Annotated in this window: 57 protein-coding genes, 2 tRNA genes and 1 rRNA gene (1 of these 60 cut by a window edge); 22 read left to right on the top strand and 38 right to left on the bottom strand. The window is 56.4% G+C overall.

What is annotated here, in order from left to right; translation table 11 throughout:
* From QSK07_RS16270 to QSK07_RS16260, 3 genes are all read left to right on the top strand, one after another.
* Positions 1-914, top strand: partial view of a chemotaxis protein gene (locus tag QSK07_RS16270; RefSeq protein ID WP_098051376.1) — the 3' portion only. Its footprint begins 49 nt before the window's first position; the window shows 914 of its 963 coding nt (coding positions 50-963); the start codon falls outside the window, past its left edge; it ends in the stop codon at positions 912-914.
* An 80-nt stretch (positions 915-994) separates the two neighbouring features.
* Positions 995-1,144 (top strand): hypothetical protein, encoded by a 150-nt coding sequence (locus QSK07_RS16265; RefSeq protein ID WP_285720962.1) that lies wholly within the window; start codon positions 995-997, stop codon positions 1,142-1,144.
* A gap of 300 nt (positions 1,145-1,444) precedes the next feature.
* Positions 1,445-3,022 (top strand): methyl-accepting chemotaxis protein, encoded by a 1,578-nt coding sequence (locus QSK07_RS16260; RefSeq protein ID WP_098051377.1) that lies wholly within the window; start codon positions 1,445-1,447, stop codon positions 3,020-3,022.
* A 216-nt stretch (positions 3,023-3,238) separates the two neighbouring features.
* On the opposite strand, the gene ymcF is transcribed toward QSK07_RS16260, so the two are convergent.
* The 10 genes from ymcF to proB form a co-directional block, all read right to left on the bottom strand.
* A complete protein-coding gene (ymcF, locus tag QSK07_RS16255; RefSeq protein WP_098053076.1) occupies positions 3,239-3,409 on the bottom strand; it encodes a cold shock small protein YmcF in 171 nt (56 codons plus the stop codon).
* Between the two features lie 3 nt (positions 3,410-3,412).
* Positions 3,413-3,625 carry a transcription antiterminator/RNA stability regulator CspE gene (gene cspE, locus QSK07_RS16250; RefSeq protein ID WP_003854408.1) on the bottom strand — a complete coding sequence of 71 codons (213 nt, stop codon included), beginning with the start codon at positions 3,623-3,625 and terminating at the stop codon, positions 3,413-3,415.
* A 530-nt stretch (positions 3,626-4,155) separates the two neighbouring features.
* Positions 4,156-5,910 carry a putative phage tail protein gene (locus tag QSK07_RS16245; protein ID WP_098051378.1) on the bottom strand — a complete coding sequence of 585 codons (1,755 nt, stop codon included), beginning with the start codon at positions 5,908-5,910 and terminating at the stop codon, positions 4,156-4,158.
* 204 nt (positions 5,911-6,114) lie between these two features.
* Complete coding sequence (locus QSK07_RS16240; RefSeq protein WP_098051379.1) at positions 6,115-6,408, bottom strand: hypothetical protein; 294 nt, start codon at positions 6,406-6,408, stop codon at positions 6,115-6,117.
* Complete coding sequence (locus QSK07_RS16235) at positions 6,405-6,752, bottom strand: DUF7940 domain-containing protein (protein ID WP_098051380.1); 348 nt, start codon at positions 6,750-6,752, stop codon at positions 6,405-6,407. Before QSK07_RS16235 ends, QSK07_RS16240 begins: the two co-directional genes overlap by 4 nt.
* Positions 6,749-7,216, bottom strand: coding sequence for a glycoside hydrolase family protein (locus QSK07_RS16230; protein WP_098051381.1), 468 nt, complete (start codon positions 7,214-7,216; stop codon positions 6,749-6,751). Before QSK07_RS16230 ends, QSK07_RS16235 begins: the two co-directional genes overlap by 4 nt.
* A gap of 204 nt (positions 7,217-7,420) precedes the next feature.
* Entirely contained in the window at positions 7,421-7,699 is a 279-nt protein-coding gene (locus QSK07_RS22870; RefSeq protein ID WP_098051382.1) for a transcriptional antitermination N peptide, read from the bottom strand.
* Positions 7,700-8,121: 422 nt separating this feature from the next.
* Positions 8,122-8,853 carry a S24 family peptidase gene (locus QSK07_RS16225; protein ID WP_098051383.1) on the bottom strand — a complete coding sequence of 244 codons (732 nt, stop codon included), beginning with the start codon at positions 8,851-8,853 and terminating at the stop codon, positions 8,122-8,124.
* 360 nt (positions 8,854-9,213) lie between these two features.
* Entirely contained in the window at positions 9,214-10,467 is a 1,254-nt protein-coding gene (proA, locus tag QSK07_RS16220) for a glutamate-5-semialdehyde dehydrogenase (RefSeq protein WP_275220004.1), read from the bottom strand.
* Between the two features lie 10 nt (positions 10,468-10,477).
* On the bottom strand, positions 10,478-11,581 hold the full coding sequence (proB, locus tag QSK07_RS16215; RefSeq protein ID WP_098051384.1) for a glutamate 5-kinase: 1,104 nt from the start codon (positions 11,579-11,581) through the stop codon (positions 10,478-10,480).
* A gap of 237 nt (positions 11,582-11,818) precedes the next feature.
* Between proB and ompC the strand changes: the two genes are divergently transcribed.
* The gene (gene ompC / locus QSK07_RS16210; protein WP_285720963.1) at positions 11,819-12,931 is read left to right on the top strand and encodes a porin OmpC; all 1,113 of its coding nucleotides are present in this window, start codon (positions 11,819-11,821) and stop codon (positions 12,929-12,931) included.
* 338 nt (positions 12,932-13,269) lie between these two features.
* Here ompC and crl read toward each other — a convergent pair whose 3' ends face one another.
* The 3 genes from crl to gpt form a co-directional block, all read right to left on the bottom strand.
* Positions 13,270-13,671 (bottom strand): sigma factor-binding protein Crl, encoded by a 402-nt coding sequence (gene crl, locus QSK07_RS16205; protein WP_098051387.1) that lies wholly within the window; start codon positions 13,669-13,671, stop codon positions 13,270-13,272.
* A gap of 131 nt (positions 13,672-13,802) precedes the next feature.
* Positions 13,803-15,050 carry an esterase FrsA gene (gene frsA / locus QSK07_RS16200; RefSeq protein WP_285720964.1) on the bottom strand — a complete coding sequence of 416 codons (1,248 nt, stop codon included), beginning with the start codon at positions 15,048-15,050 and terminating at the stop codon, positions 13,803-13,805.
* Between the two features lie 115 nt (positions 15,051-15,165).
* Complete coding sequence (gpt, locus tag QSK07_RS16195; protein ID WP_003851171.1) at positions 15,166-15,624, bottom strand: xanthine phosphoribosyltransferase; 459 nt, start codon at positions 15,622-15,624, stop codon at positions 15,166-15,168.
* Positions 15,625-15,878: 254 nt separating this feature from the next.
* On the opposite strand from gpt, the gene pepD reads away from it, so the two are divergent.
* The 4 genes from pepD (at position 15,879) to QSK07_RS16175 (ending at position 21,194) form a co-directional block, all read left to right on the top strand.
* A complete protein-coding gene (pepD, locus tag QSK07_RS16190; protein ID WP_285720965.1) occupies positions 15,879-17,336 on the top strand; it encodes a beta-Ala-His dipeptidase in 1,458 nt (485 codons plus the stop codon).
* 261 nt (positions 17,337-17,597) lie between these two features.
* The gene (locus QSK07_RS16185) at positions 17,598-19,103 is read left to right on the top strand and encodes a sugar ABC transporter ATP-binding protein (protein WP_098053077.1); all 1,506 of its coding nucleotides are present in this window, start codon (positions 17,598-17,600) and stop codon (positions 19,101-19,103) included.
* On the top strand, positions 19,100-20,101 hold the full coding sequence (locus QSK07_RS16180; RefSeq protein WP_098051389.1) for an ABC transporter permease: 1,002 nt from the start codon (positions 19,100-19,102) through the stop codon (positions 20,099-20,101). Before QSK07_RS16185 ends, QSK07_RS16180 begins: the two co-directional genes overlap by 4 nt.
* Before the next feature lie 25 nt (positions 20,102-20,126).
* On the top strand, positions 20,127-21,194 hold the full coding sequence (locus tag QSK07_RS16175) for a sugar ABC transporter substrate-binding protein (protein ID WP_098051390.1): 1,068 nt from the start codon (positions 20,127-20,129) through the stop codon (positions 21,192-21,194).
* Positions 21,195-21,230: 36 nt separating this feature from the next.
* Here QSK07_RS16175 and dinB read toward each other — a convergent pair whose 3' ends face one another.
* Positions 21,231-22,286 carry a DNA polymerase IV gene (dinB, locus tag QSK07_RS16170; protein WP_285720966.1) on the bottom strand — a complete coding sequence of 352 codons (1,056 nt, stop codon included), beginning with the start codon at positions 22,284-22,286 and terminating at the stop codon, positions 21,231-21,233.
* A gap of 244 nt (positions 22,287-22,530) precedes the next feature.
* On the opposite strand from dinB, the gene dpaA reads away from it, so the two are divergent.
* Positions 22,531-23,274: a peptidoglycan meso-diaminopimelic acid protein amidase gene (dpaA, locus tag QSK07_RS16165; RefSeq protein WP_285720967.1), complete on the top strand. Its 744-nt coding sequence runs from the start codon at positions 22,531-22,533 to the stop codon at positions 23,272-23,274.
* Here the strand turns inward: dpaA and QSK07_RS16160 are convergent.
* Complete coding sequence (locus QSK07_RS16160; protein ID WP_098051393.1) at positions 23,245-24,012, bottom strand: class II glutamine amidotransferase; 768 nt, start codon at positions 24,010-24,012, stop codon at positions 23,245-23,247. The two genes, dpaA and QSK07_RS16160, sit on opposite strands and share 30 nt — an antisense overlap.
* Before the next feature lie 51 nt (positions 24,013-24,063).
* Positions 24,064-24,642 carry a D-sedoheptulose 7-phosphate isomerase gene (gene lpcA, locus QSK07_RS16155; protein ID WP_098051394.1) on the bottom strand — a complete coding sequence of 193 codons (579 nt, stop codon included), beginning with the start codon at positions 24,640-24,642 and terminating at the stop codon, positions 24,064-24,066.
* A 253-nt stretch (positions 24,643-24,895) separates the two neighbouring features.
* On the opposite strand from lpcA, the gene fadE reads away from it, so the two are divergent.
* Entirely contained in the window at positions 24,896-27,346 is a 2,451-nt protein-coding gene (gene fadE / locus QSK07_RS16150; protein WP_285720968.1) for an acyl-CoA dehydrogenase FadE, read from the top strand.
* Positions 27,347-27,581: 235 nt separating this feature from the next.
* On the opposite strand, the gene mtnK is transcribed toward fadE, so the two are convergent.
* Positions 27,582-28,781, bottom strand: coding sequence for an S-methyl-5-thioribose kinase (mtnK, locus tag QSK07_RS16145; protein ID WP_285720969.1), 1,200 nt, complete (start codon positions 28,779-28,781; stop codon positions 27,582-27,584).
* A 120-nt stretch (positions 28,782-28,901) separates the two neighbouring features.
* Here mtnK and mtnA point away from each other — a divergent pair, with 120 nt between their 5' ends.
* On the top strand, positions 28,902-29,924 hold the full coding sequence (mtnA, locus tag QSK07_RS16140; RefSeq protein ID WP_285720970.1) for an S-methyl-5-thioribose-1-phosphate isomerase: 1,023 nt from the start codon (positions 28,902-28,904) through the stop codon (positions 29,922-29,924).
* Between the two features lie 55 nt (positions 29,925-29,979).
* On the opposite strand, the gene QSK07_RS16135 is transcribed toward mtnA, so the two are convergent.
* Genes QSK07_RS16135 through QSK07_RS16125 form a run of 3 tightly spaced genes read right to left on the bottom strand, consistent with a single transcriptional unit; the run spans position 29,980 to position 31,818 of the window.
* A complete protein-coding gene (locus QSK07_RS16135) occupies positions 29,980-30,522 on the bottom strand; it encodes a 1,2-dihydroxy-3-keto-5-methylthiopentene dioxygenase (RefSeq protein WP_061061694.1) in 543 nt (180 codons plus the stop codon).
* A 1-nt stretch (position 30,523) separates the two neighbouring features.
* On the bottom strand, positions 30,524-31,207 hold the full coding sequence (gene mtnC / locus QSK07_RS16130; protein WP_285720971.1) for an acireductone synthase: 684 nt from the start codon (positions 31,205-31,207) through the stop codon (positions 30,524-30,526).
* Positions 31,204-31,818: a methylthioribulose 1-phosphate dehydratase gene (locus QSK07_RS16125; protein ID WP_285720972.1), complete on the bottom strand. Its 615-nt coding sequence runs from the start codon at positions 31,816-31,818 to the stop codon at positions 31,204-31,206. Before QSK07_RS16125 ends, mtnC begins: the two co-directional genes overlap by 4 nt.
* A 305-nt stretch (positions 31,819-32,123) precedes the next feature.
* Here QSK07_RS16125 and QSK07_RS16120 point away from each other — a divergent pair, with 305 nt between their 5' ends.
* Both QSK07_RS16120 and QSK07_RS16115 read left to right on the top strand, forming a co-directional pair.
* Positions 32,124-33,284, top strand: coding sequence for a pyridoxal phosphate-dependent aminotransferase (locus tag QSK07_RS16120; RefSeq protein WP_285720973.1), 1,161 nt, complete (start codon positions 32,124-32,126; stop codon positions 33,282-33,284).
* Entirely contained in the window at positions 33,272-34,039 is a 768-nt protein-coding gene (locus tag QSK07_RS16115) for an amidohydrolase (RefSeq protein WP_098051401.1), read from the top strand. Before QSK07_RS16120 ends, QSK07_RS16115 begins: the two co-directional genes overlap by 13 nt.
* Before the next feature lie 23 nt (positions 34,040-34,062).
* Here the strand turns inward: QSK07_RS16115 and uraH are convergent, their stop codons facing one another.
* The 9 genes from uraH to hpxU all read right to left on the bottom strand — a co-directional run bounded on the left by uraH (position 34,063) and on the right by hpxU (position 41,262).
* Positions 34,063-34,398, bottom strand: a complete 336-nt coding sequence (gene uraH, locus QSK07_RS16110) for a hydroxyisourate hydrolase (RefSeq protein WP_098051402.1) — start codon at positions 34,396-34,398, stop codon at positions 34,063-34,065.
* On the bottom strand, positions 34,395-34,889 hold the full coding sequence (gene uraD, locus QSK07_RS16105; protein ID WP_285720974.1) for a 2-oxo-4-hydroxy-4-carboxy-5-ureidoimidazoline decarboxylase: 495 nt from the start codon (positions 34,887-34,889) through the stop codon (positions 34,395-34,397). The genes uraH and uraD overlap by 4 nt, the downstream gene beginning before the upstream one ends.
* 2 nt (positions 34,890-34,891) lie before the next feature.
* Entirely contained in the window at positions 34,892-36,145 is a 1,254-nt protein-coding gene (gene hpxK / locus QSK07_RS16100) for an allantoate amidohydrolase (protein ID WP_285720975.1), read from the bottom strand.
* Entirely contained in the window at positions 36,142-37,377 is a 1,236-nt protein-coding gene (locus tag QSK07_RS16095; protein WP_098051405.1) for a pyridoxal-phosphate-dependent aminotransferase family protein, read from the bottom strand. The genes hpxK and QSK07_RS16095 overlap by 4 nt, the downstream gene beginning before the upstream one ends.
* 21 nt (positions 37,378-37,398) lie before the next feature.
* Positions 37,399-38,130, bottom strand: a complete 732-nt coding sequence (locus QSK07_RS16090; protein WP_275220021.1) for an amino acid ABC transporter ATP-binding protein — start codon at positions 38,128-38,130, stop codon at positions 37,399-37,401.
* Positions 38,111-38,767 carry an amino acid ABC transporter permease gene (locus tag QSK07_RS16085; RefSeq protein WP_190285956.1) on the bottom strand — a complete coding sequence of 219 codons (657 nt, stop codon included), beginning with the start codon at positions 38,765-38,767 and terminating at the stop codon, positions 38,111-38,113. Before QSK07_RS16085 ends, QSK07_RS16090 begins: the two co-directional genes overlap by 20 nt.
* The gene (locus QSK07_RS16080) at positions 38,767-39,435 is read right to left on the bottom strand and encodes an amino acid ABC transporter permease (protein ID WP_098051408.1); all 669 of its coding nucleotides are present in this window, start codon (positions 39,433-39,435) and stop codon (positions 38,767-38,769) included. The genes QSK07_RS16085 and QSK07_RS16080 overlap by 1 nt, the downstream gene beginning before the upstream one ends.
* 10 nt (positions 39,436-39,445) lie before the next feature.
* Positions 39,446-40,231, bottom strand: coding sequence for a transporter substrate-binding domain-containing protein (locus tag QSK07_RS16075; protein ID WP_285720976.1), 786 nt, complete (start codon positions 40,229-40,231; stop codon positions 39,446-39,448).
* Between the two features lie 191 nt (positions 40,232-40,422).
* Positions 40,423-41,262: a MurR/RpiR family transcriptional regulator HpxU gene (gene hpxU / locus QSK07_RS16070; protein ID WP_285720977.1), complete on the bottom strand. Its 840-nt coding sequence runs from the start codon at positions 41,260-41,262 to the stop codon at positions 40,423-40,425.
* Positions 41,263-41,400: 138 nt separating this feature from the next.
* Here hpxU and QSK07_RS16065 point away from each other — a divergent pair, with 138 nt between their 5' ends.
* From QSK07_RS16065 to hpxZ, 4 genes are read left to right on the top strand one after another with little or no spacing between them, the layout of a single operon-like run.
* A complete protein-coding gene (locus tag QSK07_RS16065) occupies positions 41,401-42,987 on the top strand; it encodes a gamma-glutamyltransferase family protein (RefSeq protein ID WP_285720978.1) in 1,587 nt (528 codons plus the stop codon).
* Between the two features lie 12 nt (positions 42,988-42,999).
* The gene (hpxX, locus tag QSK07_RS16060) at positions 43,000-43,182 is read left to right on the top strand and encodes an oxalurate catabolism protein HpxX (protein ID WP_285720979.1); all 183 of its coding nucleotides are present in this window, start codon (positions 43,000-43,002) and stop codon (positions 43,180-43,182) included.
* Complete coding sequence (locus tag QSK07_RS16055; protein ID WP_285720980.1) at positions 43,179-44,576, top strand: AtzE family amidohydrolase; 1,398 nt, start codon at positions 43,179-43,181, stop codon at positions 44,574-44,576. The genes hpxX and QSK07_RS16055 overlap by 4 nt, the downstream gene beginning before the upstream one ends.
* A complete protein-coding gene (hpxZ, locus tag QSK07_RS16050) occupies positions 44,576-44,956 on the top strand; it encodes an oxalurate catabolism protein HpxZ (RefSeq protein WP_285720981.1) in 381 nt (126 codons plus the stop codon). The genes QSK07_RS16055 and hpxZ overlap by 1 nt, the downstream gene beginning before the upstream one ends.
* Before the next feature lie 50 nt (positions 44,957-45,006).
* Here hpxZ and puuE read toward each other — a convergent pair whose 3' ends face one another.
* Genes puuE through QSK07_RS16035 form a run of 3 tightly spaced genes read right to left on the bottom strand, consistent with a single transcriptional unit; the run spans position 45,007 to position 47,443 of the window.
* Complete coding sequence (gene puuE / locus QSK07_RS16045) at positions 45,007-45,960, bottom strand: allantoinase PuuE (RefSeq protein WP_285720982.1); 954 nt, start codon at positions 45,958-45,960, stop codon at positions 45,007-45,009.
* Positions 45,961-45,992: 32 nt separating this feature from the next.
* On the bottom strand, positions 45,993-46,724 hold the full coding sequence (hpxA, locus tag QSK07_RS16040; RefSeq protein WP_285720983.1) for an allantoin racemase: 732 nt from the start codon (positions 46,722-46,724) through the stop codon (positions 45,993-45,995).
* Positions 46,721-47,443, bottom strand: coding sequence for a GntR family transcriptional regulator (locus tag QSK07_RS16035; RefSeq protein WP_285720984.1), 723 nt, complete (start codon positions 47,441-47,443; stop codon positions 46,721-46,723). The genes hpxA and QSK07_RS16035 overlap by 4 nt, the downstream gene beginning before the upstream one ends.
* A 142-nt stretch (positions 47,444-47,585) precedes the next feature.
* Between QSK07_RS16035 and QSK07_RS16030 the strand changes: the two genes are divergently transcribed.
* On the top strand, positions 47,586-49,094 hold the full coding sequence (locus tag QSK07_RS16030) for an NCS1 family nucleobase:cation symporter-1 (RefSeq protein ID WP_285720985.1): 1,509 nt from the start codon (positions 47,586-47,588) through the stop codon (positions 49,092-49,094).
* A gap of 49 nt (positions 49,095-49,143) precedes the next feature.
* Here the strand turns inward: QSK07_RS16030 and QSK07_RS16025 are convergent.
* Both QSK07_RS16025 and dnaQ read right to left on the bottom strand, forming a co-directional pair.
* A tRNA-Asp gene (locus tag QSK07_RS16025) sits at positions 49,144-49,220 on the bottom strand.
* 134 nt (positions 49,221-49,354) lie between these two features.
* On the bottom strand, positions 49,355-50,086 hold the full coding sequence (dnaQ, locus tag QSK07_RS16020) for a DNA polymerase III subunit epsilon (RefSeq protein ID WP_033731653.1): 732 nt from the start codon (positions 50,084-50,086) through the stop codon (positions 49,355-49,357).
* A 51-nt stretch (positions 50,087-50,137) separates the two neighbouring features.
* On the opposite strand from dnaQ, the gene rnhA reads away from it, so the two are divergent.
* Positions 50,138-50,605, top strand: coding sequence for a ribonuclease HI (gene rnhA / locus QSK07_RS16015; RefSeq protein ID WP_275220035.1), 468 nt, complete (start codon positions 50,138-50,140; stop codon positions 50,603-50,605).
* Here rnhA and QSK07_RS16010 read toward each other — a convergent pair.
* On the bottom strand, positions 50,587-51,324 hold the full coding sequence (locus tag QSK07_RS16010) for a class I SAM-dependent methyltransferase (RefSeq protein ID WP_285720986.1): 738 nt from the start codon (positions 51,322-51,324) through the stop codon (positions 50,587-50,589). The genes rnhA and QSK07_RS16010 overlap by 19 nt on opposite strands.
* Positions 51,325-51,366: 42 nt before the next feature.
* Here QSK07_RS16010 and gloB point away from each other — a divergent pair, with 42 nt between their 5' ends.
* Entirely contained in the window at positions 51,367-52,122 is a 756-nt protein-coding gene (gene gloB, locus QSK07_RS16005) for a hydroxyacylglutathione hydrolase (RefSeq protein WP_285721001.1), read from the top strand.
* A gap of 71 nt (positions 52,123-52,193) precedes the next feature.
* The gene (gene mltD / locus QSK07_RS16000) at positions 52,194-53,570 is read left to right on the top strand and encodes a murein transglycosylase D (protein ID WP_285720987.1); all 1,377 of its coding nucleotides are present in this window, start codon (positions 52,194-52,196) and stop codon (positions 53,568-53,570) included.
* A 96-nt stretch (positions 53,571-53,666) separates the two neighbouring features.
* Here the strand turns inward: mltD and QSK07_RS15995 are convergent, their stop codons facing one another.
* Positions 53,667-54,458 carry an endonuclease/exonuclease/phosphatase family protein gene (locus QSK07_RS15995; protein WP_033732016.1) on the bottom strand — a complete coding sequence of 264 codons (792 nt, stop codon included), beginning with the start codon at positions 54,456-54,458 and terminating at the stop codon, positions 53,667-53,669.
* 262 nt (positions 54,459-54,720) lie between these two features.
* Between QSK07_RS15995 and yafC the strand changes: the two genes are divergently transcribed.
* Positions 54,721-55,623, top strand: a complete 903-nt coding sequence (gene yafC, locus QSK07_RS15990) for a DNA-binding transcriptional regulator YafC (RefSeq protein ID WP_285720988.1) — start codon at positions 54,721-54,723, stop codon at positions 55,621-55,623.
* A 71-nt stretch (positions 55,624-55,694) separates the two neighbouring features.
* Here yafC and QSK07_RS15985 read toward each other — a convergent pair.
* Positions 55,695-55,771 (bottom strand) — tRNA-Asp (locus tag QSK07_RS15985).
* Between the two features lie 87 nt (positions 55,772-55,858).
* Positions 55,859-55,974 (bottom strand): 5S ribosomal RNA (rrf, locus tag QSK07_RS15980).
* Positions 55,975-56,017: the final 43 nt, after the last annotated feature.

Genomic DNA, 56,017 nt, shown 5'->3' with positions numbered 1-56,017 from the left:
CGAACAAGTTCGAGCTGCTGCTGTTTCGCTTAGGTTCCGATCAGCTGAAAGGCAAGTCTGAACTGTTTGGCATAAACGTCTTCAAGCTGCGTGAAATTGTACCGATGCCGGCCATCACCAAAGCCGCGGGCATGCGTTCGCCGTTGCTGGGTATGGCGAGTATTCGTGGTCAGTTTATTCCGGTGATCGACCTGCCTGCAGTAGCGGGCTGTGTGCCGGAAACCGGTCTTAACCTGCTGCTGGTGACCGAGTATGCCCGTAACACCCAGGCGTTTGCCGTGGAGTCAGTAGAGAACATCGTGCGTCTCGACTGGAGCCAGGTGCATACCGCTGAAGCCGGTATCGGCGGCCGCAATATTACCAGCATTGCCTGCCTGGACAGCGACAAGCAGAGCAACGAGCTGGCGATGGTACTGGACGTTGAGCAGATTCTGTATGACATCATTCCTTCAGTGCGCGGCGTTGAACCGGAAGCGGCCAGACCACGTGCGTTCAACTATCGCCCTGGTGCGGTCGCCATTGTGGCAGAAGATTCTAAAGTGGCGCGTCAGCTGCTGGAGCAGGGCCTGAAGAGCATGGGCATTCCGGCGCTGATGTTTAACACCGGACTGGAAGCCTGGGAAAAAATTAAGCTGATGAGCCAGGAAGCACAGGCTGCGGGCGAGTCGATTCACGATAAAATTGCGCTGATCCTGACCGATCTGGAGATGCCAGAGATGGATGGCTTTACGCTGACCCGCAACATCAAGCGGGACCCGATTCTCAAGGTTCTGCCGGTCGTCATTCATTCCTCACTCTCTGGCAGCGCTAACGAAGATCATGTGCGCAAAGTGGGTGCCGACGGTTATGTGGCGAAGTTTGAACTGAATGAGCTGTCAGACGTGATTTTCAACGTTCTCGACACTGCCCGCTAAACAAATCCGGGCCGCGAAGAATGCCCGGACTGTTTTTACTTTTTAGCCAGCAGAATGGCTGACCTGACCAGGAACCGACTATGCACATTGAAACTTTACCTGTTACACCGGCACCTGCTACCCCTTCTCCCCAGAAAATGCTGCGTGGCCGTTTACGCCAGCTGGCATGGATTACCGCCGTCACGTTAAGTGTCGCATTCTGGGTAGGCCTCTATTTCTTAGTTTTCTGAATCCAGTCATGCTTGTCTGGATCGGGCCGTCAGCATTCCTGCTGACGGCCCTTTTTTTGCCTGAGTTTCCCCTTTGTTTATTTGTTAACCCTTTCTGAAGCTTTCTAGTGACTATTTATTCACGCACCGTTATTACTTAAAAATTATTAAAGGTAAAACTGCGTGCTCCGATAACAGACTGTGCGAGATCACCTTTTTGCCTGCGGTTGTGACCACAGACATCAGCAAGGCACTGCGCACAACAGCAGGAAACCTGAGTGCTGCTAACAAACTGATTAATAATAAAACGGGGAAGAGAACATGTTCAGTATCAAGAATATGAAGGTCGGTATGCGGCTCGCAGCAGCCTTCGGTATTATTGTGACGTTACTGATAGTGATTGGCGTAACATCCATTACCAGAATTAACAGTATTAATACCGCGATCTCATCGATCGTTGACGATCGCTATGTGAAAGTACGACTGGCATTTGATGTGCGCGATGGCGTCAACGATCAGATCAAATACCTGCGCGGCATGGTAATCGACACAACACGCCCGGAAATGAATGTGAAACGTTATGGTCAGCTGGATGAAGCCACGCAACGCACTAACATCGCGATGAAAAAGATTGAGGACATCCAGGTTACACCAGTCGGTAAGAAAAAGATCGCCGGTCTGCTGGCGTCTGCTCAGGCGTTTGAGAAGGTTAAAGCTGAGCTGGTCACCCTGATTAATGCAGGCGATTTTGATGCTGCCAGCACCTATGTCCTGAAATCGATGACCGCGACACAGAATAAGTTTCTTCAGGATGCGGTGAATTTTGCCAACTCACAGGACTCACAACTGCGCAGCGAAGGCCAGGGCATTGTTGAAAATGGACAGTCAGCTATCACTATCACGCTGATTTTCTCCGCGCTGGCGATTCTGGCCGCAATTATGCTGGGCTACTTCCTGACACGCTCTATTGTCCGTCCACTGGTTGCAGCGGTTGACGTCGCTGAACGCGTTGCCGCGGGCGATCTGAGTACCCAGATGCAGGTAACCTCGCGTGATGAAACCGGCGTCCTGATGCAGGCGCTGCAGCGCATGAACGATAACCTGTTGTCGATTGTGACTGAAGTACGCACCGGCTCCGACACTATCGCGGTCGCCTCTAATCAAATCTCCAGTGGTAACCTTGACCTCTCAACCCGCACTGAGCAGCAGGCCAGTTCACTGGAAGAGACCGCCTCTGCCATGGAGCAGATGACGTCGACCGTGAAACACAATGCCGACAACGCACGTGAAGCTAATCACCTGGTATCGACGACTTCCAGCGTAGCGCGTGAAGGTGGCGTGGTCATGGAAAAAGTGATCGAGAAGATGGAAGCGATCGCCCTCTCCTCGCGCAAAATTGTCGATATCATCAGCGTTATCGACTCCATCGCCTTCCAGACCAATATTCTGTCACTGAACGCCGCCGTTGAAGCTGCGCGGGCGGGTGAACAGGGTCGCGGCTTTGCGGTGGTTGCAAGTGAAGTGCGTAATCTGGCACAGCGATCAGCCTCCGCGGCCAAAGAGATTAAGGTACTGATTGAAGATTCGGTCGCTAAAGTCGATGAAGGCAGCAAACTGGTAACCCATGCGGGCTCGACCATCGGTGAGGTGGTAAACAGCGTGCAGAGCGTGGCGAATATCATGAGCGAAATCACCATTGCCAGCAGCGAGCAGAGCAGCGGTATCAATGAAATCAATCAGGCCATTACTCAGATGGAAGCGGTAACGCAGCAGAACGCCGCGCTGGTTCAGGAAGCATCAGCTGCATCACAGGCACTGCAGGATCAGGCTGAGCGCATGGCGCAGGCGATGAGCGTGTTTAATACCGGCAAGCTCGCACTGCAACCCGTGCTTCGCTGATTACTTTTAATGGCCTGCTCCGGCGGGCCTGTTTCAGATCGGTGATATTAACCGGGGGTTGAGCAAAACGTTACGCAGGGAAGCTAAGGTATTCCGGCGGGAACAGAAGAAAGGACGAGGCATTGCGGAGGGGAACAGCAGAAAACAAAAAAGGCTGCCAGAGGCAGCCTTTTATTACTGTAAATGCAACAACGCTATAAAGCTCACCAGCCTTTGTCAGAGAGCGCGAAGCTGACTCTGAATTGCAATCCTCGCCGCGTTCACCTGAACAACGACAGATTTGCAGAAAATGCATTTCGCTCCATGCGGATTGGCTCTTGTAACATCAAAATGTGATGTACGAAACTGTGAGCCATTACAGTGAGGACATTTAAAAGTAATTTTCAGTCCTTAGAGACCAACAACGTTCGCAGCAGCTGGGCCTTTGGCGCCATTTTCTACTGTGAATTCAACTTGCTGACCTTCGTCTAATGAACGGAAATCGGTGCCCTGGATTGCAGAGAAATGTACGAATACATCTTTGCTGCCGTCTGCAGGAGAGATGAAACCGAAGCCTTTCTCTGCGTTAAACCATTTAACGGTACCGCGAATTTTGTTAGACATGCTTAAATCCTTAATATATCGAGCCTTCCGGCATAATGGCCTGAGAACAGAGTTTAATCAGAACGTAAGAGAAGACTCAAAAAGAAGGGATGTCTTGCGACAAACTTAGAGATGAGAACAGCTTTGGTTACTTACTTTGATAGTGTCTGTTAATCAAACCGACGATTCATTAGGCCACACTTCACCAGGCGACGCAAGCCGTTATTCAACTTAAACGCACATAGCGTGGCCTGAACTTAGCGGCGATGAGTGAACGGTTCAGCGTTCCTGACTGACAACCTGGCCAGAGCACGCATTGTTTATGGCAGACAAACCCTGCCGCACCGCCAGATAGCGGCTGGCGACGGTAAATTCTCAGTGTGAGTTCTTTAATCAGAATAAAGGCTTAAGAATGGCCTGCAAAAATTTATCTATCCGGAGTAAGGCTGAAAAATCTCATATTTCCCCCTATGACAATGATATTTTCACCTGACTTTTGTTAGCGGTTAAAAAAGGGCGAGGCCGGAGCCTCGCCCAAAACATGCCGATCATCAATCGTAGTAAGGTACCTTGCGGTCAACGCCGTTGATATTGATCAGCACAAAACCGGTTGGCGCGGTTTTATTGGTCGGTGTACCCGCAGCGGTCGCGAGCGTCACCACGCCCTTCTCGTTAGCACCAATACCTGCCAGTCCATTGTGCATACCGAAGCGTGCCGCAGGTTTCAGGTTGCTGATATTGGTGATGTCCGTCACCACCGACATGTCTGACTGGAACAGCGAGCAGGAGCCGGTATCGAAGCGGGTCGGACCGGTGGTCTTCAGGTTGAACATGGTCTCGCCGCTGTTGGCCTTCAGCTTGACCCAGATGACGGCATAGGTGGTCCCTACCCGGCCATAACGAATGTCCAGCACGGAGGGCTGTCCCATGTGGTAAGCATCGGCCCAGACCGTCTCCAGTCGCTGCAGGTTGATCAGGGTTTTACCGGTGGCAGGCATATTTACCGGTGAACCGGCGGTACCCGACGGCGTGGTGGCATCTGCTTTACTGATCAGCTCCATCACCCATTGCTGATTAGGCGTCGGGAAATAGAGCTGCCCCAGCCGATACCAGTTGTCGGTCGCGGTGTTGTTCACCACTTTATAGCCGCTGTAATAGCCAGCACGCAGCGAACCGGTCATGAACGTGCCGTAGTTCTCATCCCGACGATAGCCATATTCGAAGGTCGATAACCACTTACTCCCGGCCAGATCATTGGTGATTTTCGCCCCCGACTGCAGGTTAATATGACGCATCACCACGCGGGCATTGTTGAGATTGAGCGGCGTAGCGCAATCTTCAATATTGAGCGTTTCGATGTTCCAGCCGCCGTCCGACAGATCCCCCGGGTTAGTCGTGTGCTCAATCCAGACGTTGCGCATGACGCCCTGCGTAACGCGCGGCATGTAGAGCGTGGCGTCGCCGTAGCCCGACTGGAAGTTGGCATTACAGAGCTCAATGGCGGTTGAGTGGTCCCAGTTCCCCTTCGATGTGTTTGACCAGCCGACATCAAACACCCGTGAATAGGTCGTGGAGGTGTAGATCTGATCGAACTTACTGTCGAGCGTATCCTGCAGCTTAAAGACGGTACCCCCGGTACTTTGCGCCTTGAAGCAGAAGATATTGACGATCTGGCCGCCGACAATCGTATTTTCGAAGAACGGCTGAACGTTACTGCACTGTTCAGGCGTGACGGTGACTTTGAGTGTGGTGTCGACCGTCCCGGCATTAGCCTGTCCGTGCCAGCAGATGCCTTTGATGGCGATTTTACGCGCATTAACCTTAAACACCGTATTCGTGCTTTTGTCAGAAATAATCGTGGTGCGCGGTGATGAGCCGAGTTCGATATCGTCACCTGCCAGACCAAAAAACGGCAACTCTGTATCGCTGATATCGATAGGTGAAATCAGGAAGCGACCACCCGGGAAACGTACCGGAATGGCTTTCGCATAGGTGTTGTAGCTCTGCGTCCATGCCAGCATGCGCTTAAAGGCATCAGTGTCATCAGTCACGCCATCCCCTTTCGCGCCAAAGTGCAGGACATTCACTTCAGCAGGGTCGTTAATGGTGCGCTTCCAGTAGAAACCGTTACCCACCGCCACCGTACCGCCATCATCTTTCAGCGTCGTAGTGGAGAGAAAACCGACAAAGTCTGCGCCGCCACGGAAGCTGGAGTCTTTGTCGTAATAGCGTTTCAGGCTCGCGACTTCACCTGATTTAGGCGGGACCGTGGTACGCAGTTCAGCAAAAGAGTTAACTTCGATCATAGAATCCTCCTCAGGATCATTGTGATAACGCGCTGATTGTCAGCGCACTACTTAGCCGCAGCCGGATGGCCGCAAAGGGTGTCCCACATGTCGTTGTGGGTGTTGATGGCGCGCACCGTCCTGACGTCCATTTTTTGCGCGTCATCGCCGTAGGTATAAAGAGGGGAAAAAAGTACGCAGGCAGAGTCGGTGATCGCCACCGGCTCAGGGTTTGTGGTATTTCGACTGCTGCAGCTTGTCGCGAGCAGCAGCGTCATCAAGGCTATGGTTGTCAGTCGCCACACGGTTAGCCTCCTCGCGGTTATGTTGTTGTTGTTGCGCTACCGCGCTGACGCGGGACGCTTCCTGTTGCGCATTTGCGACGTCAGATCGCGCTTTTTGCTGCACTTTGCCGATTTTCTTGCCGCCGAAATAACTGGCGCCCAGCGCTGCAATAACGCCAGCCAGTGCAGCAAGCCAGTGCCAGCTGCCGCCCAGTAAGGTGGTAATCAGAGTCATGGTTTCGCTCCTTCAGCCTGCTCCTTCGCGTTGAGCAGATTTTTCTGACGAACAAACTGTGCAATCACCCCCATCGCCACCATGAAGGCACCCACCAGCCCAAGGTAGTTGTGCGGCAGAATCGCTTTCACGTCTTCCGGTAGTGCGCTCCAGGCATCAACGGCAGCAGAAGGAAACGACTGCGCCCAGGCGCTGAGCATGGAGCCCAGCGATGCGAGCCAGACGGACCAGGTTTTGAAGAGCAGGCGGGCATGAGAGACAAACTGCAGGGTGGTGAAGCGCTGCAGCAGCAGCAGAATGATAATTGCCGTCAGCACGGCGACGAGATACATGAGCCATCTCATAGCAGCCCCCTGTAAACCGCATAGGTTCCGCTGCGCATCATCTCCGCGTGACGACGGGCGCGGCCCGGTGTCTGGCGGGCCCAGAGACTGTTCATCATCGCGTCAGCTGCCTCACTGAACTGTTCAGCAGCGATGGCGGTCAGCATGTTTTTAAACTGCATAACGCCTTCGACGCCCAGCTGATAGGTCATGCTCAGCAGCACATCCGTGCGGGCGTCATTACATTTCGCCAGCGCATTACGCAGCAGATCCCTGCCCTGCATCTCCTGAACTTTGTTTTCGAGAATGCACTGCTTCCAGGCATCACCGACGCGCCGTGGCACACGAAAAGTGTAATTACTCAGCGAGGCCCCTTTAGGCCCGATGCGGATACCGCCTGCCACCGTGGGAAAGCCCAGCGTGTCGAGGTAAGGCGTGTCGACATATCCCTCTTCAAAATTCAGTACTGCAATTATCTGGCTCATAACGACTCCTTAATGACGGGTTAAAGCAATGCACCATTGTGAAAAGAAATACATAACGCCTGCTGATCATTACCCATTCAGGTGCGGCAAGAGGCCTGACTGAACATGCAGCAAAACTGAACAGTAATTCAGCAAATTACATCCAGTGAGAGCTGGAGATAACGAAGAATTAGCCGGAACGGAAAAGTACGCTTTCTTCGCGCTTCAGCTCACGGCGTAGAGGTGAACGTGCGGAAGACAGCAATTGTCGAAACTGGGTGTTTCCTGACTGGTGACGCAGGGTGCAGTGATTGCGCGATCAACACGCGGGGCGACCTGACGCTGGCAGATTTGCTCTGCACGTCTCAGGACAGGGGGTTCAGTTGGGAAGTTCAGGGCCTGGTCGATGCTCTGAGTCAGGCTGCTGAGAGGTTGGCGCCGCCGATGGCGACGAGTACGTGCGTTGCCCACAAAAACGCTTTTGCCATAGTGAATTATCGCCATAACTCCTCCTGTGAATGAGTCTTTGGCGATGGGGTGGCAGGCGCGAGCTTTCGGTGATCCGAACGGGCCCGAATGACGTATATCGCGCTCGCACGCTCGCCGCCCGGCTGCGTTAGCAGCCAGGTGGAAAGTAAGCGAGGGGAAATAAACGGCATCTGACGACGCTGCATTTTGCGCATCCACCCCATCCCAAAATTCACTGACTTTTGGGTGGTATGATTCGCGCTTGTGCAGCGCCTCAATTGTTTAAGAGCGGCTCATCCGTGAAAGATCTGCTTCGTTCATCCATATTCAAATTATTAACAGGTTCTTATGCTTTATCAAACACCGTTGGTTAATTTTTTATTTACTGCTGGTTAAATTTATGAATTTATGCCGATTATTTTTTTGCAGCCCGCCTGAGAAAGGCAGCAAAAGCGGCCTTAGCCGAGGATTTGATAGTGACGCGCCTGGCTCATGATCACTTTTGCCAGGACTTTCAGGCTGGTAACGTCATCATGATTGAGATACCAGGTTTCATAACGTTTATTATCTGAAATTACAGCAATTTTCTTATGCTGCAGCTGCAGGCGCTTGAGATAGAGTTGCTCATCGAGGGTAAAAATATAGATGCCATCACCGTCGAACATCCGCACACTGATATCTACAAATAGCTGATCGCGCGGTGCAAAGGTGTCAGCCATAGAGTCGCTATTGATGGCAATTAACCGGATGTTCTCCGCCGGACGTCCGTTGAATAGCACCCGCGCCTCATCCAGACCGTATTCGATAGCCTGGATGGTCTCCACAAACTCATCACGCGCGGGCAGACCCGCAGCGCTTCGCTGCCCGATATCAAGGCTATCCACCCGAAACACATTCTTATGGCTGGTAAACGTGCTCAGCGTTAACGGGTCAGCGGGTTGTTCCATACCGTATTGCAGCCACTCTACCCTGACGCCCAGCAGCTGGCTGAGCGCCAGTAAATTGCCGCCATCAGGCACTGACTGCGCGTTAAACCACTTCCACACTCCTGGTGTTGAAATCTTATAGCCCTGCTGCTGCAGGGCTCTGGCAACCTGTTTGTTTCGTCCATGTCCGACAATGCCGGCACTCTCACAGGCCGCTATCAGCCTGGTGGTGAAAGCTTGTCTTGTACTTTCTTTTTTAACCATTAGTTAATAATCAACCATAGAAGAGATACTGGATGTTATTTTCATTATTGCTACCAGTTCATTTTATATTACCGCTCGTTTACTACCTAACCGCTTTATCAAGCATTTCTGATTATCATTATCCGCTTCGGCCTGCAGCTGAACAAAAAATATTGCATCAGGCCGCATACAGCCCCACCTTTCAGGAATGTTCCGTAAGAAATTGCGTGAAATTCAGCCAGCATAACGGGAAATGGTGACGGGATTGGAATGAAAATTAATCTGACGGGCAGAAAACTCTATCTTTCACTGGATCGGAAAGCCGGGCTAAAAAAAACGGTAGTCTCTGAAAGACTCCCGTTTTGTTAAAAATTATCGTAGCTATGACCGGAGCGTGTCATCACCCCAGGCAATCCATTTATAGGTGGTCAGCGCCTCTAATCCCATTGGCCCGCGCGCATGCAGCTTCTGGGTACTGACCGCCACTTCCGCACCCAGGCCAAACTGCCCACCATCGGTGAAGCGGGTGCTGGCGTTAACATAAACCGCTGAGGAGTCGACCTGACGGACAAACCGCGCGGCGTTGCGGGTGTCGCGGGTCAGGATGGCATCCGAGTGCTGCGTGCCGTGCGTACGGATGTGATCGATCGCCTCATCCATATCCGCCACTAATTTGACGTTAAGATCCAGCGACAGCCACTCATCATTGTACTGCTGAGGATTAACCTGGATGACCAAAGCCGGGCCCTGCTGCAGCTGCGCCAGCACGTTGCTGTCAGCATGCAGCGCGATGCCTTCCTGCGCCATACGCGCGCTGAAGGCAGGCAGAAAACGTTCGGCCATCGCCTGATCCACCAGCAGCGTTTCCAGCGAGTTACAAGCGCTGGGACGCTGTTTTTTGGCATTGACGATCAGATCAAGAGCCGGTTCAATCTCCATCGTCTCATCAATGTAGATGTGACAGACGCCGATGCCGCCGGTAATCACCGGGATGGTGGAATTTTCCCGGCACAGCTTGTGCAGCCCGGCTCCGCCACGCGGGATGAGCATATCGACGTAGCGATCCAGCTTTAGCAGCTGATTCACCAGCTCGCGATCCGGATTTTCAATCGCCTGCACGATAGCCGTCGGCAGACCGTGCTGCTTCAGCGCGTTCTGGATCACCCTGACGGTGGCCGCATTGGTGCGCCAGGTCTCTTTGCCGCCACGCAGAATGGCGGCGTTGCCGGTTTTCAGGCACAGGCTGGCGACATCAACCGTGACGTTGGGACGCGCCTCATAAATGACTGCAACAACGCCCAGCGGCACGCGACGGCGTTCAATCCGCAATCCGCTGTCGAGCTGACCGCCGTCGATTAATTGTCCCACCGGATCGGCCAGCTGACAGACCTGACGCACATCGCTGGCGATGCTGGCAAGGCGTTGCGGATTAAGTGTCAGCCGATCTAACAGCGCGGCGCTCATACCGTTCTGACGCGCATCGGCTAAATCCAGCTCATTGGCTGCCAGAATATCTGCGCTTTCCGCCTCAAGGCGGTCGGCAATGGTCATCAAAACCTGATTCTTCTCAGCCGTCGACAGATCGGCCACGGTATACGCTGCGGCACGCGCCGCTTTTCCCATCTCTTCAAGCATTGTCCGCTCCTTAACTGACGATCATGTCGTCACGGTGAACGGCCACCGGGCCATATTCATATCCCAGAATTTCGCTGATCTGCTGACTGTGATGGCCGGCTATCATACGCATCGCGTCACTGTTGTAGCGAGAAACACCGTGAGCAATATCCCGGCCCTGCAGGCTGCGGATGCGGATCACTTCACCGCGCGAGAAATTTCCCTGGATAGCACGGATGCCCTTGGGCAGCAGCGAACTGCCGCGTTCAATAATGGCCGCCAGCGCCCCGTCATCGACGGTGAGTTCGCCCGCCGGTGGCGCACCGAAAATCCAGCGTTTACGGTTCTCGAGCGGCGATTGCTGTGCATGGAATCGCGTACCAACCGGCTTGCCGTCAATCACATCGCTGATCACACCGCTGCGACTGCCCGAGGCGATAATCACGTCTATTCCGGCGCGGCAGGCAACATCCGCAGCCTGAAGCTTGGTCGACATGCCGCCAGTGCCGAGACCGGATACGCTGTCACCCGCAAGCGCGCGTAACGCATCATCAATTACATGGACATCGCTGATCAACTCAGCGTCAGGATTGTTACGCGGATCGGCGGTAAACAGACCCTGCTGATCGGTCAGCAGCAGCAGTTTGTCGGCACCGCCGAGCATCGCAGCCAGCGCCGAAAGATTGTCATTGTCGCCCACTTTGATTTCAGCGGTAGCAACCGCATCGTTCTCGTTGATCACCGGCACAATGTGGTTATCCAGCAGCGCGCGCAGCATATCGCGGGCATTCAGGAAACGTTCACGATCTTCCATGTCGGCACGGGTCAGCAGCATCTGACCAATATGGATACCGTAGATGGAGAATAACTGTTCCCAAAGCTGAATCAGACGGCTCTGCCCCACCGCAGCCAGCAGCTGCTTTGAGGCGATGGTAGGTGGCAGTTCGGGATAGCCCAGATGTTCGCGTCCGGCAGCCATCGCGCCAGAAGTGACGATCACAATGCGGTGGCCTGCGGCATGCTGCTGCGCGCACTGACGAACCAGTTCCACCATGTGCGCCCGATTTAACCGGCGAGAGCCGCCGGTAAGAACGCTGGTACCCAACTTGACCACTAAGGTCTGACTGCCACTCATATTTCCTGCCGTAGTGAAAAATTTTTACGAAAGGACGTTTTAACAGGAGTCGATAAGGAAGCCAACAGCCAGCGGGGGAAAAGCACGAATTTACGCAGACAAGGCGGTAGACCAAAAGTTCAGCATTAACAAGAAATCCGGAAAAGTGTCATAAAAAGTTCATCACGGGCGGGTAAAAAGTCGGTGTTTTACAAAAACTTTCGTTTTTTACGGCGTTCACATTGGGATTGATAGCAAATGAAGAAAAGCACACTGGCCATGATCGTCTCCACGCTGACACTGGCTTCTGCCGCGCACGCTGCCGAAATCTATAACAAAGACGGCAACAAACTGGATTTATACGGCAAAGTTAAAGCTGAACACTACATCAGCGATAATGCCAGCGCAGACGGTGACAAGTCTTATACTCGCATCGGCTTTAAAGGCCAGACGCAGATTAATGACCTGATGACCGGTTACGGTCAGTGGGAATATCAGTACAACGTTAATAACTCTGAAGGCAGCGACGCCAATAACGGCAACAAGACCCGCCTTGGTTTTGCTGGCCTGAAATTCTCGCAGTATGGTTCGGTAGATTATGGCCGCAACTATGGCGTGCTGTATGACGTGGAAGCCTGGACAGACGTGTTCCCGGAATTCGGTGGTGACGGCACGGCCCGTTCCGATAACTTTATGACCCAGCGCGCCACCGGCGTCGCGACTTACCGCAACAACAACTTCTTTGGTCTGGTCGATGGCCTGAAATTTGCGCTGCAGTATCAGGGCAAGAACGACGCCACCAGTGCCAACAGCCGTACTGACATTAACCGTCAGAACGGCGACGGCTATGGTGCTTCACTGGGCTACGCGCTGGGTGATAGCGGCGTGAGCCTGATGAGTGCCATCACCTCATCTGACCGCACTAACCAGCAGCAGGCGCGCGCCTATGGCGGCGGTGACCGTGCAGATTCCTGGGGCGCAGGCGTGAAGTATGATGCCAACAGCGTTTACCTGGCGGCGATTTACACCGATACCCGCAACATGACGCCAATCAGCGGCACCAACCGTAATACCGGCGCTGCCGTCGCGGGCGCAGCCAACAAAGCGCAGAACATCGAACTGGTGGCGCAGTATCAGTTTGATTTCGGCCTGCGTCCTTCTATTGGCTATGTGCAGACCAAAGGCAAAGATATCGAAAACGGTATCGGCGATGCGGATCTGGTGAAATATATCGATGTGGGTGCAACCTACTACTTCAACAAAAACATGTCCGCCTTCGTGGATTACAAAATCAACCAGCTGGATGATGACAACACGCTGTCGATCAACAACGACGACATTGTGGCGATGGGTGTGACTTACCAGTTCTGATTTCAGGCTCGAAAACCGGGCGGATTTAGATCTGGCAGCAACGCATAAATTCATCACGCAGGGAACACGGTCAGAAGAGGAAAGCGTCCCACGCCACGGACAAAAACGCCGGGAGCGTTTTTGAACAACGCAAAGCGTTGGTCCGTTTACGGGCGCACCTTCGGGATGAGGTGCGTAATCGCGTGGGCAGAGCGTGCCATGGATGGCGGCTTTTGCGTCTTTCCGATCTGACCGTGCTCTCTGCGAAAACGCGATCTAACAGCGGGCCAGACTTCAACAAAAATGGCGAGTTTTTAAACTCGCCATTTTTTTCGTCTTTATTTTACTGAATGACCTAATCAGGCACTCAGCTTCACCGGTTTCTCATCGAAGTCGCTGGCCGGGATAAGATCCAGCTCTAACTCCTTCAGCATCGCTTTCAGACGGGTATGGAAATTCCGTAAGGTCTCTTCCACACGTGCCGTGTTCTCTTTGCCTTTGATGGTTGCCACCGACCAGTCGCCTTCTTTATCGAACAGACCGATATGGTAGACATAGGTAAAGTGGTCAGCCTGCGCTTCCAGTTCCATCCACCAGCCCCAGAACTCACGCAGTTCCGGTGCCGGTTTCACATTGACGCAGGCTGCCAGGCAGTCGAAGAAGAACCGGGTTTCGCCACATTTTCCATCGCGAATATAGGGCCCAAGCTCGGTAAAACGCTTAAGCAGGCGACTGCGGGGATGACCACTTGGTAACGTCATGCTGATTCTCCATAGGTTTTGACCGCTATACAGCCTTGATTTCCGGGCGGCCTGATTACGTCATAAGCCTTTATAGAGCAGCCCGGAAGAATTCCGCTACTAGTTGTAGCAAATACTGTAAATTTTGCCAGTTACCTTTTTAAACGCTTCTCCAGCCAGTCGCAAATCTCATTCAGCGCCTTGTCGAAACTGGCCATCATTGGCTTGACCGGAATCAGCAACGCTTTGCCGTCTGACGACGAGTTAGCGATCAGCTTGCTCTCCTCTTCCGGACTGAAAAGATCGTTCTGCCAGTAACCCGACAGCATCGGCGTCGGCGTCCGGCGGCCCAGCAATCCCTGAGTTTTAAGCGAATAGCGATTAAGTTCGGTGCGCAGCGCACTGTCGGAGGCAGTCGCCATGCCTAACCGGCTGGCCAGCATATCCATGTACATATCCGGGATCTCATCCTGCAACGCCGTCTGCGTCAGCAGCGCATGCACAATCGGGCCAAGACAGGCAACGCCACGCAGCCGCTGCGATTCCAGATAAGCCAGCCGGACGGCCACGTTCGCGCCAAAGCGATAGCCAAATGCCGCCACGCGGGTATGGTCAACCCAGGGCACATTTTTCAGATCGCGCAGCACCTGCTGATGCAGAAAACTGGTGTCCTGATTCAGTGTCCATTTTACCGAGTTACCCACCGACGGCACGTCAATGGTCAACATCGCAATGCCGCGCGGGGCAAGATAGTCATGGAACAGGCGGTAATGATCGCTCTGTAACGAGTCGAGCGCGCCGCAGAACAGTACGGTGGGATAAGGCGCTTCGACATCCGGTGGTATGTGCAGAAAACCGCTGACCGGACTGCCGCCCGTGATGGCAAACGTCAGGGATTTCAGTTCGCCTGGCAACCGCTGAGTGGCCTCTTCATAGGCGCGATTGGCCAGCGTCTGTGCCTGGTCAGCCAGCTGATCGCCTTTTATATAGGGATAAGCGGCAACGCTATAGAGGTGCGCCGCGTGCAGCCAGTAGTCACCCGCCTCGCTGTCGTCGGTCGCCTCCAGCGCTTTCTGCTGCCAGATGCCTGCCTGTCTGCACCATTCAAAATGCCAGTTACCGCTGCGGAAACCGATCACCGTATCGAGCAGCGTCTCATCGGTATGTTCAACGTTGCTAATGGCGATACGCGCCAGCACTTCGCTGATCTCCTGCGGCGTCAGGCCGCGCCATGTCCACATCAGTTTGTTCAGCATGCGATACCAGCCACGCTGGCTGTCACCATCCAGGGCTGAGTGGATATCCGGTGTAGCGTGATGCTGGCGGCGAACCAGGGAAGAGGTTTCAGGATGCTTAAAACGCGGCTTAAATAGCTCCTCGCTGAGATTTTTGCTCGTCATACTCACTTCTCCTGCAACAGAACGGCGATGGCTAAGTGTACTGTACGGCAATTCGGGGTGCGAGGCTCAGAAAGTACAACGCCCGGAAAACCGGGCGTTATCTGATGTGTATCAATCAGTTTTTAACAATCGGCGGGATGTAGACCACGCCCATATCCCACGGCTGCTCAATCCAGGTATCCTGCGGAATATCGACGATATAATCATCAACCAATGAGCGACCAGCGGGTTTCGCGAAAATGGTGCAGAAACGCGCCTTCGGGTACATCTCGCGAATCGCCTGGGCGGTGCCACCGGTATCCACCAGGTCATCGATCACGATAAAGCCTTCGCCGTCGCCTTCCGCGCGCTTCAGCACTTTCATTTCGCGCTGATGATCGTGGTCATAGCTGGAGATGCAGACGGTATCAACGTAGCGGATACCCAGTTCACGAGCCAGCAGCGAAGCCGGTACCAGACCGCCGCGGCTCACCGCGATAATGCCTGTCCACTGCTCAACAGGCAGCAGGCGCTGGGCCAGTTTACGGGCATGAATCTGAAGCATGTCCCAGGTAACGACGTATTTTTCGCTCATAGAATAGAAATCCCAGCCAACCGAAGTGGCGTAAAAATGTGCAACGGGGAAAAGGTTGCGCGAGATTATAAGGAGTTGACGCACTAAAAACCAGCACCCGCGCGCTGGTTGCGGCTTTTTAGCGCGTCTGAGAGCGCACCCGGTAAAAAACAGTGATATTCTCAGGCCTGGCTCGTCAGATTCTCTGACGGCGATTTTTCACTGGAAACTCGCGATGTCCGGCCTCGCCGGTACACTGACACAGGAGACCTGTCGTGTCTGAATTGTCTCAACTCTCTCCACAGCCACTGTGGGATATTTTCGCTAAGATCTGCTCTATTCCCCATCCCTCTTTTCACGAAGAAGCGCTGGCGAACTACATCACCGGCTGGGCTAAAGAGCAGGGCTTCTGGTGTGAGCGCGATCAGGTCGGCAACATTCTGATTCGTAAGCCCGCCACCGCAGGCATGGAAAACCGTACCCCGGTTGCGCTGCAGGCGCATCTGGACATGGTGCCGCAGAAAAATAACGACACCGTGCATGACTTCACCAAAGACCCGATTCAGCCCTGGATTGACAGCGAGTGGGTAAAAGCGCGCGGCACCACACTGGGCGCGGACAACGGCATCGGTATGGCTTCTGCGCTGGCGGTTCTGGCTGACAACAGCCTGACGCATGGCCCGCTGGAAGTGCTGCTGACCATGACCGAAGAGACCGGCATGGATGGCGCTTTCGGTCTGCAACCCAACTGGCTGCAGGCTGAAATCCTGATCAACACCGACTCTGAAGAAGAAGGTGAGATCTACATGGGTTGTGCAGGCGGTATCGACTTCGTCTCTACCCTGCCACTGACCCGCGAAGCCGTGCCTGCTGAGTTCCAGACCCTGAAGCTGACGCTGAAAGGATTGCGTGGCGGTCACTCCGGTGCCGACATTCATATGGGCCTCGGCAACGCCAACAAATTGCTGGCACGCTTCCTGGCGGCACACGCGGCTGAACTGAATCTGCGTCTGCTGGCGTTCAGCGGCGGCACGCTGCGCAACGCGATTCCGCGTGAAGCCTTTGCTACCGTAGCCGTTGAGAGCCACAAAGCGGATGCGCTGAAATCCGCAGCGGCGCACTTCCTGAGCGCCATCAAAAATGAGCATGGCGTTAAAGAGCCAAACATCGCACTGGTCACCGAGCCGCTGGCGCATCAGGGTAATGCCCTGAGCACTGACAGTCGCGATCGCTTCCTGAATCTGCTGAACAGCACGCCAAACGGCGTGATCCGCAATTCAGACGTAGCGAAAGGTGTAGTCGAAACCTCACTGAATATCGGTGTGGTGACGATGGAAGATGACCACGCAGAGATCAACTGCCTGATCCGTTCGCTGATCGACACCGGCCGCGATTATGTGGTGCAGATGCTGACCTCGCTGGGCCAGCTGGCGGGTGCACAGACCAAAGCGAAAGGCGGCTACCCAGGCTGGCAGCCGGATGCGGACTCCGCCATCATGGCGCTGACCCGTCAGACCTATATCGCGCTGTTTGATAAGACCCCGAACATTCAGGTGATTCACGCCGGTCTGGAGTGTGGTCTGTTCAAAAAGCCTTATCCGGATATGGATATGGTCTCGATCGGGCCGACCATCACCGGGCCGCACTCGCCGGATGAGCAGGTTCACATCGAAAGCGTTGGCCTTTACTGGAAATTACTGACCACCCTGCTGAATGCGGTGCCAGAAAAGTAATGCTGTCACAAAAAAAAGTAAACCAGGCTCCGGCCTGGTTTTTTTATGCCCGCCACTCATCCCCAGCATAATTCGCTGCCTTTTCCGCGTTTTACCCCGCTATTCCGCCACATTCCCGCGCTTCTCTGGTTACAGCCGCCATTATGTCCAGATGTCTGGATGGCTAATAAGATTTCGTGCTAGCTTATGCGCTTTCGGCTGTTGCCCCGCCTGAAGGTTCAGGAAAAAATGCGGCCAGTGATTCTTCAGGAGAGTAATGACATGCCAGGGTTAAACCGCCTTGAGATGCGTAACATCTCCATCGCTTTTGGCGGATTTGCCGCGCTATCGTCGGTGGATTTCCGCAGTGACGGCCATTCGGTTCATGCCCTGACCGGCGCGAACGGCGCGGGTAAATCTACCCTGATGGCGATCCTTTCCGGCGCGCACAGCCACTACAGCGGCGAAATTCTGCTGGAGGGTGTGCCGGTTTCCATCCGCACGCCGCGTGATGCGAAACAGCTGGGTATCCATCTGGTTCAGCAGGAAGTGGATGTGGCGCTGGTGCCGCAGCTCAGCGTGGCGGAAAACATTCTGCTGGATCGGCTGGCTGAACCCGGCCACCGCTATCGCTGGGACGAGATCCGCCGTCAGGCGCGGGGCTTGCTGGCTCAGCTCGACGTGGCACTGGACGTCAATCGGCTGGTGGAACGCTGCTCCCTGGCTGAAAAGCAGCAAATTCTGCTGGCGCGGGCGCTGTCTCACCACTGCCGCTTCCTGATTCTCGACGAACCGACTGCCCCACTGGATCAGCATGAAAGCGAGCGGCTGTTTGCCGTAGTACGTCGTCTGCAGGCCAGCGGCATCGGCGTGGTGTTTATCTCTCATCGCATTCATGAACTCAAAGCTATCTGCGACCAGCTGACGGTGCTGCGTGATGGCCGGTTGATCGAAACCGGCCCGATGGCAGCGCTGAGCGGCGAGCAAATCGTGGAGAAGATGCTGGGCCATCAGCTGACCGATATTTTCCCGCCTCGCCGCGAACAACAGACACAGCCGCTGCTGCTGGCTGTAGAAGGATTGCATGATGAGCAGCTGCTGCAGGATATCTCACTGCGGCTGCACAAAGGGGAAATTCTGGGCATCGCCGGACTGGCCGGTGCCGGCAAAACCGAACTCTGCAAAGCGCTGTTTGGTGCCAGCAAAAGCCGCGTCAGTCGCGGTGAACTGCACGGTCAGCCGTGGCAGCCCCGTTCGCCGCACGACTCCGTCAGTCGCCGTATGGCGCTGGTGCCGGAAGAGCGGCGCAAAGAGGGAATATTTATTGATGAATCGGTGGCGATGAATCTTAGCGTCAGCGCCGACGACAGCTTTTCGCGCTGGAGCCTGTTCGGGCATCGCCAGGCATGGCGCTGGGCTGAGCAGGTTATCCGGCAGTTGCAGGTGCGTACCACCGGCCCGGCACAGACACTGCGGCGTCTTTCCGGCGGCAACCAGCAGAAGGTGGCGATTGGCAAATGGCTGCGCAACAACGCTGATGTGCTGATTTTTGATGAGCCGACCAAAGGCGTCGATATCAAAGCCAAAACCGAGCTGTTCACCCTGATCGACAACCTGGCGCGCGAGGGGAAAGGCATTATCTACGCGTCGGGTGAATTTTCTGAACTGGTCGGCTTATGCGACCGGATTTGCGTGCTCTGGGATGGACGCATTGTGGCCGAGCTGGCTGCACGCGACGTCACCGAAGAGACGCTTTTGCTCTATTCCACCGGAGGAACCCCTGCGTGAGCAGCAAAGAAACCAGCCTGAACCTGACGGCCGCGCCGTGGCGTCACCAGTTGTTCGACTTTCTCTATAAATGGGGCATGTTACTCACGGTGGTGATCCTGATCGCCGCCTTTGGTCTGGCCTCCGACAGCTTCCTTGATCCCAACAACATCATCAACATTCTGCGATCGATTGCGATTGTAACGGTAATTGCGATCGGCGTGTCCATCTCGCTGACGGTGGGCGGCTTTGATCTGTCGGTCGGTTCGACCGCCTCGCTCGCCAATGCGTTAGTGATTTCGCTGTTTGTCTGGTACGGCTTCGGCACGACCACCGCAATCCTGATTACCCTGGCGCTCTGCACCCTGGTCGGGCTGTTCAACGCCTTCCTGATTGTGATCCTGCGTATCCCCGACATGCTGGCGACGCTGGCGACGCTGTTTGTGATTCAGGGTGTGGCGATGACCTACAGCTTTGGCGGGTCGATCACCGAGAACATGGTGCTGCCGAGTGGTGATATGGCGGAAGGGACTATTCCGGCCGCGTTTGGCCTGCTGGGTCAGGTGCCGACCATCGTGATCATTATGCTGGTGGTAACCGTCGCGGCGCAGCTGGCGCTGTCGCTGACTAAGCATGGCCGCCGCATGTATGCGCTTGGCGGTAATCCGGAAGCGGCGCGCCTCTCCGGCATCCGTACCACCCGCTATCGGGTGCTGGCTTATGTGATCGCCTCACTGCTCGCCGGTCTGGGCGGCATCCTACTTGCTTCACGTATCGGTTCATCGCAGGTCAACGCCGGAAGCGGCTACCTGATGGACGCGGTCGCGGCGGCGTGGATTGGCTTCTCGCTGGCCGGTTCCGGCAAGCCCAACGCGCTGGGCACGCTGGTCGGCGCGGTCATTCTCGGTGTGCTGCAGAACGGCCTGGTCATGCTCTCTGTGCCCTACTACGCCATGGACATTATTAAAGGGCTGGTGCTGGCGTTAGCACTGGCGATCACCTATATCCAGCGCCGCTGAGGCGCGTTTACCGGAGTTGATAACAATGCAAAAAATAACACTCTCACTGCTGGCGCTGAGCCTGCTGAACGCCAGCGCCGCCTTCGCGGACACCGTCACCCCGGTGCCTGCGGCAATCGCCAGCCATGATGGCCCGATTCGTATTGCGGTGATCCGCAATCTCGGCTCCGATGACAACACCACCCAGTTTGTTGCCGGTGCCATTCAGCAGGGTCGCCAGCTGGGCTTTAAGGTCAGCACCTTTCTCAGCAACGGCGACGATGCGCGCTTCCAGGATTTCGTGAATCAGGCGATCAGCCAGAAATATGACGGTATCGTGCTGTCGCACGGCAAAGCGCCCTACGCCAGCGGACTGGTGAAGCGTATTGCCGATGCCGGTATCAAACTGTCGGTGTTTGATACCCCGGTGGATAATCCGATTCCGGGCGTCACCGTCACCGCGCAGGATGATGCGTCACTGGCGCAGCTGTCGCTGGGTCAGCTTATCCACGATTTCAACGGCAAAGCGAACATCGTCAAGCTGTGGGTCGCCGGTTTCCCGCCGATGGAGCGCCGTCAGGTGGTGTATGAAAAACTGCTGAAAGAGAATCCGGGCATTCATCAGCTGGAGTCGATTGGCGCAGTGTCGACGGATGTTCAGGGCGACACCGCCAACAAGATTGGTGCGATTCTGGCGAAATACCCGAAAGGCAAAATTGACGCCATCTGGGGCGCCTGGGATGCCTTCAGCCAGGGCGCTTACAAAGCACTGCAGGAGAATGGCCGCACCGAGATTAAGCTCTACAGCATCGACGTCTCGAACCAGGATTTGCAGCTGATGCGCGAAAAAAACAGCCCATGGGTGCAGACGGTGGCAGTCGATCCTAAAACCATCGGCGCGGTGAATATGCGTCTGGTTGCGAAGAAGATTGCCGGTGAAGAGACACCAGCAACGTATCAGTTTAAAGCCGCGTCAATCTCTCAGCAGCAGCTCAACAGTCAGCCTGGCGCGGTGAACGTTGCCTCGCTGAACAAGATTATTCCGGGCTGGGGCGGCAATGAAGATTTCATCGCACCGTGGTTTGCTACCCTTGAGGCGAAATATAAGAAGTAATCCGGCGTCAGCCTTGCCGATTGGTGAGGCTGACCGTTACAGACCCAGCAGCAGCTGACGCTCCAGCTGGGGATCCACCATGGTGACATGCAGTCCCACCAGCCGCACGCCCCGACCGGCACGACGCTCATCCCAGGTTTTCCGGGCAATGGCAATCATGTCCTCTTTATTCAGTACCGGCCAGATATGCTCCTGGGTCGTCTGCTGAAAATCGCTGAACTTCAGTTTCACGCCCTGCCGCGCCACCTGCTTGTCCGGTCGAATCTGCGTCAGCCGGCGATCCAGTTCCGCATAGAGAAAGTCGATAATCTCCAGGCAGGCGTCCCAGTCGCTGATATCTTCCGCCAGCGTGCGTTCCACCCCCAGCGATTTACGCTCGCGCTCCACGATGACCTCACGGTCATCAATGCCGTTGCTGCGCTCCCACAGCACCCGGCCAAACTTACCAAAGCGCTTCAGCAGCAGCGCTAAATCTGCCTTCTGCACGTCGCCACAGGTGACCAGCCCCATCTCCTCCAGTTTTTTGGCCGAGACCTTGCCGACGCCTGGAATTTTCGCCAGCGGCAGCGACAGCAGAAAACCGGCCATCTCCGGCGGAGTAATGACATACTGTCCGTCCGGCTTATTCAGGTCCGAGGCGATCTTCGCCAGAAACTTAATAGGCGCGATACCCGCTGACGCAGTAAGCCCGGTTTCACGGAAGATGGTCGCACGGATTTCCTGTGCCATCAGCGTGGCGGAGCCGTGACAGTACGGACTGTCGGTGACATCCAGATAGGCTTCATCGAGGGAGAGCGGTTCAATCAGCGGTGTGTAGCGGGCAAAGATGTTGCGAATCTGCGCGGAGGCTTCTTTGTAGGCGTCGAAACGGCCAGGCAGCAGGCGCAGATGCGGGCATAACTTGAGGGCCATACCGGTTGGCATTGCGCTACGCACGCCAAATTTACGGGCCGGATAGTTAGCGGTGCTTATCACCCCGCGGCGTTCGCGGCTGCCGCCAATGGCGATCGGGATATCGCGCAGCTGGGGATTATCACGCATCTCCACCGCGGCATAGAAGCAGTCCATATCGACATGAATGATTTTACGCATACCCCCTCCGGCACTGGATAAGTATACAGTTGACAGGGGTAACTGCAATATTTGTCGCGCCCACAATTAATGTTTACAAATTTGTGGCCGAATATCTTTCAGTAAATCGCGAATCTGGCTGTCGGCGTCTTGCTAAAAAAACAGACAATGTTTAATGTTGCGCTGCGGTAGCGGACAGTTCCGATAATGCAAACAAAGACGCACAATTTGCGTCATGTTCTCTTCACCTCAAGGTATACACAGCATGGGCAAAATCGCACTCCTGTTTGCGATGATTTTACTGCCAGCCCTCAGCATGGCAATGACACCCGAACCCGTTTCAGCGGCACCGGTCAGCAAAGAATTAAAAAAGCAGTTACTCGGCACCCCGGTCTATATCCAGATCTTCAAGGAAGAACGCACGCTTGAGCTCTACGGCAAAATCGGTAACGAATTCCGCCTGCTGGATACCTATCGCATCTGTAACTTTTCTGGCGGCCTCGGCCCGAAACGTCGTGAAGGCGATTTCAAAAGCCCGGAAGGTTTTTACAACGTGAAGCTGAATCAGCTGAAGCCGGATAGCCGGTTTTATCGCGCGATCAACATCGGCTTCCCGAATCAGTACGATCGTAATCAGGGCTACAGCGGCAACTACCTGATGATTCATGGCGACTGTAAGTCAATTGGCTGCTATGCCATGACCAACGCCTATATGGATGAGATTTTTACCTATGTGAATGCCGCGCTGCGTAACGGTCAGCAGGATATTGGCATCAGCATCTATCCGTTCCGCATGACCGACAGCAACATGCAGCGTCACCGCTACTCCAGCGACGCCAGTTTCTGGCAGCAGTTGCAGCCGGGCTATGCGTACTTTGCAAAATATCACCAGCCGCCGATGGTCAATGTTTCCAGCGGAAAATATGTGATGAACAGCAGCCCGGCACCGGTGTTAGCCAGTCCCGAAGCCGCTTCACGTTCATTCCTGGCGCTCTCCAAGGCAGAATAACGCCCATTCACCTGGCGCAATCCGCTGCCAGGTTTCATTGGCCGTCAGGGGCTGCGTAGCAATCACCGTCACCACGTCATGCGGCGTGGTGTGCTGCTGAAAATCAACCTCCACATCCTGATCCAGCAACTGCGCCCGGCCAAAGGGTGCCCGGCGGGTGATCCAGAACAGGTTGGTCGAGCAGAAGGCCATCAGATAGCGGCCATCTGACAGCAGCATGTTAAACACGCCCTTCTGCCGTAACGAACCGGCCAGCTCTCCGATAAAACGAAACACCGCAGGCCAGTTGCCCGGCGTGCGTGGATAGCGCGTCGCCAGCTGATGCAGGATCCAGCAGAACGCCTTTTCACTGTCCGTTTCGCCCACCGGCCGGAATGTGCCGGTCTCAAGCGTACGATAGCCCTTAAGCTGACCGTTGTGCGCATAGGTCCAGTTTCGGCCCCACAGCTCGCGGGTAAACGGATGGGTGTTTTCCAGCGACACCTGTCCGCGATTCGCCTGGCGGATGTGCGCCACCACCGAATGCGATTTGATCGGATACTCCTGCACCAGACGCGCAATCGGCGAGTTAAAGCTCGGCAGCGGATCTTTAAACGTACGACAACCTTTATCTTCGTAAAAGGTAATGCCCCAGCCATCTTTGTGAGGCCCGGTTCCACCGCCACGCTGAACCAGTCCGGTAAAGCTGAAACAGATATCCGTGGGAACATTGGCGCTCATCCCGAGCAATTCGCACATAGCCACCACCTCTGATTTTGAGGCCTCCCGTCCGGCGGGAGGCCAGCGCAGTTACTTCACCATCTCTTTTTCGATCAGCAGCATCAGGATATGGATCACTTTAATGTGGATCTCCTGAATACGATCGGCATAGCCAAAGTGTGGCACGCGGATTTCAATATCGGCACTGCCTGCCATCTTACCGCCATCTTTACCGGTCAGGGTGATCACTTTCATCCCCTGCGCACGTGCAGCTTCAATCGCTCTAATAATATTGGCAGAGTTCCCGGAGGTTGAGAGCCCCAGCAACACATCGCCTGGTCGTCCTACCGCTTCCACATAACGCGAAAAGACATAGTCATAACCAAAGTCATTACTGACGCAGGACAGATGACTCACATCTGAGATGGCAATCGCCGGATAGCCAGGACGATTTTCACGGTAGCGACCGGTCAGCTCTTCGGCGAAGTGCATCGCATCACAATGTGAACCGCCGTTACCGCAGGAAAGCACCTTGCCGCCCGCCTTAAAGCTGTCAGCCAGCAGCACCGCAGCACGTTGGATCGCATGAATATTGGCGTCATCGCTGAGGAATTTAGTCAGCGTATCAGCAGCTTCATTAAGCTCAGAGCGGATGATGTCCTGGTACATAGGGATGTCCTTTTTTAGGAGAGGTTAATCGCAGCAAGTTTAACGGAATGGCCGGTCAGCGCAAAGCCTCATGCCGTGCCCGGCCAGGCAGTGGCGGCGATTGTCATTGCCACAGTTGATGCAAAAATGGGCTAAAAGCGGTTTTTGTGAGGCAGGTTGTAATTGCGATGTAAACAAATTGATAAATCCCGCCAACTACTCTAAACCTCTCTACATAACAGGTCAGACCTCTTACTTCCTGGAGTAGTTCATTATGATGGTTGTTTCAATACTTGCCACGGTGGCGCTGATCGGCGCCCTGTTCTATCACCGCCTGTCGCTGCGGCTCAGCAGCGTGATTCTGCTGCTGTGGACTGCCGCGATGGCTATCGCTCACCTCTGGACGCCATGGCTGCTGCTGCCGCTGGCGATCGTCCTGCTGCCATTTAACCTGCCATCACTGCGCCGCAGCCTGTTTTCAAAACCGATCTTTCAGCGCTTCCAGAAGGTGATGCCGCCGATGTCGCGCACTGAAAAAGAGGCGATCGATGCGGGCACCACCTGGTGGGAAGGCGATCTGTTCCAGGGCAAACCGGACTGGCAGAAGCTGCATAACTATCCGCAGCCGCGTCTGACAGCCGAAGAGCAGGCTTTTCTTGATGGCCCGGTTGAAGAAGCGTGCCGCATGGCTAACGATTTCCAGATCACCCATGAGCTGGCCGATATGCCGCCGGAACTCTGGGCTTATCTGAAAGAGCATCGTTTCTTCGCAATGATCATCAAAAAAGAGTATGGCGGACTCGATTTTTCCGCCTATGCGCAGGCCTGCGTGCTGCAAAAGCTGTCTGGCGTCTCCGGGATTCTGGCGATTACCGTGGGTGTACCTAACTCACTGGGTCCGGGCGAACTGCTGCAGCACTACGGCACCCAAGAGCAGAAAAATCACTATTTACCACGGCTGGCACGCGGCGATGAGATCCCTTGCTTTGCGCTGACCAGCCCGGAAGCAGGTTCAGATGCCGGGGCGATCCCCGATACCGGCGTGGTCTGCATGGGCGAATGGAAGGGTCAGCAGGTGCTGGGCATGCGGCTGACCTGGAACAAGCGCTACATTACCCTGGCGCCGATCGCCACCGTGCTGGGCCTGGCGTTTAAACTCTCCGACCCGGAGCATCTGCTCAGCGACAACGAGAATCCTGGCATTACCTGTGCGTTGATCCCGACTCATACCCCCGGCGTGGAAATTGGTCATCGCCACTTCCCGCTTAACGTCCCGTTCCAGAACGGGCCGACGCGCGGCAACAATATCTTTGTGCCGATTGACTATATTATTGGCGGCCCGGAGATGGCCGGTCAGGGCTGGCGGATGCTGGTGGAATGTCTGTCAGTGGGCCGCGGTATTACGCTGCCTTCGAACTCAACCGGCAGCCTGAAAACGGTGGCGCTGGCGACAGGTGCGTATGCCCATATCCGCCGTCAGTTCCGGGTTTCAATCGGTAAGATGGAAGGGATTGAAGAGCCACTGGCGCGCATCGCCGGTAACGCTTACGTGATGGATGCGGCGGCGACGCTGATTACCGCCGGGATTATGCAGGGTGAAAAACCGGCTGTGCTATCGGCGATTGTGAAATATCACTGCACCCATCGCGGCCAGCGCGCCATTATTGACGCCATGGATATTGCGGGCGGTAAAGGCATCATGCTTGGCAACAGCAACTTCCTGGCCCGCGCCTATCAGGGCGCACCGATCGCTATCACGGTGGAAGGCGCTAACATTCTGACCCGCAGCATGATTATCTTCGGACAGGGTGCGATTCGCTGCCATCCTTATGTGCTGCAGGAGATGGCGGCCGCAGCCAGCAACGATGTTAATGCGTTTGATCACGCGCTGTTCAGCCATATCGGTTATGTGGGCAGCAGCACCCTGCGCAGCCTGTGGCTGGGCTTAACCGCCGGACGCACCAGCGCCAGCCCAACCCGCGATGGCACCCGCCGTTATTACCAGCACCTGAACCGCATCAGTGCCAACCTGGCGTTGCTCTCTGATGTGTCGATGGCGGTACTGGGCGGCAGTCTGAAACGCCGCGAGCGTATCTCGGCGCGTCTGGGCGATGTGCTAAGCCAGCTCTATCTCGCCTCCGCGACGCTGAAACGCTATGACGATGAAGGCCGCAACGAAGCCGATCTGCCGCTGGTTCACTGGGGCGTGCAGGATGCGCTGCATCAGGCGGAAGTGGCAATCGACGATCTGCTGCGTAACTTCCCGAACCGTCTGGTGGCGGGCGCATTGCGGATGACCATTTTTGCGGGCGGCCATCACTGCCCTGCGCCATCTGATCGCCTGGATCATCAGCTGGCCAAAATGCTGCAACAGCCGTCAGCTACCCGTAGCCGTCTGGGCCGTGGCATGTATCTGACGCCGGGTGAGCACAACCCTGCCGGTCAGCTGGAACAGGCGCTGCAGGATGTGATGGCGGCAGAAGAGATCCATGACAGGCTGTGCAAACAGACGAAGCAGCACCTCTCCTTTACCCGGCTGGACGCGCTGGCGAAGCGCGCGCTGGAGCAGGGCTGGATCGATGCTAAGGAGGCGGATGTGTTGCAGCGTGCTGAAGCCAGTCGTCTGCGTTCGATTAACGTTGATGAGTTTGAGCCAGACGCACTGGCAGTCCCGGTGCCAGAGAAAGCCCCTCAGCCTGCGTCACGGGCGAGTGAGGCGGCATAGGATTCAGTGCCGATGTGATGTCGGCACCGGGTACTGAACTTAAAGCGATGGGAGCATACGCCCGGAGTAAAGCATAGCGGGCCAGGGACAAAAACGCCGGAAGCGTTTTTAACAACGCAAAGCGTTGGCCCGGTTACGGGCGCACCTCAGGGATGGCGTTTCTGGCGTCTTCACGGAGAGCGTATGCTCCCTGAGCCAGTACTGCTTTCAGTGGCCGACATCACGTCGGCCTTTTTTATCCCGCCTGACGGATGCGGGCAATCAGCGCATCCACATCTTCTACGTGATCGGCTGCCAGAATCAGCGTGCGTCCCAGATTAATCGCATTACGGATGCAGTCGGTACGCATTGCCGGATCGGCAATCAGCTTCATATCCGCCACATGTGACATCCCCACCGTGCGGCGAATCAGCTCCGTGCCGCAGTAACCGATAGTATCGGCCCACACTTTATGCAGAAACGCCGCCGCATAGCCTGGATAAGCCATCGCCTCATCGCGGGTTTTCTCAGCTGCCAGCGCCAGGAAGCCTGACGCAAAGGTCGTCCAGAGAGTGTGAACATCGCTGAGACGCTGCTCGCGTGCATCGGCCGCCTCACGCGGAGGCAGTAGCCCCGGCAGGCCACAATAGTTAATCAGCAGATTGCCGATAGCAGTGCCAATATCAAACCCGATGGGGCCAAAATAGCCAAATTCTGCATCAATCGCTTTCAGACTGCCGTCCGCAACGAAAATCGAGCCGCTGTGAATATCGCCATGCAGCAAGGCCTCAGCATGGGCAAAGAAGCGATGTTTAAGGCCGCCCACCGCAATGCGTAACGCATCATCATCACGCAGACTGGCAACCAGCGGCTCCAGCGCCGCGGGATAGCTGTTGCGCTCATGGTGGGTGTAAGGATCGTTGAAGAAAAGGTCCTCGGTGATTTCACACATTTCCGGATTAATGAAACGCGCTACTTCCGCTTTTTTCTGGTGCGGATGCAGGATGAAATCGGAGGTATGAAACAGGGTCTGTGCCAGGTAGTCGCCTAACTGCTGCGCCGCTTGCGGGTAATACGCGCCTTTCACCAGCTCGCCGCGCCAGATGCGATGGCTGGAAAGATCTTCCATCACCATTACTGCCAGCTCCGCATCATAATGGGTAATGTTCACTGTGTGCTGCGGACAATATTTGTAATGCTCGACCAGGGTCTGCGCTTCCAGCCGCGCCCGATCCAGCGTCAGCGGCCAGGACTCCCCCACGCAGCGCACATAGGGCAGTGCCTGCTTGACGATGACGCGACTGTTGCCCTGATCGTCATAAATCTTAAACACCAGGTTGAGGTTGCCATCACCAATCTCTTCTGCGCTGCTCAGCGCGGCAGGATTGTCCACGCCACCAAATTGTCGGGCATATTCCACAGCATCAGCAGCAGTAAAGGTACGGTATTGCGACATTGCCTGTTCCTCGTCATTCGAAGGGGGATACCTGGTATAATAAGCCGTTCAGACGTCTATACATCCGTTCAGCATGTTGGCACAATACGCATCATTAACGCAACATGGATTTCACCCACAATGCAGACACTTCAAACCACCAGCTTACAGGTTCGTGACAATCAGCTCTGGATTCTGGATCAGCAGGCGCTGCCGCAGCAAAAGAGCTGGCTACCCGCGCACAGCGTGCCTCAGCTGATTGAGCATATTCATGCGCTGCGGGTGCGCGGTGCGCCGCTGATCGGCCTCTCCGCTTCGCTGTTGCTGGCGCTGCTCGCAGAACAGGGACTGACGCGCGCTGAACTGGCGCTGGCGCTGGAGACGCTGCGTGCCGCCCGCCCTACTGCGGTCAATCTGATGAACAACCTGGATCGGATGAAAGTGGCGCTGGCACAGCCAGACTTTGCCCCTGCGCTGGCTCAGGAAGCCTGGCGGCTGGTGCAGGAGGATAAGCAACTGTGCGACGCCATCGCTGACGCAGGTTGCACACTCGTAAAACTCAACAGCCAGCTGCTGACCCACTGCAATACCGGCGGGCTGGCTACCGCTGGCGTCGGTACCGCGCTGGGCGTTATTGCCCGCGCCCATCAGCAGGGGCTGGTTAAGAATGTCTGGGTGGATGAAACCCGTCCGCTGTTACAGGGTGGCCGGTTGACCGCCTGGGAGCTGGGCGAACTGGCGGTTCCTTACACGCTGATCACCGACTCCATGGCCGCCAGCCTGATGGCCCGTGGCGAGGTGGATGCGGTGTGGGTCGGCGCTGACCGCATTGCCGCCAACGGCGATGTCGCGAATAAGATCGGCACCTACAGCCTGGCGGTACTGGCGCATTATCATCAGATTCCATTTTACGTGGCGGCGCCACACACTACGCTGGATCGCAACTGTCCTGACGGCGCAGCGATTCCCATTGAGCAACGCGCCGCCAGTGAAGTGACGGGCGTGGCAGGCAGTTTTGGCAGCGTGCAGTGGGCACCGGAAGCGGCGAAGGTTTACAACCCGGCGTTCGATATCACGCCTGCCGCCCTGATCAGCGGCTGGGTACTGGATACTGGCGTGGTCACGCCTGACCAGGTACAGAACGGCATCTTCCAGCCGCAGTAACGGTCTGCGAGGCGTCTGCCGCTATGGCAGACGCCTCACCGTGCAGGCTGACAGATTACGCCAGACGCGGATAGGCATCCGCGATCTTGTCGCCGGTGAAATTCGCCACCCAGCCTTCCTGATTATCGAAAATCCGGATCGCCGTGAAGTGCGGTGACGATCCCATATCAAACCAGTGTGGCGTGCCCGCGGGCACCGAGATCAGATCATTTTTCTCGCACAGGATCTGCAGGATCTCACCATCCAGATGCAGACAGAACAGCCCGGCCCCCTCGACAAAGAAACGCACCTCATCTTCACCGTGCGTATGCTCATTGAGAAACTTCTCGCGCAGCACGGTTTTCTGCGGATTGTCGGCACGCATGCTGATCACGTCCCAGCTCTGATAGCCCTTCTCCGCCACCAGCCGGTCGATCGCATGCTGATAGGCGTTGATCACCGTTTCAGCATCCGGGTTTTCACCCAAATCACGATCGGCTTCCCAGCGCTCAAAACGGACACCTTTAGCATTCAGGCGGTCACGAATCGCTTCTGCGTCGGTGCTGTGCCACACCGGCTGGCTGGCTTCGCGGTCGGTAAAAATAGTCAGTGCGCTCATCCTAAATAGACTCCGGGTTAATCTGGGAAAAATCCGTCACCTGACGATGGCGGCTCTCGTCGTCCGCATCGCCACGCAGTAATTGCAACGTCTGCCAGCCCGCCTCCGCGGCGGCATCCAGCTCCTGATGAATATCGGAGAGAAACAGCAGCTGCGCCGCTGGCTGACCAATTTCAGCAGCGATAGCGCTATAAGACGCGACTTCGCGTTTGGCGCCGACGTGAGTGTCAAAATAGCCGCTGAACAGGCCAGTAATATCACCTTCGTCGCTGTAGCCAAATAACAATTTCTGCGCCGCAATCGATCCGGAGGAATATACATAAATTTCAATGCCCTGAGCCTGCCAGTGGATGAGCGCCGGGAGGACGTCGGGATAGAGATGACCGGTAAAACTGCCGTTCACGTAGCCGTCGCGCCAGATCATCCCCTGCAGCGCTTTCAGGCCGGTGGATTTGCGATCCAGGTTCATAAAGCCCAGCAGAATGTCCGTCACCCCGTCCAGATCGGCCTGCGGCTGACCGGCCTCCTCACGCACCGACTGCAGCGCCGCCGCCACCTCAGGCTGCTGCGCATTGTCACGCACGAAGTCCGGCAGGTGCTGACGGGCATAGGGAAACAGGATGTTATGTACAAAGCGAATATCGCTGGTGGTCCCTTCGATATCAGTAACAATGGCGCGAATCATGCTTTCTCCAGCAGACGACGTTGACGTTCACATTCGAACAAAAATTCCATACCTTCCAGATGACGGCGGGCTTCGCTGACATCACGGCCCCAGCAGGTTAAGCCATGCCCGCGCAGCAGAAAGCCGTAACGCAGCGGAAAGCGGGCAGCGTAATCTTCAATTTCTGATGCCAGCGCCGCAATGTCCTGGCTGTTGTCGAATACGGGAATCGCCAGCGTATCCAGATGGGTGTGCTGGCCGCTTAACGATTTCTGCATCTCATAACCGTGCAGCAGCAGCGCTGCGCCCTGCTCTACCCGGGACAGCACGGTCGAATTGACCGTGTGGGTGTGTAGCACCGCACCCGCCTCGGGAAAGAGGCGATAGATCATCGTGTGCAGCCCGGTTTCTGCTGACGGCTTACGGCCAGAGAGTGACTGGCTGGTAGCGATATCGACCTCGATAAAGTCATCCCGCGTCAGCGTGCCTTTATCTTTGCCCGATTCACTCAGCAGGCAGACATGTTCATCGCGGCGCAGGGACATATTGCCGCCGGTGGCCGGTGCCCAGCCTTTCGCCCCAATCCAGTGACAGGCGGCGACCAGATGATCTAACGGAAGACTCTGCGACATAAAGGTTCCTTGCGGTGAAATGAGATTCCGGGTAAGTACGCGTAGCCAACGCCCCTGACGCGCGGAGCATGACGCATATAAATGCTAAATGATCCGCATCTCAGCAAGGCGGCAAGTGCGCGCGTCCCCGGGAGCTGACACCTGTCAGTGACCGGGGTAAGCAAACGCGGCCAACGCAGAAGAGATGTGGAGCATGACGCATTTAGCCGTCTAAGCGTCTTGATTGCCAAATACTACCATCCTGTTTATAGTGGCACAAATACCGGGTGACACCGCATCAATCTTCGCGCTTAAGGCCTGACACTATGACGCAGCACAACCTGATCCCCGAGAGCAAACTCCCTTTGCTCGGCACCACGATTTTCAGCCAGATGAGTGCGCTGGCGCTGCAGCACAACGCCATCAATCTCTCCCAGGGCTTTCCCGATTTCAGCGGCCCGGACTATCTGCAGCAGCGACTGGCGTATCACGTCAGCCAGGGCGCGAACCAGTATGCGCCGATGACCGGTGCACTACCGTTGCGTGAGGCAATTGCAGAGAAAACCGCGCGGCTTTATGACTATCGTCCTGATGTGGAGACGGACATTACGGTGACGACGGGCGCAACCGAAGCGCTTTATGCGGCAGTTACCGCGCTGGTGCGGCCGGGCGATGAGGTCATTTGCTTTGATCCCAGCTATGACAGCTATGCCCCTGCGGTGGAGCTGTCGGGCGGCGTGATGAAACGCATTACGCTGCAGCCGCCAGCCTTTCGGGTAGACTGGCAGGCGTTTGCTGAGTTGCTGAGTGACAAAACCCGACTGGTGATCCTGAATACGCCGCACAATCCTTCCGCCACCGTCTGGCAGCAGGAGGATTTCGCCGCGCTGTGGCAGGCGATTGCTCAGCACCCAATCTATGTGCTGAGCGACGAAGTGTATGAACATATCTGCTTCGATGAGGCAGGCCACTCCAGCGTGCTGGCCCATCCTGAACTGCGCCAGCGCGCCATTGCGGTGTCATCATTTGGCAAGACGTTCCATATGACCGGCTGGAAAGTGGGTTACTGCATTGCCCCAACGGCGATCAGCGCCGAACTTCGCAAAGTGCATCAGTACCTGACCTTCTCGGTGAATACCCCGGCGCAGCTGGCGATTGCCGATATGCTGCGTGAGCATCCGGAACACTATTTTGAGCTGCCGGCGTTTTATCGTGACCGCCGCGATCGGCTGGCGACGGCGCTGAGTAACAGCCGCTTTAAGGTACTGCCCTGTGAAGGCACCTACTTTTTACTGGTCGATTACAGCGCCATCTCCGATCTGGATGATGTCAGTTTCTGCCAGTGGCTGACCCGTGAAGTGGGCGTCGCTGCGATTCCGCTGTCGGTGTTCTGCGCCGATGCTTTTCCTCACAAACTGATCCGCCTCTGTTTTGCCAAACAGCCGGCGACATTAGATGCCGCCGCGGAGCGCTTATGTCAGCTTTGAAAATTACCGTTTTGCAGGAGACGCTGAGCTGGATGGATGGCGAGGCCAACCTGCGTCATTTTGACGCGCAACTGGCCGGACTCACCGGACGCGATCTGATTCTGCTGCCAGAGATGTTTACTACCGGCTTTGCGATGGAGGCGGCGAAACGCTCGCTGCCACAGGCACAGGTAGTTGAATGGCTGCATCAGCATGCCCGTCGTACCGACGCCCTGGTCGGCGGCAGCGCGGCGATTCAGACCGACAATGGTGCGATCAACCGCTTCCTGCTGGTCGAGCCCGACGGCACGCTGCATTACTATGATAAGCGCCACCTGTTCCGCATGGCGGACGAACATCACCACTATCTGCCTGGCGAGCAGCGTCAGGTCTTTACGTGGCGCGGCTGGCGCATTCTGCCGCAAATCTGTTACGACCTGCGCTTTCCTGTTTTCTCGCGCAACCGCAACGATTACGATCTGGCGCTCTATGTTGCCAACTGGCCAGCGCCACGTGCGCTGCACTGGCAGGCGCTGCTGTTAGCGCGGGCGATTGAAAATCAGGCTTATGTGGCAGGCTGTAACCGCGTCGGTAGTGACGGCAATCAGCATCACTACAGCGGCGACAGCCAGATTATTTCACCGCAGGGTGAGATCCTCAGCGCGGCCGAGCCGCATCAGCGCGCCCGGCTGGATGCCGAACTGTCACTGGACGCCCTGAAGGCCTACCGCGAGCGCTTCCCGGCGTGGCAGGATGCGGACCGCTTTTCGCTGTGAATCGCAGGCGCGGCCATTAGTTCTTAACTGCCGCGATAGGTTGACCATGACCACGGCGAAATCAGAAACGGCAGATGGAAGTGGCTGCCCGCCTCGGCAATCACAAAATCGATCTGGGCGCTGACGTAGAGCGCATCCCGACCGGCGACGGCAAAATAGTCGCCAATTTCCGCCGTTAAGCGGTAATGCCCCGGCGTCAGCGGCTCGGGCGTCAGATCTTTCAGACGACCGTCGCTGTCCGTTTCACCCTGTGAAATCGGAAACCACCCTTCCGGGCTGTTCTGCTCCAGTGAAATCGCCACGGCGCTGGCCGGTTTGCCCAGCGCCGTGTCAAGAATATGGGTCGTCACGGTACTCATTGCATCGTCTCCTTAAGGCGTAACAGGGTAATTTCACGCAGCTGATCCAGTGCCTCCTGCTGCTCGGCAACATCGCTATTCTGCAGCCGACGCTGCAATTCTGCCAGCATCTGCTCGCCGCTGCGCCCTTTGGCGCGTATCAGAAACACCCGGCCAAAGCGCGCTTCGTACGCCTGATTGCCCTGCTGCATCGCCTGTTGCAGCGCGTAATCGGCCTGCTGCATAGCGGACTGCTCGCCGCGCGACAACGCGGCGTCTTTATCTGCGCCGTTCGCGCGTTCACCAATGCGCGGATGCGCCGACAGTGCGGCCTCCAGTTGAGGCTGCTGCCACTGACGCGCCAGCGCATCGGCAGTGGCCAGTAGCGCCCCGTGGTTGGCAAAAGGCCGGGCCGCCACCAGCGCCTGCTGCCAGTGCGGAATCGCCACACAGTGCCGGATGGCCGCCTGTGCTTCGTCAGCGGAAAGCTGATTAAATGTGGCTAATTCCATGTTCAGCTCCGTCCGGCAATCAGCGAGACCGCCTGTAAATAGGCCTGCAGTGCAGGTGCTACGTCGTCCACCGCCACCGACTCCGCCGGATGGTGACTGATGCCGCGATGGTTACGCACAAATAACATGCCGACCGGCCAGCATTCAGCGATGGCGATAGCGTCGTGTCCGGCACCGCTCGGCAGCGACAGACTGCGACCCTGCACCGTTTCCACCGCATGGCTCAGCGCCTGTTGCAGCGCAGAGTCACAGGCGGTGGCACCGATGCGATAATATTCGTTCGATTCAAACTGAAGTCCACGACGGAGCGCAATCGCCTCTGCCTGGGTTAACAGGCTGGAGAGCAGCGTCTCCAGCGGCGTGTCCAGCGGACCACGCACATCCAGCGACAGCGACACCTCGCCAGGGATGACATTCACGGCACCCGGCGCACAGTTAATCGTACCGACGGTGGCGACCAGCTGCGGGTCCTGCTCACGGGTGGTCTGCTCGATAAACACCATCCACTCGGCCGCCGCCGCCAGCGCATCTTTGCGATGGGTCATCGGCACTGTGCCCGCATGGCCCGCTTCACCGGTGAAACGGCAGTTCAGGCGGCGCGCACCGTTGATCGCCGTAACTACGCCCAGCGCCAGATTTTCCTGTTCCAGGCAGGGACCCTGCTCAATGTGCAGCTCAAGATACCCGACGATATCCTCGACCCGCCGCGCTGCAGAGGCGATCCTGTTGCTGTCGAGCCCGACATCGACCATCGCCTGCGCCACGGTGATACCGTTGCCATCAGGATGGGTCACCCAGCTTTGCGGCCAGCTGCCGGTAATACCCCGACTGCCGAGCAGCGTAATGCCAAAACGGGTGCCTTCTTCGTCACCGAAGCCAATTACCTCAATCGCCAGCGGCAGGCGGCACTGATGTTCGTTAAGCCACTGCACGGTTTCAATGGCGCTGAGCACGCCCAGCATCCCGTCATATCGCCCTGCGTTCCGTACCGTATCGAGATGCGAGCCAAGCAGCAGCGCAGGTGCACCTGCCTCTGCCGCCTCGTAGCGCCCACAGATATTGCCGACTTCATCCTGCCACACCTGCATTCCCGCCGCCTGCATCCACTCACCGACGCAGGCGTTAGCGCGCAGATGTTCTGGCGAGAGGTAGACGCGGGTCAGTCCCTCAGCCATTTCGCTGATCGCGGCCAGCGTATCGCAGCGCGCCATCACGCGCTGTGCCGCGACCTGGGCTTCGCTGGCACTCATCATCATGCGTGGCTCCCGTAGTGATCCCACGCGGCCTGCGCGGCGGCGCCCTGCGGCGTGCGGTAGCCGACGTAGGTCAGCACCGTTTCCAGCGCCGACAGGGTCTGCATCACGCAATCTTTACGCGCGTTGTAGCCCATAGTGCCGATGCGCCACACCTTGCCATGCAGCGGACCAAATGAGGTGCCAATTTCAATGCCGAAATCTTCCAGCATCAGCTTGCGCACCTGATCGCCATTCACGCCTGACGGGATCATCACGCCCAGCACGTTGTTCATTTTGTTTTTCAGGTCGCCAAAGGTCTCCAGCCCCATCCCCTGAATGCCTTTCAGCATCGCTTCACCGTGCAGTTTGTGGCGGGCGATGCCGTTATCCAGCCCCTCCTGCAGGATCAGACGGGCGCACTCGCGCGCGCCAAACAGCGCACTGGTCGCTTCGGTGTGATGGTTGAGTCGCTCCGGGCCCCAGTAATCCATGATCATGCCGAGATCAAAATAGTTGGAGTAGATCATTTCCTCTTCGCCATCCTGATGCGCTTCGGTGCGGATCCCCTGCTCTACGCATTTGCGTTTGCGGATCACGGCTTCCATCTCTGCGCTCAGAGTGACCGGAGACGTGCCCGATGGACCACCCAGGCATTTCTGCATCCCCGCCGACACGGCATCCAGCCCCCAGGCATCCGTTTCCAGCGTGTTACCCGCCAGCGACGCGGTGGCATCGGTGTAGAACAGCACGCCATACTGTTTGCAGATTGCGCCCAGCTGCTCCAGCGGCTGCAGCATGGTGGTCGAGGTGTCGCCCTGCACGGTCAGCAGCAGGCGCGGTCGCACTTTTTTGATCGCATCTTCAATCTGGTCCGGGGTAAAGACTTCGCCCCACGGCGCTTCAATGGTGTGAACTTCTGCACGACAGCGGCGGGCAATTTCGCACAGCAGGTGACCGAAACGTCCAAACACCGGTACCAGCACTTTGTCGCCAGGGCGGATAGACGACAGCAGAATCGCTTCGATACCGGCACGTGACGTGCCATCAATCAGCAGCGTCCAGCGGTTTTCAGTGCGGAACACGCCGCGATAGAGCGCCATCACTTCGTTCATGTAGTGGGTCATCGCGGGATCGTACTGGCCCAGCAGCTGACTCGACATGGCTCGCAGCACGCGGGGATCGGCGTTGATCGGCCCCGGCCCCATCAGCAGACGCTGTGGCGGATTGAGTTGCGGGTAGTGCGTAACATCCATCATCATTTCCTTTTCTAAGACTCAGAGACGAACCGAAGAGATAAACTGTTTCAGTTCCGGCGTCTGCGGCTGGGCGAACAGCGTTTTACTGTCGCCCTGCTCCCAGACGCGTCCCTGGTGCATAAAGACCACACGATCGCCCACGTCGCGGGCGAAGTTCATTTCATGGGTGACGAGGATCAGCGTCATGCCCTCTGCCGCCAGCTGCTCCAGAACCTTGAGCACTTCGCCCACCAGTTCGGGATCGAGCGCGGAGGTGATCTCATCACAAAGTAAAACTTTCGGCGTCATCGCCAGCGCACGGGCGATCGCCACGCGCTGCTGCTGACCGCCGGAGAGGCTGGCAGGATAGTAGTTAAGGCGTTCGCCCAGTCCGACCTTCTCCAGCATCTGTGCCGCCAGCGCCCGGCACTCAGCCTCGCTTTTCTTCAGCACCCGGCGCGGCGCCAGCATGACGTTCTCCAGCGCCGTCATATGCGGGAACAGGTTGAAGCTCTGAAACACCATCCCGATCGAGCGGCTGATTTCACGCGCCTGCGAATCGCGGTCAGTGATTGTCATCCCGCCGAGCTTGATGCTGCCCTCCTGATAGCCTTCCAGCCCATTCATGCAGCGCAGTAACGTGCTTTTACCCGATCCGCTGCGACCAATGATCGAGATCACCTCGCCCATGTCGATATCCAGATCCACACCTTTCAACACATGGTTGTCGCCGTAATATTTTTGCACCTGATTAATGGTGATGAGCGGCATTGAATTTTTTCTCCAGATACTGGCTGTAGCGAGACAGCGGATAACACATCAGGAAGTAGCCCAGTGCCACCAGCCCAAAGACTTTAAACGGCTGATAAGTCACGTTGTTCAGAATGGTGCCGGCTTTGGTCAGCTCGATGAACCCGATAATCGACGCCAGCGCGGTGCCCTTGATGACCTGCACGGCGAATCCCACCGTCGGGGCGATACCGATGCGGATCGCCTGCGGTGCCACCACCCGCCACAGCGTCTGACCAAAGGTCAGGCCGAGGCAGCGCGACGCTTCCCACTGCCCTTTCGGCAGGGCGCGGATGCTGCCGTACCAGATGTCCACCAGAAAGGCGCTGGTATAGAAGGTCAGCGCCAGCGAAGCGGCGGTCCAGGGGGCGACATCAATGCCGAACAGGCCGACGCCGAAAAATGCCAGGAACAGCTGCATCAGCAGCGGCGTGCCCTGAAACAGCGCGGTGTAACCGCGTATCAGGCGCGTCAGCCACTTACGCTGCAGCAGTCGCAGAAACAGCAGCGGCAGCGTCACCAGCGTGCCGCCAACGAAGGCCACCAGCGACAGCAACAGGGTCCAGCGCGCCGCCAGCAGCAGGTTGCGCAGGATGTCCCAGTCGGTAAAGGTCGTCATCATGATGCCTGCACTCCAAACCATTTACGGCCAATCGCCAGCAGCAGATGGCGCATCGCAATCGACAACGCCAGGTAGATAAGCGTGGTCACCAGATAGACCTCAAAACTTAAGAAAGTACGCGACTGAATCAGGTTGGCAGCGAAGGTCAGCTCCTCATAGGAGACCTGCGACACCACCGACGAGCCCAGCATCACAATGATGCACTGACTCACCAGCGCCGGATAAATGCGCTGCAGCGCAGGCGGCAGCACGACCCGCAGAAAAGTCTGGCTGCGGGTTAATCCCAGCACCCGTCCCGCCTCCCACTGCCCTTTAGGCGTTACCTGAATCCCGGCGCGGATAATCTCGGTGCTGTAGGCGCCAAGGTTGATCAGCATCGCCAGCAGCGCCGCCTCACCCGCAGTGAGTTTCAGCCCCAGCGCAGGCAGACCGAAAACGATAAAAAACAGTTGCACCACAAACGGCGTATTGCGGATCAGCTCGACATAGATGCCCCACAGACGGCTCACCCAGCTCGGTTTGCCGCTGCGCAGCGCGGCACCCGCAATGCCGAGCGCCACGCCACCGGTGGTCGCCAGCACCGTCAGCTGGATGGTGACCCACAGACCGGAGAGCAGCTCCGGCCAGTAGGGCCACAGGGCGGGAAAGTTAAGTTGCCCGATCATGAATCCGTCCTCAGGCGCCGAGGTTCGCAGGCAGCGGTGCTTTCAGCCACTCTTCAGAGAGTTTATTCAGCGTGCCGTCTTTAATACCCTGCTCAATCAGTTCATTCACTTTCGCTTTCAGTGCCGGCTCATCTTTTTTCAGGCCGATATAGCAGGGTGAATCTTTCAGCATAAACTGCGCCACTGGCGCTTTAGCCGGATTCTGGCGCGCAATGGCGGCGACGACCAGGTTGCCGGTTGCGACATACTGCACCTGACCGGAGAGATACGCAGACAGCGTGGTGTTGTTGTCTTCATAGCGTTTCACCTGCGCATCTTTCGGGGCCACTTCGCTCAGCACCATATCTTCTACCGCACCGCGCGTGACGCCAATCGACTTGCCGCTCAGACCCGACGCCGCCTTAATTTCATCGCCTTTCGGACCGAATACGCCCAGGAAGAACGGCGCATAGGCGCGGGTGAAATCGATCACTTTCTCACGCTCGGCGTTTTTACCCATGCTGGAGATGACCAGATCGACCTTGTCGGTTTGCAGATAAGGCACGCGGTTGGCGCTGCTGACCGGCACCAGCTGCAACTTAAGTTTCATCTGCTTAGCCAGATATTTCGCCGTATCGATGTCATATCCCTGCGGCTGCAGGTCAGTGCCGACCGAGCCAAACGGCGGGAAATCCTGCGGCACGGCGACGCGGATGACGCCGCGCTTCTGGATATCCTGCAGTTGATCGGCCAGCGCGCTGCCCGTTTGTGCCATCAGTAATGCCGCTGTCGCAACCGCCATCAAAACTTTTTTCATTATGCACCCCGGTGAGATTAACGTGAAACAAAAGATTCTTTGACAAGCAATCTGCAACTAATGTGCCAATACGCGTAGCAATAGAAAAAGGATTAAGCGGCAGAGAGTTCAACGGAAATCCGGCGTAATCGGGGCAATCAGGCCGGGGAGGTAGTGTTCTGAAATGGGGCAAAGCACCAAAACGGTGCCTGTTAACGGTGCTCCAGCTCGTCAAACTGCTGGTAAAGGTCGGCAATCTGATGAATCCGCTGGCGTCCCTGTGCCAGCATTTCATGCAGCAGCGCATTGGCGATCAGGTTAACCAGACTCATGGCGGCACTGTAACTGTCGAAGGCGGAAACGCTGTCGAGCGGCGTACAGAGCTGCCAGCGCGCCAGCGAAATCACCGTCTGCGCCTGTGGCTCACACAGCGCCAGCAGCGGGATGCCAGCCGTCTGCAGCTGCTGCATCAGCGGGCGAATGATGCGCGGACGGCGGCGAAACGCCATCACGATCACCATGTCATCCGGCGTGATATCCACCAGCTCCTCAGCCAGCGTCTGCCCCGGCTGCGGCAGGATATGCACCTGAGAACGCGCCTGCACCAGCTGCTGTCGCAGATGTAGCGCGACCGGATAGGCGTTGCGCATGCCAATGATAAAGACACGTTTAGCCTGCGCCAGCTGCTGGATAACCTCATTAAAGTGCCGGGCATCCAGGCTATTTACCCACTGCGTCAGATTAGCCATCTCCTGCTTGTAATGACGTGCCAGCAGCGTATTGCCCTGCACTGCATCCCGGTTATCGGTCAGCGGCATGCCACTCTGGCGCAGGATGCGAAGCTCATCACGCATATCCTTGTACTTCTCATAGCCCAGACGCTTAAACAGTCGACTGACCGTGGCTTTCGACACGCCACTGAGCCGCGCCAGCTCGGCGCTGTTGTAGCTGATCAGATCATCGAAGTGGTCAAACACGAAGTCGGCAATACGCTGCTCCTGCGGAGAGAGCTGGGGATAGTGACTTCGGAGTCGTTCATCAAGCTGTTTCATAAGGCGTCCTGTAACTTTTGTTTCAGCAGAAGCTAGCACAATTTACGCCAGGTTAACCGGCGCATCGTCAGCTGAGCATGAAAACTGGAACAGCTCTTGCTTTGTTATGGGTTCTGTCACCCAAAGAACGAGAAAAAGATGATTCAAAGCAATATGGCCCCGCAGGGGATGGCGGTGACGCCACACCATCTGGCGAGTGAAAGTGCGCTCGCGGTGCTGCGCGATGGCGGTAATGCCATTGAAGCGATGGTGGCCGCTGCCGCGACGATCGCCGTGGTCTATCCGCACATGAACGGACTGGGCGGCGATGGCTTCTGGCTGATTCTGCCGCCAGGCGGCGATCCGGTCGCTATCGACGCCAGCGGTGCCGCCGGTTCGCTGGCTCACCGCGATTTTTACGCGGATAACCCGACGATCCCACACCGCGGGCCAAAAGCGGCGCTGACCGTGGCCGGTACGGTCAGCGGCTGGCAGGAAGCACTGACGCTCTCTGCAGAGATGGGCACCCCGCCGCTACCGCTGACCCGTCTGCTGCGGGATGCGATTCGCTACGCCGACAACGGTATTCCGGTGACCGCCTCACAGACCGCCGCGACCACGAACTTCCTCAGTGAGTTGCAGCATCAGCCCGGCTTTCGTGCCCATTTTATGCCCGACGGCGATGTGCCGCAGCCGGGCAGCCGTTTTACTCAGCCTGCACTGGCGAACACCCTGAGCCAGCTCACCGAAGAGGGACTCGACAGCTTTTATCGCGGCCCGCTGGCTCACCATATGGCCGACGAGATGGTCACGCTGGGCATGCCGGTGACGCTGGCCGATCTGCAGCAGCATCACGCCCGTCGCACGACACCGCTGCATCTTGCCCACAGCGAAGGCGACATCTGGAATATCGCTCCACCGACCCAGGGCGTCGTTTCGCTGGCGATCCTCGGCATCTCCGATCGGCTGGAGATGGCGCAGGCTGACGACGCGCAGACGGTGCACCGCATCGTGGAAGCCACCAAAAAAGCCTTTGCGCTGCGCGATAAACACATTACCGATCCGCGTCACGTCACCGAAGATGTACAGGCGCTGCTGGATAGCGATCATCTTGATACGCTCGCCAGCCAGATTGCCGATGGCGAGGCCGCCGCCTGGGGCAGCGGACGCGGACCGGGCGATACGGTCTGGATGGGCGTGATGGACAGCAGCGGTCTCGCTGTTTCCTTTATTCAGAGCATTTACCACGAGTTTGGCAGCGGTGTCGTGCTGCCCGGCACCGGCATCACCTGGCAGAACCGGGGCGCTGCGTTCAGCCTCGACCCTGACCATCTGCTGGCGCTGGTGCCTGGTAAGCAGCCGTTCCATACCCTGAATCCCGCCGCCGCGCGGCTGAAAGATGGCCGGACAATGGTGTATGGCGCAATGGGCGGAGATGGACAGCCGCAGACCCAGGCGGCGATTTTCACCCGCCATGTGATTCAGGGCTTGCCGTTACAACAGGCGGTCAGTGCGCCGCGCTGGCTGCTGGGCCGGACCTGGGGGCAATCGTCCGACTCATTAAAACTGGAAGGCCGCTTTGACGACGAAACGGTATTGATGCTGCGCCTGTGGGGACATGAGGTGGAACGGCTGCCGGACTTCAGCGAATCCGTAGGTCATGCGGGCGCGATTGTGCGTCACAGCAACGGCATGTTTGAGGGCGCAAGCGATCCACGCAGTAACGGCAGCGCCGCCGGTTTTTAACAGGAGCGAATCATGAATCAACAAGATTGGGCCAGCTACATCGGCCATATGGAGCAGATCCTGCAACTGGAACTGGATGAGGGCCGCCGCGCTGAGCTGCTGATCCAGCTTTCACGCATTGCGGAGATGGCTGCGCCGCTGATGGCGTTTCCGCTGGATGACCGGCTGGAAGTGGCAGGAGTATATCAGGCATGAGATTAGGTGATGTTTCAATTCAGACGCTGCAACGGGCGATTCAGCAGGGTGAGATCAGCGCGCTGGAGGTGGCAAAGCACACGCTGCAGGCGGTTGAGCAGCACAATCCGGCGCTGAATGCCTGGACGGAAATCACCGGGCCGCGCATGTTAAAAGAGGCCAGCGCCATTGATGCACAGCGACAGCGCGGCGAAACGCTGCCACTGCTGGCGGGCATTCCTTATGCGGTGAAAAATCTGTTTGATGTGGCGGGTCACAGTACCCTGGCCGGTGCCAGCCTGTTCCGCGATCGCCCTGTGGCACAGGCAGATGCGTTTGCCGTTGATAAACTGCGTCATGCTGGCGCGCTGCTGTCGGGCATGCTGAACATGGATGCCTACGCCTACGGTTTTACTACTGAAAACAGCTACTATGGTGCGACCCACAATCCACGCGATTTCAGCCGCGTGGCGGGCGGCTCGTCAGGCGGTTCGGCCGCCGCGGTAGCCGCCGGGCTGGTTCACTTTTCGCTTGGCACCGATACCAACGGTTCGATTCGGGTGCCCGCGTCGCTGTGCGGTATTTTTGGTCTTAAGCCCACCTTTGGCCGTCTGTCACGCAGCGGCAGTCATCCGTTTGTCGCCAGCCTTGACCACATCGGGCCGCTGGCCCGGCGGGTTGAAGACCTGGCGCTGGTTTATGACCTGCTACAGGGCGCAGATTGTGCCGATGCGTTTCAGGCCGATCGTCCGCTGGCCGCGACACTGCCGGGGCTGTCACAGGGTAGAGAAGGCTTACGCTGCGGCGTGCTGGGCGGTTTTTTTGCCCGCTGGTGCGATGATGACGCGCGCGCTGCCGTCGCGGTGGTCGCGGCCGCGCTGGATGCACAGGAAGAGGTGCTGATGCCGGAGGCGGAGCTGGCCCGCTCGGCGGCGTTTATCATGACTGCTGCAGAAGGCGGCAATCACTATCTGCCCGCCCTGCGCCAGATGCCGGCGCAGTTTGAACCGAACTCACGCGAGCGTCTGCTGGCCGGTGCCATGATGCCCGGCGCCTGGTATGTGCAGGCGCAGCGTTTCCGTCGTCATTTCCAGCAGCAGGTGTTACCGCTGTTTGATCGGTTCGATGTGCTGATCGCCCCGGCAACCCCCTGCAGCGCGATCACGATTGGCCAGCAGACGCTGTCGATTCAGGGTGAATCCCTGCCTGCTAAAGCGAGCATGGGAATGCTGACGCAGCCGATTTCCTTCCTGGGATTGCCGGTCTGTACCGTGCCGCTGGCGACCCGGAGCGGTCTGCCAATTGGCTTACAGCTTATCGCCCGTCCGTTTAATGAAGAGGCGGTGTTACGTGCCGCCTGGTCACTGGAACAACGTGGCATCACTATGCCGCAAATTACTATGGCAGGAGCCTGATGAAAACAGAGATTAATTTACCGCATGTGCTCACCGAGGTGACGGCACAGTTTTATCGCTACGAGCAGGCGCTGGTCAGCAATGATGTGGACGAACTGGATACGCTGTTCTGGCACGACCCGCGAACCGTGCGCCTCGGCGCGGGTGAGAATCTGTATGGCATTGATGAGATCCGGGCCTTCCGTGCCGCGCGTCCGTCAGCCGGGCTGGACCGGACGCTGCGCAACACCGTGATTACCACTTTTGGCGAGGATTATGCGGTCTGTAGCACCGAATTTACCCGCACCGGCAGCGATAAAACTGGCCGCCAGCAGCAGACCTGGGTGCGCATGCCCCACGGCTGGTGCATCGTGGCGGCACAGGTTAGTCTGATGAGCTGACGGCCTCCGGCGCGTCGCCCGATCAGTACGGGGCAAGCGCCGGACCCGGCTTACTGAGCCGGGTGCGTGGTGATCCAGTGCTCAGCGATCTGCTGACGGGTACAAATCCAGACGTCATCGTGCTGCTGAATGTGATCGAGGAAGTTCTGCAGCGCGCGGAATTTGCCCGGACGTCCCAGCAGACGGCAATGCATGCCGATCGACATCATCTTCGGCGCGGTTTCCCCCTCTTCATACAGCACATCGAAGGTGTCCCGCAGATAGGTGAAGAACTGCTCGGCGGTGTTAAACCCCTGCGGCGAGGCGAAGCGCATGTCGTTGCACTCCAGGGTGTAAGGAATAATCAGGTGCGGTTTCACCGTGCCATCCTGACAGGTAACCTGGGTCCAGAACGGCAGATCGTCGCCGTAGTAGTCACTGTCGTAGCTGAAACCGCCCTGCTCTACCACCAGCCGACGGGTGTTCGGGCTGTCGCGGCCGGTGTACCAGCCGGTCGGCGCTTTACCAAACAGATCCACCAGCACATCAACCGCCTGCTGCATATGCTGACGTTCGGTTTTTGCATCCATGCCCTGATAGTGGATCCAGCGCCAGCCGTGGCTGACCACATCGTAGTCCGCCTGTTTAATCGCCTCGACGACTTCCGGGTGACGCGCCAGCGCCATCGCCACACCAAAGACGGTTAGCGGCAGACCGCGCTTCTGAAACTCATTGTGAATGCGCCAGAATCCGGCGCGGGAGCCATACTCATACAGCGACTCCATCGACATATGCCGATCGGCATAGCTCGCTGCACCGATAATGTCGGAGAGGAACTGCTCTGAGCCCGCATCGCCGTGCAGCACGCTGTTTTCTGCGCCCTCTTCATAGTTCAGAACAAACTGCACCGCCACACGGGCGTTGTTGGGCCAGGCGGCGTGCGGCGGATTAGCGCCATAACCGATTAAATCGCGCGGATAGTTTTTGTTAAAGCTGTACTCTTTCTTCTCTGCAGCGTCAGTCATCACTCCACCTGTCTTAAATCGTGAAAGTTCCGTTAGTTTAGATGCTGAAACGCACCTGAGAGCGGTTTCTGCAAAGGCCAGGCCAGATCGCCATGTTTGCTGGTGCCAAAGCCCAGTGCCACCAGCGACTCGACCATTTTTACCGCCGCACTCACACCATCGATCACCGGCAGGCCCAGCTCCTGGGTCAGCGAGGCGGCCAGCGTGGCCATTCCGCCGCAGCCCAGCACAATCGCCCCGCTGCCATCTTCCCGTTTCGCCTGAATACAGCGTTCCCGCACTTTCTCCTGTGCCAGACCGCTGCCATCTTCCAGCGCAAGGACCGGCAAATCGATGGCGTGTAACGCGGCACAGTGATGGGTGAAGCCATACTGCTGCAGCAGATGACGCGCAATCACCAGGGTGCGCGGCAGCGTGGTAACAACGGAGAAGCGCGTCGCCAGCAGCGTGGCAGTATGCATCGCCGCTTCCGCAATGCCGATCACCGGTCCGCTGGCCAGCTCGCGTGCCGCCAGCAGACCCGGATCGCCAAAGCAGGCAATGACGTGGCCGCTGACGCCCTGCTCCCTGCCGAGCTTGATCTGCTCCAGCACGCCGATGGCGGCGATCGCCTCATCAAAGTGGCCTTCAATCGAGGGCACGCCCTGCGACGGTGAGACCGCCAGAATTTGGGTGCCCGGTGCAGCGACCGCACGGGCGGCCTGGCCGATAGTTTCGGTCATCGCAAGGCTGGTGTTGGGGTTAATCACCTGAATCACGCTCATGAGGCCGCTCCAGAACCTGCGGCAAACAGTCGGGAGAAATCGGGCAGGGTTTCCCCGCTGCGCTCAAAATGCAGGCTGGAAACGATGTGCTCAAAGTGATGCTGTAGCACCTGCGTCAGCGGTTCCAGCGCGCGCGCATGCAGTAACTTCAGCAGATTCGCGTGATCGTCACAGCGGCAGCCGCGCTGCCATGGCGCGCCATAAGCCGCAATCACCAGCGACGAGCGCTGCGTCAGGCTGGTCACCATGCCGGTGAGCACCTGATTGCCGGAGATCGCCTGCAGCTGGATATGAAATGCCGCAGAGAGCCGGATCGCTGCCGGACCATCCTGATCGGCAAGGGCCTGGTTCTCCTGCGCGATGAGCTGCTCCAGCGCCACCAGATGCGGCGGCTGCAGATGCGCCAGTACCGCAGGCAGATTGGCGCACTCCATTAAACTGCGGGTGGAAAAGATGTCCCGCGCCTCTTCAACGCCGGGGGTCGCCACCTGCGCACCACGTTTGGGCGTCAGCGTCACCATCTGCACCGCCGCGAGGCGCTGCAGCACTTTGCGGATGCCGGTGCGGCTCACACCAAAGACCCCGGAAAGGGCCTCTTCCGGCAATTTACTGCCCGGCGGCAGCTGGTGCTCAACAATGGCGTTCATCAACGCCTGGTAAATTCCTTCGTCCTTATCCTGCAGCCTGGTGGCGTCTCGCTGGCCTGTTTTACTCGTCATTACCTGCTCCGGTCACTCGCTGTGTGCCATTATCGTATACGTAAAAATTAAATATTGTATACAAAAAAGAGATCTGGCCTGAATCCTGCAATACCGTTTTACCAGATTATTCATTTCACTCTCGGGTAAAGGAGCAGGTTTCATGCCAAATCAATCAACGGTGGCCAGCACGGCCTCTGAAGCCAGTGCCCGTTACAGCCCACGGCTCTGTAACGACGACCTGGCACCGACACGCGATCAGAACTGGTCGTGGTACAACATTTTTTCCTTCTGGATGTCCGATGTGCACAGCATGGGCGGCTATGTGGTGGCCGCCAGCTTCTTCACGCTGGGATTAGCCAGCTGGCAGGTGCTGCTCTGTCTGCTCGCCGGGATCTGCATCGTGCAGATCTGTGCGAATCTGGTGGCGAAACCGAGCCAGATGGCGGGCGTACCTTATGCGGTGATTTGCCGTCAGGCGTTTGGCGTGTTTGGCGCCAATATTCCGGCAGTGATCCGCGGGCTGATCGCATTCGCGTGGTATGGCATCCAGACTTATCTGGCGGCGAACGCCCTGATGCTGGTGCTGCTGAAGTTTGCACCATCGCTGACCTCGATGACCGAACCGCACTGGCTGGGTTTGTCGCTGCTGGGCTGGTGCTGTTTCGGGGTGATGTGGTTACTGCAGGCGATGGTGTTCTGGCACGGCATGAACGCCATTAAGCGGTTTATTGATGTCGCTGGGCCGGCCGTCTATGTGGTGATGGTGGTGCTGGCGGGCTGGATTGTATACAAAACCGGTTTCGATGGGATCTCCTTTACCCTTGCCAGCAAATCACTGACAGCAGGTGAGCAGACGTGGCAGATGATTACGGCCACGGCGCTGGTGGTCTCCTACTTCTCCGGTCCATTGCTGAACTTCGGAGACTTCTCACGTTACGGCAAAAACATGTCCGAGATCCGTCGCGGCAACCGCTGGGGCCTGCCGTTCAACTTCCTGCTGTTCTCTGTGGTGACCGTGGTTATTGTGTCAGGTACTCAGTCGCTGTTTGGCAAGATGATTACCGATCCCATCGAAACCGTGAGCATGGTCGGCAACGATCTGGCAGTAGCGATTGGTCTGCTGACCATGATTACGGCCACCATCGGCATCAATATCGTGGCGAACTTCGTTTCACCTGCTTTTGACTTCTCCAACTGTTCACCGCAGAAAATCAGCTTCCGCACCGGTGGCATGATCGCCGCCGTGGGTTCCGTGCTGTTAACGCCGTGGAACCTGTTCCAGTCGCCTGAATTGATTCACTACACGCTGGATGTGCTGGGCTCGTTCATCGGACCACTGTTCGGCATTCTGCTGACCGATTTCTACCTGATTAAACGTGGACGTATCTCGGTTGATGACCTGTTTAACGATACGCCAGCAGGCCGTTACTGGTACCGCGGTGGCTTTAACCCCAAAGCGATTGGCGCGCTGCTGCCGTCGGTAGCGATTTGCCTGGTGATTAGCTTTATCCCTTCCCTGCATCAGGTGGCGAACTTTAGCTGGTTTATTGGTGCCGGTCTGGCGGCAGGCTGCTATCGCTTTATCGCCCGTGAAGATCGCGAGACGGAGGATGTGGCCCGCTGGCATAGCGAGGGAATGGCGCAGAAGAAGCAAGCCGCCGCTGAATAGCAGACAGCAAAAAGCCGATTCATTTCTGAATCGGCTTTTTTAAAGAGATTGGCGGAACGGACGGGGCTCGAACCCGCGACCCCCTGCGTGACAGGCAGGTATTCTAACCAACTGAACTACCGCTCCGCGCTTTGTTCCCCGTCGGGAACGAGGCGCATAGTAATGGCAGGCCGTTACGGCGTCAACGCTTTTTCCAGGTGAATGAATCGTTTGCTGTTTTTTTCAGCTTGGCGTTGATTTTATCCACAAAAACAGGCCCTTCAGCCGCGCCACAGGCAGCTGCCACCCTTTTTCATCACCAGATCCAGACGGGATTCATGGGCCGCCACTTCCTTTTCGCTGGCCGTCACCACACGCAGCGCAGAAGCAGGACGCACGATGCGCTGAATGCTCTCTCCCTGAGCCTGTCGGGCGCTTTCACTTTCTGATAAGAAGGAGAGTGAGGTCTGCCCGCCGGTCATGGTCAGGAAGACTTCAGCCAGAATCTCGGCATCGAGCAATGCGCCGTGCAGGGTTCGTTTGGTGTTATCTATTTCGTAACGTGAGCAGAGCGCATCAAGGCTGTTACGCTTGCCGGGAAACATTCGACGTGCCAGTGCCAGGCTGTCGGTAATTTTGCAGAAGGTTTCGGTTTTCTCAATGCCACGGTTCAGCTTTGAAAATTCGTAATCCATAAAGCCGATATCAAACGGCGCGTTATGAATGACTAACTCGGCACCGCGAATATAGTCGAGAAACTCATCGGCGATTTCGCTGAACGCGGGCTTGTCGGCCAGAAACTCATCCGCAATGCCATGTACACCAAAGGCTTCGGGATCGACCAGCCGATCGGGTTTGAGATACATATGGAAATTGTTACCGGTCAGGCGACGGTTAATCACCTCTACCGCACCAATCTCAATGATGCGATGCCCCTCATAATGTACCCCGATCATGTTCATGCCGGTGGTTTCAGTATCAAGAACGATCTGGCGGTTATTTGCAGTGCTCATAAGACCCGTTTTATGTCAGACTTGGCGCTTTTGAGAGGAAGTCTACCAGAGATGCGCAAACAGGTAGAAATATTCACCGATGGATCCTGTCTTGGAAATCCCGGTCCCGGCGGTTACGGGGCGATTTTACGCTACGGTCAGCATGAGAAAACCTTCAGCGCGGGCTATTACCTTACCACTAACAACCGGATGGAGCTGATGGCGGCGATTGTCTCGCTTGAAGCGCTGACCCAGCCGTGCGATGTGGTGCTCAGCACCGACAGTCAGTATGTGCGTCAGGGCATTACCAGCTGGATTCATAACTGGAAAAAGCGTAGCTGGAAAACCGCCGATAAAAAGCCGGTAAAGAATGTCGACCTCTGGCAGCGCCTCGACCTAGCCCTCAGCACCCATAAGATTCAGTGGGAGTGGGTTAAAGGGCATGCCGGACATCCGGAGAATGAACGCTGCGACGTGCTGGCCCGCAGCGCGGCGGAAAATCCTGCCTTTGAGGATATCGGTTATAAAACCGAGTCCTGATCCTCTGCCTTGCGGAACTGACGCGTGGCGTTGACCGTCTGGCGGATCTTGCTGGTGCTCATGCTCTTCTTTGCCCGGGTCGGCAGCAGCGGGAAGGTTCGCTTGCGCGCCACCACAATATTCAGACAGCCCAGCGCCGGTAAATGGGCGCTGATCAGTTTTCCGCCCTGCTGATGCCATGGCAGCACCTGAAATCGGGTACGGTAGACCACCTCATAATTCAGTAGTCCCAGCCAGTCGAGCAATCGCATCTGGCTGAACATCCGTCCGCTCCACGGTGCTTTGCGGGTTAATCCCGGTACCATTTTGCTTACACCAAGGAGGCTGAAAGGATTAAAACCGCTGATGATCATCCAGCCATCATCGATCAACACCCTGTCCACTTCGCGTAAAACCCGGTGAGGATCCTGACTCCAGGCGAGCGTATGGGCCAGCAGACAGGCATCAATCGACTTCGACGCAAACGGCAATTGCATCGGGTCAGCCCGCACCTGTAACAGCTCGCCTTCACTGCCCATATTGACCTGATGCGAAATAGCACAGTTTTCGGTGTTGATTTCTGCGCTGAGGTTGCCAAGCTTAAGCATATGAAAGCCATAAAGCTTTCCGAGGTAAGGCTGAAGCTGCTGCGTTAGCGCGTCGCGGAAATAATCTCCCCACGGCATATCGCGCCACGACAGCGGTGCGTTCAGAACCTGGCGTGATTTAGCGGGCTTCATGCTTTACGCTCTTCCTTTTCCTACGACCTGCGAGAGGTGATGATGAATCTTACCAGTATTCCTGCGTTGCAGGACAACTACATCTGGACGCTGAATGATGATGAGGGTAAATGCCTGATCGTTGATCCCGGCGAAGCTCAGCCAGTGTTAGAAAAAATGGCGTCAAACGGCTGGCAGCCAGTCGCGATTCTGTTGACTCATCACCATAACGACCATACGGACGGCGTGATAACATTATGTGAGCACTTCCCTCACCTTGAGGTTTATGGTCCTCAGGAAACCGAAGCGAAAGGGGCCGGGACGATAGTCAGCGAAGGCGATAAAGTCACCGTACTGGGCCTGACCTTTGAAGTGATCCATACCCCAGGTCACACTTTAGGACATATCTCATATTACAGCTCACCTTATCTTTTCTGTGGTGATACTCTCTTTTCAGGCGGCTGCGGACGCCTTTTTGAGGGCACACCCGAGCAGATGTATCATTCGTTTCAAAAGCTTAATCAGCTTCCAGGAGAAACCTTAGTCTGCTGCGCGCATGAATATACTTTATCCAATCTGAAGTTTGCTGCGGCAATTCTGCCCCAAGACCCGCAAATAACGGCCGAATACCAGAAAATTAAGGACTTACGTGCCGAAAATGGCATTAGTCTGCCAACAAAACTGGCGCACGAACGGTCAATAAATTTATTTCTGCGTACGCAAGATATTGATTTGCAAAGGGCATTAAACGTTAACGTTACTGATGAGCCGGTATGGCGGACATTTGCCGTTCTACGCGAGAAGAAAGACGTTTTTTGATTTTTCGGGTTGTGTTGTGAAAAGTCGTCACGTATAGTTGCTCGTCTTTTAAGCGAACTATTGACACACACATGAAGGCTAAAGCGATCTTACTCGCCTCAGTCTTGCTGGTAGGATGTCAGGCGTCCAGGAACGATGCCAATATCCCCGAACAGCATGCACAGAGCCTGTCTTCAGCTGGTCAAGGTGAAAATGGAAAGTACGGAGACGCGTTTTTGTCGCCGCGATGGCAGGAAGATGGAACTGGCCTCGCAACAGACGCAGATCTCTGGAGTTTCATTAGTGACGAGTTGAAGATGGGGATTCCGGAAAATCCGGCAATCCGCGAACAAAAAAGTAAATTTTTAAAAAATAAGAGCTATCTCCACGATGTAACATTACGGGCAGAGCCGTACATGTACTGGATAGTCGAGCAGATACAGAAACGTAAAATGCCGATGGAACTGGTACTGCTACCCATAGTGGAGAGCGCTTTTGACCCTCGCGCAACCTCATCCGCCAATGCCGCTGGTATCTGGCAGATTGTTGCATCTACGGGTCGAAACTATGGTTTGAAACAAAACCAGTATTACGATGGGCGACGTGATGTAGTCGCATCCACGAAAGTTGCGCTGGATATGATGCAGCGTCTTAACACCATGTTTGACGGTGACTGGTTACTGACCATCGCTGCTTATAACAGTGGTGAAGGACGGGTGCTCAAAGCGATCAAGCAGAATAAGGCGCGCGGTAAGCCGACTGACTTCTGGCATTTATCGCTACCACGCGAAACGACGGTGTATGTGCCTAAAATGTTAGCGCTGAGTGAACTGCTCAAAAATAACAAGCGTTACGGTATCAAACTGCCGACACCCAATGAAAGTCGTGCTCTGGCACGAGTGGAAGTGGGTCAGCAGATACAGCTGACGCAGGCTGCCGAAATGGCGGGTATGTCGCTCACGAAACTGAAGAGCTTCAATACCGGCTATAAAGGCGGTGCAACAGCGCCAAACGGCCCGCACTACATTTTGGTGCCGAAGTCGAACGTCGCGAAACTGCGTAACTCACTGGCTTCCGGTGACATCGCAGCGGTACAGCCTGTGCAGCTTGCGAAAGCCAGCGCGAGCGGTGGGTACAAAGTGCGACGAGGTGATACGCTTTCTGGTATTGCCGCTAAACTTGGCGTTAGCGTCTCGACACTGAAACAGGAAAACAACCTGCGCGGTGCTGATATCCGACCAGGTCAGACGTTGACCATCGGTTCGAACGGCATCCGACTGGCTGATAACGGCAACAGCATCACCTATCGTGTTCGTAAGGGTGATTCTCTTGACAGTATTGCCCGTCATCACGGCGTCAATATCAAAGACGTGATGCGCTGGAACAGTGTGCTGGACAGTGCGAAAGATATTCAACCCGGCGATAACTTAACGCTGTTTGTGAATAATAACGCAACACCGGATACCTGATACGTTGAAAAGGCTGACATTTGTCAGCCTTTTTCTTTTATTTATTTGCCGCTATTCAGGCCTCACACCAACATCCTTCCCCGGCCCGGCGCAGGATTAGCCGCCTGAACTGAACTCCACCAGTAACGGATTATGATCGGAAGCGCGCGTCACCAGTACGGATGCCTCACTGACTCTCAAGTCTCGATAGAAGACGAAATCCAGCGGGCGACCAAACGCTTTGCGGCGGTGATCGGCCGTAAACATCACCTCTTCCAGCTTCATCCGCTGTGCAAATCGATAGAGCGCATTGATGCGCTGACGGCTCCAGGCATTGAAATCCCCTGCCATAATGACCGGTCCCTGATGATGCATAATCTGCTCACCGATAGGCCCCAGCTGTTTACTGTAGACATCGACACCCAGGCTGAAGTTAACCGCATGGATGTTAACCACCATCAGCATTTCTCCTGCTGGCAGCGGATACGCCGTAACCAGCGCCGATTTTGACAGCCTCAGCAGAGGCTCACGCTCGCGTAATGGGCAACAATAGACCGGATGGGCAGAAGCAAGTGTCATCACGCCAGAGGGATGCTGAGGCAGCACAAAGGCAGGCACCTGATCGGCAGCCAGATAATTACTGGTGGCAAATTGTACCAGTTCGGGTGTGGTCTGCGCTTCCTGTAGTAATACCAGGTGCGCATCCTTACCAAATCCTTCCAGCACTGACATCCAGTCTGCACGCTGCTGCTTGAAAATATTCCATACCAGAACTTTAAGGTTTGGATGCGCGGGCAACGGTGCGCCGGGTGGCAGTGCCTGGCCGAGATGAAGCATCGCGCCAGGTGGAAAGATTTGTTCCACTGGTTGTCCTGCTACATATCGCATTGCATAAGTTTTTTTGCGCACTTTCCCGCCTGGCTGATAATTCAAAAATACAGTTAACACCTGTCTGTTATAGGGATTCCAGACCGGGGTTTCAATGGATGCAGGTGAATGTCAGAATTCATCACGCTTTTCCAGAATAAAGGAGTTAGTTTAAGCTCGCTAAGCTAAACAAGGCAGAACCAGGCCACATCAACGGTGTCCTCATTGAGGACGCCTGTACGGGTTATGCCAGTATAATCGTTCATAAAATAGCTAAATAACTACAATACTATAGGGCGGAAAAATGAAGGCATCTTCTGACGAACTCATGGTGTTTGTCAGTGTAGTAGAGAGTGGAAGTTTCAGCCGCGCAGCTGAGCAGTTGCAGATGGCTAACTCTGCCGTCAGCAGAACCATAAAAAAACTGGAAAACAAGCTGGGCATAGCTCTGCTGACCCGTACCACGCGACAGCTGGCACTTACGCAGGAAGGCGAACGCTATTTCCGCCATGTTCAGCGCTTTTTGCAGGAGATGACTACAGCAGAAAGCGATTTGATAGAAAGCTTACAGGAGCCTAAAGGGCTACTGCGCGTTGATGCCGCGACACCGGTTATTCTGCATTTGCTGATGCCGATGGTTAAGCCCTTTCGCCAGCGCTATCCCGGAGTGACGCTTTCGTTGATCTCCTCAGAGAGTTTTATCAATCTGATTGAACGGAAAGTGGATATTGCGATTCGTGCCGGCAATCTCACGGACTCAACGCTACGCGCCAGATTGCTGTTCAACAGTTTTCGCAAGGTTGTCGCGTCACCTGCCTATCTCCGTGAGTACGGTGTACCACATAAGGTGACCGATCTGGATAACCATCACTGTCTTGGCTTCGAAGAATCCCCGAGGCTCAATCGCTGGCCCATTGCACGTGAAAGCGGCGAACTCTATGACATCGACTGGGCTATCTCTTCTAATAGTGGAGAGACGATTAAACAGCTCTGTCTTACCGGCAATGGCATCGCCTGTCTGTCGGACTATATGATCGATCGTGAGGTGGCTGAAGGAACACTGGTGGAAGTACTGGCCGGTCAACGTCTGCCGGTCGAGATGCCTTTTAATGCGGTCTACTACAGTGATACTGGTGTGAGCCAGCGTGTACGGGCTTTTATCGATTTTCTCAGTGAGTGGACAGCTGAGCAGCCGTGGCGCACGTGAGGTCTTTCGGGCTGGCTTATTTGCTGCAATGGAAAAAGCCCTGACCGTTAAGTCAGGGCTTTCCAATTAAGTGGCGGAACGGACGGGGCTCGAACCCGCGACCCCCTGCGTGACAGGCAGGTATTCTAACCAACTGAACTACCGCTCCACCGATTCTTTCACGCTTATCAGCAACCGGCTGATAACCGTCTGTTCCCGTTATTTTCCCTGTCAGAGGAAAAGGAACAAATTTGATGCCTGGCAGTTCCCTACTCTCGCATGGGGAGACCCCACACTACCATCGGCGCTACGGCGTTTCACTTCTGAGTTCGGCATGGGGTCAGGTGGGACCACCGCGCTAAAGCCGCCAGGCAAATCTTGGTGCGCGAAACGAAGCATTACGCTCCGCTTCCGC

This window comes from Pantoea sp. QMID4 (genome assembly GCF_030270445.1).
Taxonomy (GTDB): domain Bacteria; phylum Pseudomonadota; class Gammaproteobacteria; order Enterobacterales; family Enterobacteriaceae; genus Pantoea; species Pantoea vagans.
The sequence above is the reverse complement of the archived record's forward strand: the minus strand, read 5'-3'. Positions and strand labels throughout refer to the sequence as shown.

Bases quoted from the DNA above. Each gene is read 5' to 3' on its own strand.
- QSK07_RS16225 (WP_098051383.1), bottom strand. From the start codon at position 8,853: ATGGTTAAAAAAGAAAGTACAAGACAAGCTTTCACCACCAGGCTGATA.
- dpaA (WP_285720967.1), top strand. From the start codon at position 22,531: ATGGGCAAAATCGCACTCCTGTTTGCGATGATTTTACTGCCAGCCCTC.
- ompC (WP_285720963.1), top strand. From the start codon at position 11,819: ATGAAGAAAAGCACACTGGCCATGATCGTCTCCACGCTGACACTGGCT.
- QSK07_RS16230 (WP_098051381.1), bottom strand. From the start codon at position 7,216: ATGAGCCAGATAATTGCAGTACTGAATTTTGAAGAGGGATATGTCGAC.
- yafC (WP_285720988.1), top strand. From the start codon at position 54,721: ATGAAGGCATCTTCTGACGAACTCATGGTGTTTGTCAGTGTAGTAGAG.
- mtnC (WP_285720971.1), bottom strand. From the start codon at position 31,207: ATGATTCGCGCCATTGTTACTGATATCGAAGGGACCACCAGCGATATT.
- fadE (WP_285720968.1), top strand. From the start codon at position 24,896: ATGATGGTTGTTTCAATACTTGCCACGGTGGCGCTGATCGGCGCCCTG.
- QSK07_RS16120 (WP_285720973.1), top strand. From the start codon at position 32,124: ATGACGCAGCACAACCTGATCCCCGAGAGCAAACTCCCTTTGCTCGGC.
- rnhA (WP_275220035.1), top strand. From the start codon at position 50,138: ATGCGCAAACAGGTAGAAATATTCACCGATGGATCCTGTCTTGGAAAT.
- QSK07_RS16090 (WP_275220021.1), bottom strand. From the start codon at position 38,130: ATGCCGCTCATCACCATTAATCAGGTGCAAAAATATTACGGCGACAAC.
- QSK07_RS16035 (WP_285720984.1), bottom strand. From the start codon at position 47,443: ATGACGAGTAAAACAGGCCAGCGAGACGCCACCAGGCTGCAGGATAAG.
- dinB (WP_285720966.1), bottom strand. From the start codon at position 22,286: ATGCGTAAAATCATTCATGTCGATATGGACTGCTTCTATGCCGCGGTG.
- QSK07_RS16185 (WP_098053077.1), top strand. From the start codon at position 17,598: ATGCCAGGGTTAAACCGCCTTGAGATGCGTAACATCTCCATCGCTTTT.
- QSK07_RS16175 (WP_098051390.1), top strand. From the start codon at position 20,127: ATGCAAAAAATAACACTCTCACTGCTGGCGCTGAGCCTGCTGAACGCC.
- QSK07_RS16075 (WP_285720976.1), bottom strand. From the start codon at position 40,231: ATGAAAAAAGTTTTGATGGCGGTTGCGACAGCGGCATTACTGATGGCA.
- gloB (WP_285721001.1), top strand. From the start codon at position 51,367: ATGAATCTTACCAGTATTCCTGCGTTGCAGGACAACTACATCTGGACG.
- QSK07_RS16030 (WP_285720985.1), top strand. From the start codon at position 47,586: ATGCCAAATCAATCAACGGTGGCCAGCACGGCCTCTGAAGCCAGTGCC.
- proB (WP_098051384.1), bottom strand. From the start codon at position 11,581: ATGAGTGGCAGTCAGACCTTAGTGGTCAAGTTGGGTACCAGCGTTCTT.
- hpxK (WP_285720975.1), bottom strand. From the start codon at position 36,145: ATGATGATGAGTGCCAGCGAAGCCCAGGTCGCGGCACAGCGCGTGATG.
- QSK07_RS16265 (WP_285720962.1), top strand. From the start codon at position 995: ATGCACATTGAAACTTTACCTGTTACACCGGCACCTGCTACCCCTTCT.
- hpxA (WP_285720983.1), bottom strand. From the start codon at position 46,724: ATGAGCGTGATTCAGGTGATTAACCCCAACACCAGCCTTGCGATGACC.
- mtnK (WP_285720969.1), bottom strand. From the start codon at position 28,781: ATGTCGCAATACCGTACCTTTACTGCTGCTGATGCTGTGGAATATGCC.
- proA (WP_275220004.1), bottom strand. From the start codon at position 10,467: ATGCTTGAAGAGATGGGAAAAGCGGCGCGTGCCGCAGCGTATACCGTG.
- QSK07_RS16065 (WP_285720978.1), top strand. From the start codon at position 41,401: ATGATTCAAAGCAATATGGCCCCGCAGGGGATGGCGGTGACGCCACAC.
- mltD (WP_285720987.1), top strand. From the start codon at position 52,194: ATGAAGGCTAAAGCGATCTTACTCGCCTCAGTCTTGCTGGTAGGATGT.
- QSK07_RS16135 (WP_061061694.1), bottom strand. From the start codon at position 30,522: ATGAGCGCACTGACTATTTTTACCGACCGCGAAGCCAGCCAGCCGGTG.
- uraH (WP_098051402.1), bottom strand. From the start codon at position 34,398: ATGAGTACCGTGACGACCCATATTCTTGACACGGCGCTGGGCAAACCG.
- hpxU (WP_285720977.1), bottom strand. From the start codon at position 41,262: ATGAAACAGCTTGATGAACGACTCCGAAGTCACTATCCCCAGCTCTCT.
- QSK07_RS16245 (WP_098051378.1), bottom strand. From the start codon at position 5,910: ATGATCGAAGTTAACTCTTTTGCTGAACTGCGTACCACGGTCCCGCCT.
- mtnA (WP_285720970.1), top strand. From the start codon at position 28,902: ATGCAGACACTTCAAACCACCAGCTTACAGGTTCGTGACAATCAGCTC.
- hpxZ (WP_285720981.1), top strand. From the start codon at position 44,576: ATGAAAACAGAGATTAATTTACCGCATGTGCTCACCGAGGTGACGGCA.
- QSK07_RS16260 (WP_098051377.1), top strand. From the start codon at position 1,445: ATGTTCAGTATCAAGAATATGAAGGTCGGTATGCGGCTCGCAGCAGCC.
- lpcA (WP_098051394.1), bottom strand. From the start codon at position 24,642: ATGTACCAGGACATCATCCGCTCTGAGCTTAATGAAGCTGCTGATACG.
- crl (WP_098051387.1), bottom strand. From the start codon at position 13,671: ATGACGTTACCAAGTGGTCATCCCCGCAGTCGCCTGCTTAAGCGTTTT.
- puuE (WP_285720982.1), bottom strand. From the start codon at position 45,960: ATGACTGACGCTGCAGAGAAGAAAGAGTACAGCTTTAACAAAAACTAT.
- cspE (WP_003854408.1), bottom strand. From the start codon at position 3,625: ATGTCTAACAAAATTCGCGGTACCGTTAAATGGTTTAACGCAGAGAAA.
- QSK07_RS16240 (WP_098051379.1), bottom strand. From the start codon at position 6,408: ATGACTCTGATTACCACCTTACTGGGCGGCAGCTGGCACTGGCTTGCT.
- QSK07_RS16160 (WP_098051393.1), bottom strand. From the start codon at position 24,012: ATGTGCGAATTGCTCGGGATGAGCGCCAATGTTCCCACGGATATCTGT.
- QSK07_RS16080 (WP_098051408.1), bottom strand. From the start codon at position 39,435: ATGATCGGGCAACTTAACTTTCCCGCCCTGTGGCCCTACTGGCCGGAG.
- QSK07_RS16055 (WP_285720980.1), top strand. From the start codon at position 43,179: ATGAGATTAGGTGATGTTTCAATTCAGACGCTGCAACGGGCGATTCAG.
- QSK07_RS16125 (WP_285720972.1), bottom strand. From the start codon at position 31,818: ATGTCGCAGAGTCTTCCGTTAGATCATCTGGTCGCCGCCTGTCACTGG.
- QSK07_RS22870 (WP_098051382.1), bottom strand. From the start codon at position 7,699: ATGGCGATAATTCACTATGGCAAAAGCGTTTTTGTGGGCAACGCACGT.
- dnaQ (WP_033731653.1), bottom strand. From the start codon at position 50,086: ATGAGCACTGCAAATAACCGCCAGATCGTTCTTGATACTGAAACCACC.
- gpt (WP_003851171.1), bottom strand. From the start codon at position 15,624: ATGAGCGAAAAATACGTCGTTACCTGGGACATGCTTCAGATTCATGCC.
- QSK07_RS16095 (WP_098051405.1), bottom strand. From the start codon at position 37,377: ATGGATGTTACGCACTACCCGCAACTCAATCCGCCACAGCGTCTGCTG.
- QSK07_RS16115 (WP_098051401.1), top strand. From the start codon at position 33,272: ATGTCAGCTTTGAAAATTACCGTTTTGCAGGAGACGCTGAGCTGGATG.
- frsA (WP_285720964.1), bottom strand. From the start codon at position 15,050: ATGACGAGCAAAAATCTCAGCGAGGAGCTATTTAAGCCGCGTTTTAAG.
- QSK07_RS16085 (WP_190285956.1), bottom strand. From the start codon at position 38,767: ATGACGACCTTTACCGACTGGGACATCCTGCGCAACCTGCTGCTGGCG.
- hpxX (WP_285720979.1), top strand. From the start codon at position 43,000: ATGAATCAACAAGATTGGGCCAGCTACATCGGCCATATGGAGCAGATC.
- QSK07_RS16010 (WP_285720986.1), bottom strand. From the start codon at position 51,324: ATGAAGCCCGCTAAATCACGCCAGGTTCTGAACGCACCGCTGTCGTGG.
- uraD (WP_285720974.1), bottom strand. From the start codon at position 34,889: ATGGAATTAGCCACATTTAATCAGCTTTCCGCTGACGAAGCACAGGCG.
- QSK07_RS16235 (WP_098051380.1), bottom strand. From the start codon at position 6,752: ATGAGATGGCTCATGTATCTCGTCGCCGTGCTGACGGCAATTATCATT.